This window comes from Tabrizicola sp. (assembly GCF_041911175.1).
Classification (GTDB): Bacteria; Pseudomonadota; Alphaproteobacteria; order Rhodobacterales; family Rhodobacteraceae; genus Tabrizicola.
This window is the reverse complement of sequence record NZ_JAYRPN010000123.1, coordinates 1-51,302: the sequence shown is the minus strand read 5'-3', so window position 1 is coordinate 51,302 and position 51,302 is coordinate 1. Positions and strand designations below refer to the sequence as shown.

At 66.9% G+C, this 51,302-nt stretch carries 58 protein-coding genes and 1 pseudogene; 35 read left to right on the top strand and 24 right to left on the bottom strand.

All coding sequences use genetic code 11. From position 1 onward, the window contains the following. Positions 1–107 precede the first annotated feature (107 nt). Both fdhD and ACE3P6_RS17125 read left to right on the top strand, forming a co-directional pair. Positions 108–920, top strand: coding sequence for a formate dehydrogenase accessory sulfurtransferase FdhD (fdhD, locus tag ACE3P6_RS17130; RefSeq protein ID WP_374397486.1), 813 nt, complete (start codon positions 108–110; stop codon positions 918–920). Further along, positions 910–1,140: a formate dehydrogenase subunit delta gene (locus ACE3P6_RS17125; RefSeq protein WP_374397484.1), complete on the top strand. Its 231-nt coding sequence runs from the start codon at positions 910–912 to the stop codon at positions 1,138–1,140. Before fdhD ends, ACE3P6_RS17125 begins: the two co-directional genes overlap by 11 nt. Positions 1,141–1,255: 115 nt before the next feature. On the opposite strand, the gene rfbA is transcribed toward ACE3P6_RS17125, so the two are convergent. Genes rfbA through rfbC form a run of 5 tightly spaced genes read right to left on the bottom strand, consistent with a single transcriptional unit; the run spans position 1,256 to position 5,034 of the window. Next, positions 1,256–2,128 carry a glucose-1-phosphate thymidylyltransferase RfbA gene (gene rfbA / locus ACE3P6_RS17120; protein WP_374397481.1) on the bottom strand — a complete coding sequence of 291 codons (873 nt, stop codon included), beginning with the start codon at positions 2,126–2,128 and terminating at the stop codon, positions 1,256–1,258. Beyond that, on the bottom strand, positions 2,125–2,970 hold the full coding sequence (rfbD, locus tag ACE3P6_RS17115) for a dTDP-4-dehydrorhamnose reductase (RefSeq protein WP_374397478.1): 846 nt from the start codon (positions 2,968–2,970) through the stop codon (positions 2,125–2,127). Before rfbD ends, rfbA begins: the two co-directional genes overlap by 4 nt. Further along, a complete protein-coding gene (locus tag ACE3P6_RS17110) occupies positions 2,967–3,437 on the bottom strand; it encodes a metal-dependent hydrolase (RefSeq protein WP_374397476.1) in 471 nt (156 codons plus the stop codon). Before ACE3P6_RS17110 ends, rfbD begins: the two co-directional genes overlap by 4 nt. Then, positions 3,437–4,474 (bottom strand): dTDP-glucose 4,6-dehydratase, encoded by a 1,038-nt coding sequence (gene rfbB / locus ACE3P6_RS17105; protein WP_374397472.1) that lies wholly within the window; start codon positions 4,472–4,474, stop codon positions 3,437–3,439. The genes ACE3P6_RS17110 and rfbB overlap by 1 nt, the downstream gene beginning before the upstream one ends. Beyond that, on the bottom strand, positions 4,471–5,034 hold the full coding sequence (rfbC, locus tag ACE3P6_RS17100; protein ID WP_374370483.1) for a dTDP-4-dehydrorhamnose 3,5-epimerase: 564 nt from the start codon (positions 5,032–5,034) through the stop codon (positions 4,471–4,473). Before rfbC ends, rfbB begins: the two co-directional genes overlap by 4 nt. A gap of 185 nt (positions 5,035–5,219) precedes the next feature. On the opposite strand from rfbC, the gene ACE3P6_RS17095 reads away from it, so the two are divergent. The 11 genes from ACE3P6_RS17095 (at position 5,220) to ACE3P6_RS17045 (ending at position 15,462) form a co-directional block, all read left to right on the top strand. Continuing rightward, a complete protein-coding gene (locus tag ACE3P6_RS17095; RefSeq protein ID WP_374397469.1) occupies positions 5,220–5,411 on the top strand; it encodes a hypothetical protein in 192 nt (63 codons plus the stop codon). Positions 5,412–5,495: 84 nt separating this feature from the next. Then, the gene (locus ACE3P6_RS17090; RefSeq protein ID WP_374397467.1) at positions 5,496–6,647 is read left to right on the top strand and encodes a saccharopine dehydrogenase family protein; all 1,152 of its coding nucleotides are present in this window, start codon (positions 5,496–5,498) and stop codon (positions 6,645–6,647) included. Between the two features lie 147 nt (positions 6,648–6,794). Further along, positions 6,795–8,498, top strand: coding sequence for a heparinase II/III family protein (locus ACE3P6_RS17085; protein WP_374397464.1), 1,704 nt, complete (start codon positions 6,795–6,797; stop codon positions 8,496–8,498). A gap of 31 nt (positions 8,499–8,529) precedes the next feature. Further along, the gene (purH, locus tag ACE3P6_RS17080) at positions 8,530–10,116 is read left to right on the top strand and encodes a bifunctional phosphoribosylaminoimidazolecarboxamide formyltransferase/IMP cyclohydrolase (RefSeq protein ID WP_374397461.1); all 1,587 of its coding nucleotides are present in this window, start codon (positions 8,530–8,532) and stop codon (positions 10,114–10,116) included. A gap of 2 nt (positions 10,117–10,118) precedes the next feature. Continuing rightward, on the top strand, positions 10,119–10,613 hold the full coding sequence (gene lspA / locus ACE3P6_RS17075) for a signal peptidase II (RefSeq protein ID WP_374397497.1): 495 nt from the start codon (positions 10,119–10,121) through the stop codon (positions 10,611–10,613). 60 nt (positions 10,614–10,673) lie between these two features. Next, positions 10,674–11,204, top strand: coding sequence for a DUF3035 domain-containing protein (locus ACE3P6_RS17070; protein WP_374370471.1), 531 nt, complete (start codon positions 10,674–10,676; stop codon positions 11,202–11,204). An 84-nt stretch (positions 11,205–11,288) separates the two neighbouring features. Then, the gene (locus tag ACE3P6_RS17065; protein ID WP_374397459.1) at positions 11,289–12,686 is read left to right on the top strand and encodes a M16 family metallopeptidase; all 1,398 of its coding nucleotides are present in this window, start codon (positions 11,289–11,291) and stop codon (positions 12,684–12,686) included. Next, positions 12,683–13,978 (top strand): M16 family metallopeptidase, encoded by a 1,296-nt coding sequence (locus tag ACE3P6_RS17060; protein ID WP_374397456.1) that lies wholly within the window; start codon positions 12,683–12,685, stop codon positions 13,976–13,978. The genes ACE3P6_RS17065 and ACE3P6_RS17060 overlap by 4 nt, the downstream gene beginning before the upstream one ends. Before the next feature lie 131 nt (positions 13,979–14,109). Further along, a complete protein-coding gene (gene pgsA, locus ACE3P6_RS17055) occupies positions 14,110–14,775 on the top strand; it encodes a CDP-diacylglycerol--glycerol-3-phosphate 3-phosphatidyltransferase (protein WP_374397453.1) in 666 nt (221 codons plus the stop codon). Then, a complete protein-coding gene (gene moaD, locus ACE3P6_RS17050; protein ID WP_374397495.1) occupies positions 14,775–15,020 on the top strand; it encodes a molybdopterin converting factor subunit 1 in 246 nt (81 codons plus the stop codon). The genes pgsA and moaD overlap by 1 nt, the downstream gene beginning before the upstream one ends. A 1-nt stretch (position 15,021) precedes the next feature. After that, complete coding sequence (locus ACE3P6_RS17045; RefSeq protein ID WP_374397450.1) at positions 15,022–15,462, top strand: molybdenum cofactor biosynthesis protein MoaE; 441 nt, start codon at positions 15,022–15,024, stop codon at positions 15,460–15,462. Between the two features lie 116 nt (positions 15,463–15,578). Here the strand turns inward: ACE3P6_RS17045 and ACE3P6_RS17040 are convergent, their stop codons facing one another. Beyond that, on the bottom strand, positions 15,579–15,995 hold the full coding sequence (locus tag ACE3P6_RS17040; protein WP_374397447.1) for an Rrf2 family transcriptional regulator: 417 nt from the start codon (positions 15,993–15,995) through the stop codon (positions 15,579–15,581). An 83-nt stretch (positions 15,996–16,078) separates the two neighbouring features. On the opposite strand from ACE3P6_RS17040, the gene ACE3P6_RS17035 reads away from it, so the two are divergent. From ACE3P6_RS17035 to ACE3P6_RS17025, 3 genes are read left to right on the top strand one after another with little or no spacing between them, the layout of a single operon-like run. Beyond that, the gene (locus tag ACE3P6_RS17035) at positions 16,079–16,504 is read left to right on the top strand and encodes a group III truncated hemoglobin (RefSeq protein ID WP_374397445.1); all 426 of its coding nucleotides are present in this window, start codon (positions 16,079–16,081) and stop codon (positions 16,502–16,504) included. Beyond that, complete coding sequence (locus ACE3P6_RS17030; RefSeq protein WP_374397442.1) at positions 16,501–16,980, top strand: hemerythrin domain-containing protein; 480 nt, start codon at positions 16,501–16,503, stop codon at positions 16,978–16,980. The genes ACE3P6_RS17035 and ACE3P6_RS17030 overlap by 4 nt, the downstream gene beginning before the upstream one ends. Beyond that, positions 16,980–17,411, top strand: coding sequence for a DUF488 domain-containing protein (locus ACE3P6_RS17025; protein ID WP_374397440.1), 432 nt, complete (start codon positions 16,980–16,982; stop codon positions 17,409–17,411). The genes ACE3P6_RS17030 and ACE3P6_RS17025 overlap by 1 nt, the downstream gene beginning before the upstream one ends. Positions 17,412–17,420: 9 nt before the next feature. Here ACE3P6_RS17025 and rnk read toward each other — a convergent pair whose 3' ends face one another. Together rnk and ACE3P6_RS17015 are read right to left on the bottom strand one after the other, a co-directional pair. Next, entirely contained in the window at positions 17,421–17,825 is a 405-nt protein-coding gene (gene rnk, locus ACE3P6_RS17020; RefSeq protein ID WP_374397437.1) for a nucleoside diphosphate kinase regulator, read from the bottom strand. A 223-nt stretch (positions 17,826–18,048) separates the two neighbouring features. After that, on the bottom strand, positions 18,049–18,507 hold the full coding sequence (locus ACE3P6_RS17015; RefSeq protein ID WP_374397434.1) for a TlpA family protein disulfide reductase: 459 nt from the start codon (positions 18,505–18,507) through the stop codon (positions 18,049–18,051). A gap of 250 nt (positions 18,508–18,757) precedes the next feature. Between ACE3P6_RS17015 and ACE3P6_RS17010 the strand changes: the two genes are divergently transcribed. The 4 genes from ACE3P6_RS17010 (at position 18,758) to ACE3P6_RS16995 (ending at position 22,677) form a co-directional block, all read left to right on the top strand. Further along, positions 18,758–19,861, top strand: a complete 1,104-nt coding sequence (locus ACE3P6_RS17010; RefSeq protein WP_374397433.1) for an ABC transporter substrate-binding protein — start codon at positions 18,758–18,760, stop codon at positions 19,859–19,861. Between the two features lie 97 nt (positions 19,862–19,958). Continuing rightward, on the top strand, positions 19,959–20,834 hold the full coding sequence (locus ACE3P6_RS17005) for an ABC transporter permease (protein WP_374397430.1): 876 nt from the start codon (positions 19,959–19,961) through the stop codon (positions 20,832–20,834). Continuing rightward, complete coding sequence (locus ACE3P6_RS17000) at positions 20,831–21,613, top strand: ABC transporter permease (RefSeq protein WP_374397427.1); 783 nt, start codon at positions 20,831–20,833, stop codon at positions 21,611–21,613. The genes ACE3P6_RS17005 and ACE3P6_RS17000 overlap by 4 nt, the downstream gene beginning before the upstream one ends. Continuing rightward, on the top strand, positions 21,613–22,677 hold the full coding sequence (locus tag ACE3P6_RS16995; protein ID WP_374397424.1) for an ABC transporter ATP-binding protein: 1,065 nt from the start codon (positions 21,613–21,615) through the stop codon (positions 22,675–22,677). Before ACE3P6_RS17000 ends, ACE3P6_RS16995 begins: the two co-directional genes overlap by 1 nt. 5 nt (positions 22,678–22,682) lie before the next feature. Here the strand turns inward: ACE3P6_RS16995 and ACE3P6_RS16990 are convergent, their stop codons facing one another. The 3 genes from ACE3P6_RS16990 to ACE3P6_RS16980 all read right to left on the bottom strand — a co-directional run bounded on the left by ACE3P6_RS16990 (position 22,683) and on the right by ACE3P6_RS16980 (position 24,579). Then, complete coding sequence (locus ACE3P6_RS16990; protein WP_374397492.1) at positions 22,683–23,681, bottom strand: P1 family peptidase; 999 nt, start codon at positions 23,679–23,681, stop codon at positions 22,683–22,685. Between the two features lie 82 nt (positions 23,682–23,763). Further along, complete coding sequence (locus tag ACE3P6_RS16985; RefSeq protein ID WP_374397421.1) at positions 23,764–24,114, bottom strand: cupin domain-containing protein; 351 nt, start codon at positions 24,112–24,114, stop codon at positions 23,764–23,766. A 138-nt stretch (positions 24,115–24,252) separates the two neighbouring features. Then, on the bottom strand, positions 24,253–24,579 hold the full coding sequence (locus ACE3P6_RS16980; RefSeq protein ID WP_374397419.1) for a zf-TFIIB domain-containing protein: 327 nt from the start codon (positions 24,577–24,579) through the stop codon (positions 24,253–24,255). A 257-nt stretch (positions 24,580–24,836) separates the two neighbouring features. Here ACE3P6_RS16980 and ACE3P6_RS16975 point away from each other — a divergent pair, with 257 nt between their 5' ends. Continuing rightward, entirely contained in the window at positions 24,837–26,045 is a 1,209-nt protein-coding gene (locus ACE3P6_RS16975) for a M24 family metallopeptidase (RefSeq protein WP_374397489.1), read from the top strand. A gap of 36 nt (positions 26,046–26,081) precedes the next feature. Here the strand turns inward: ACE3P6_RS16975 and ACE3P6_RS16970 are convergent, their stop codons facing one another. Beyond that, entirely contained in the window at positions 26,082–26,336 is a 255-nt protein-coding gene (locus ACE3P6_RS16970; protein WP_374370417.1) for a GlsB/YeaQ/YmgE family stress response membrane protein, read from the bottom strand. A gap of 220 nt (positions 26,337–26,556) precedes the next feature. On the opposite strand from ACE3P6_RS16970, the gene ACE3P6_RS16965 reads away from it, so the two are divergent. Then, the gene (locus tag ACE3P6_RS16965) at positions 26,557–27,444 is read left to right on the top strand and encodes a L,D-transpeptidase (protein WP_374397416.1); all 888 of its coding nucleotides are present in this window, start codon (positions 26,557–26,559) and stop codon (positions 27,442–27,444) included. On the opposite strand, the gene ACE3P6_RS16960 is transcribed toward ACE3P6_RS16965, so the two are convergent. Continuing rightward, complete coding sequence (locus ACE3P6_RS16960; RefSeq protein WP_374370411.1) at positions 27,441–27,782, bottom strand: cupin domain-containing protein; 342 nt, start codon at positions 27,780–27,782, stop codon at positions 27,441–27,443. The two genes, ACE3P6_RS16965 and ACE3P6_RS16960, sit on opposite strands and share 4 nt — an antisense overlap. A gap of 170 nt (positions 27,783–27,952) precedes the next feature. On the opposite strand from ACE3P6_RS16960, the gene panB reads away from it, so the two are divergent. The 11 genes from panB to ACE3P6_RS16905 all read left to right on the top strand — a co-directional run bounded on the left by panB (position 27,953) and on the right by ACE3P6_RS16905 (position 37,934). Further along, the gene (gene panB / locus ACE3P6_RS16955; protein ID WP_374397413.1) at positions 27,953–28,783 is read left to right on the top strand and encodes a 3-methyl-2-oxobutanoate hydroxymethyltransferase; all 831 of its coding nucleotides are present in this window, start codon (positions 27,953–27,955) and stop codon (positions 28,781–28,783) included. Then, entirely contained in the window at positions 28,780–29,613 is an 834-nt protein-coding gene (gene panC / locus ACE3P6_RS16950) for a pantoate--beta-alanine ligase (RefSeq protein ID WP_374397411.1), read from the top strand. Before panB ends, panC begins: the two co-directional genes overlap by 4 nt. A 196-nt stretch (positions 29,614–29,809) precedes the next feature. Continuing rightward, the gene (locus ACE3P6_RS16945; RefSeq protein WP_374397408.1) at positions 29,810–30,880 is read left to right on the top strand and encodes a hypothetical protein; all 1,071 of its coding nucleotides are present in this window, start codon (positions 29,810–29,812) and stop codon (positions 30,878–30,880) included. A gap of 17 nt (positions 30,881–30,897) precedes the next feature. After that, positions 30,898–31,185 (top strand): hypothetical protein, encoded by a 288-nt coding sequence (locus ACE3P6_RS16940; protein WP_374397405.1) that lies wholly within the window; start codon positions 30,898–30,900, stop codon positions 31,183–31,185. Next, the gene (locus ACE3P6_RS16935) at positions 31,178–32,305 is read left to right on the top strand and encodes a hypothetical protein (RefSeq protein ID WP_374397402.1); all 1,128 of its coding nucleotides are present in this window, start codon (positions 31,178–31,180) and stop codon (positions 32,303–32,305) included. Before ACE3P6_RS16940 ends, ACE3P6_RS16935 begins: the two co-directional genes overlap by 8 nt. 66 nt (positions 32,306–32,371) lie before the next feature. Beyond that, on the top strand, positions 32,372–34,300 hold the full coding sequence (locus tag ACE3P6_RS16930; RefSeq protein ID WP_374397399.1) for an ATP-binding protein: 1,929 nt from the start codon (positions 32,372–32,374) through the stop codon (positions 34,298–34,300). An 80-nt stretch (positions 34,301–34,380) separates the two neighbouring features. Beyond that, a complete protein-coding gene (locus ACE3P6_RS16925) occupies positions 34,381–34,830 on the top strand; it encodes a hypothetical protein (RefSeq protein ID WP_374397396.1) in 450 nt (149 codons plus the stop codon). A 168-nt stretch (positions 34,831–34,998) separates the two neighbouring features. Then, complete coding sequence (locus ACE3P6_RS16920; RefSeq protein ID WP_374397394.1) at positions 34,999–35,604, top strand: endonuclease domain-containing protein; 606 nt, start codon at positions 34,999–35,001, stop codon at positions 35,602–35,604. Beyond that, entirely contained in the window at positions 35,601–36,968 is a 1,368-nt protein-coding gene (locus ACE3P6_RS16915) for a DUF6638 family protein (RefSeq protein ID WP_374397391.1), read from the top strand. Before ACE3P6_RS16920 ends, ACE3P6_RS16915 begins: the two co-directional genes overlap by 4 nt. Beyond that, positions 36,969–37,247 carry a hypothetical protein gene (locus ACE3P6_RS16910; RefSeq protein ID WP_374397388.1) on the top strand — a complete coding sequence of 93 codons (279 nt, stop codon included), beginning with the start codon at positions 36,969–36,971 and terminating at the stop codon, positions 37,245–37,247. 12 nt (positions 37,248–37,259) lie between these two features. Continuing rightward, a complete protein-coding gene (locus ACE3P6_RS16905; RefSeq protein ID WP_374397385.1) occupies positions 37,260–37,934 on the top strand; it encodes a DUF1523 family protein in 675 nt (224 codons plus the stop codon). Between the two features lie 56 nt (positions 37,935–37,990). On the opposite strand, the gene pheT is transcribed toward ACE3P6_RS16905, so the two are convergent. From pheT to argH, 6 genes are all read right to left on the bottom strand, one after another. Beyond that, on the bottom strand, positions 37,991–40,408 hold the full coding sequence (pheT, locus tag ACE3P6_RS16900; RefSeq protein WP_374397382.1) for a phenylalanine--tRNA ligase subunit beta: 2,418 nt from the start codon (positions 40,406–40,408) through the stop codon (positions 37,991–37,993). Positions 40,409–40,464: 56 nt separating this feature from the next. Then, a complete protein-coding gene (locus ACE3P6_RS16895) occupies positions 40,465–41,178 on the bottom strand; it encodes a heparan-alpha-glucosaminide N-acetyltransferase (RefSeq protein WP_374397379.1) in 714 nt (237 codons plus the stop codon). Positions 41,179–41,591: 413 nt separating this feature from the next. Next, the gene (locus tag ACE3P6_RS16890) at positions 41,592–44,192 is read right to left on the bottom strand and encodes a TIGR02302 family protein (RefSeq protein ID WP_374397377.1); all 2,601 of its coding nucleotides are present in this window, start codon (positions 44,190–44,192) and stop codon (positions 41,592–41,594) included. 27 nt (positions 44,193–44,219) lie between these two features. Next, positions 44,220–45,485: a diaminopimelate decarboxylase gene (gene lysA, locus ACE3P6_RS16885; protein WP_374397374.1), complete on the bottom strand. Its 1,266-nt coding sequence runs from the start codon at positions 45,483–45,485 to the stop codon at positions 44,220–44,222. A gap of 72 nt (positions 45,486–45,557) precedes the next feature. Further along, positions 45,558–45,695, bottom strand: coding sequence for a hypothetical protein (locus ACE3P6_RS16880; protein WP_374397372.1), 138 nt, complete (start codon positions 45,693–45,695; stop codon positions 45,558–45,560). A gap of 75 nt (positions 45,696–45,770) precedes the next feature. Beyond that, complete coding sequence (argH, locus tag ACE3P6_RS16875; RefSeq protein ID WP_374397369.1) at positions 45,771–47,174, bottom strand: argininosuccinate lyase; 1,404 nt, start codon at positions 47,172–47,174, stop codon at positions 45,771–45,773. Here argH and ACE3P6_RS16870 point away from each other — a divergent pair. Continuing rightward, a complete protein-coding gene (locus ACE3P6_RS16870; protein ID WP_374397366.1) occupies positions 47,173–47,739 on the top strand; it encodes a TlpA family protein disulfide reductase in 567 nt (188 codons plus the stop codon). The genes argH and ACE3P6_RS16870 overlap by 2 nt on opposite strands. Here ACE3P6_RS16870 and ACE3P6_RS16865 read toward each other — a convergent pair. The 5 genes from ACE3P6_RS16865 to ACE3P6_RS16845 form a co-directional block, all read right to left on the bottom strand. Further along, positions 47,733–48,179, bottom strand: a complete 447-nt coding sequence (locus ACE3P6_RS16865; protein WP_374397363.1) for an RES family NAD+ phosphorylase — start codon at positions 48,177–48,179, stop codon at positions 47,733–47,735. The genes ACE3P6_RS16870 and ACE3P6_RS16865 overlap by 7 nt on opposite strands. A 3-nt stretch (positions 48,180–48,182) precedes the next feature. Beyond that, on the bottom strand, positions 48,183–48,599 hold the full coding sequence (locus ACE3P6_RS16860) for an antitoxin Xre/MbcA/ParS toxin-binding domain-containing protein (protein WP_374397360.1): 417 nt from the start codon (positions 48,597–48,599) through the stop codon (positions 48,183–48,185). 52 nt (positions 48,600–48,651) lie between these two features. After that, positions 48,652–49,440 carry an exodeoxyribonuclease III gene (locus tag ACE3P6_RS16855; RefSeq protein ID WP_374397357.1) on the bottom strand — a complete coding sequence of 263 codons (789 nt, stop codon included), beginning with the start codon at positions 49,438–49,440 and terminating at the stop codon, positions 48,652–48,654. Between the two features lie 60 nt (positions 49,441–49,500). Then, complete coding sequence (locus ACE3P6_RS16850; protein WP_374397354.1) at positions 49,501–49,812, bottom strand: hypothetical protein; 312 nt, start codon at positions 49,810–49,812, stop codon at positions 49,501–49,503. Positions 49,813–50,173: 361 nt separating this feature from the next. Next, entirely contained in the window at positions 50,174–50,860 is a 687-nt protein-coding gene (locus tag ACE3P6_RS16845) for a response regulator transcription factor (RefSeq protein WP_374371580.1), read from the bottom strand. A gap of 136 nt (positions 50,861–50,996) precedes the next feature. Between ACE3P6_RS16845 and ACE3P6_RS16840 the strand changes: the two are divergent. Continuing rightward, positions 50,997–51,302: pseudogene (locus ACE3P6_RS16840) on the top strand (GTP cyclohydrolase II); the annotation flags it as partial.

Sequence of the window (51,302 nt, the reverse complement as noted above, 5' to 3'; positions counted from 1 at the left end):
GAATACAAGGTGACGGCGGTGCAGGTCTCGCCCTCCAACGGCCCGACCGAGTGGCAGGAAGAGTACAACGCCCAGGCCGCCCAATCGCGCCGGATCCTGGCGGCGGAATGAAGGGCGCCCCGACAGGTGCACGCGCCACGCCCCGGCTGGTGTTCGGTGCCTCGGTTCAGCCGGGGGACCGGGTGCTGCCCGAAGAGGTGGCCGTTGCCCTGTCGTTCAACGGGACCACGCAGGCGGTGATGATGGCGACCCCGGCGGATCTGGAGGATTTCGGGGTAGGCTTCGCCCTGACCGAAGGCATCGCCGGGCCGCAGGATATTCTGTCGGTCGAGGTCGAAACCGTGCCTCGCGGTTGCGACGTACAGGTCTGGCTGCGCCCGGAGGCCGAGGCGCGGCTCGTGGCGCGGCGTCGGAAGATGGCGGGACCGGTGGGCTGCGGGCTCTGCGGGATCGACTCGATCGACCAGGCCTTGCGCGAGGTGCCGGTGGTGGCGCCCTCGGCCTTTCGGATGACGCCCGCGCAGGTGCTGGCGGCGGTGGCGGCGCTTCCGGGGGAACAACGGCTGCATGACGCGACGCGGGCGGTGCATGGCGCGGCGTTCTGGAACGGGCGGGTTCTCCTGGCCCGCGAAGACGTGGGGCGGCACAATGCGCTGGACAAGCTGGTGGGCGGGATGGTCCGGCAGGGGATCGGGCCGGAGGGCGCGGTGGTGCTGACCAGCCGTGTCTCGACCGATATGGTGCAGAAGGTCGCCATGCTGGGTGCGCCGATGATCGTCGCGGTCTCGGCGCCGACGGTGGCGGCGGTGGAGCTGGCGGAGCGGGCGGGGATCACCCTGGTCGCGCTGGCGAAGGGGGACCGCTTCGAGGTCTTCTCGCATACGGATAGATTGCAGACGGAGGGGGCCCATGTCGGCTGACAAGATCGTTCGCATGGCGAATGACATCGCGAAATTCATGGAATCGAAGCCGCATGCCGAGGGGGTTTCGATGCTCGCCGCGCATATCAACGACTTCTGGGAGCCCCGGATGCGGCGGCAGTTCTTCCAGAAACTCGATGCGGGCGAGGCGGGATTCCGGCCCCTGGTGCTGGAAGCGGCGGGGGCGATCCGGCGGCCTGCGGCGGAAGAGGCTGCCTGACTGTCCACGGTGGACAGGAATTTCGGCTGAACGATTTCAATGGGTTGGTTGCGGACGTTCAGGATTTCTTAACGCCTTGACTGACGGGAGGCCCCGGATCAGGTCCGGGGCGGGGTCACTCCCGCAGCACCCCCGCAAGATGCAGGCCATAGCTGGACTTGCCGAAGACCTTCGCCCGGTCCGCCAGTCCGCCACGGTCGATCCAGCCCTGACGGAAGGCGATCTCGTCCGGTGAGCCGACCTGCATGCCCTGCCGGTCCTGCAGGGTGCGGACGAAGTTCCCGGCGTCGAGCAGGCTGCCCGGCGTGCCCGTATCAAGCCAGGCAAAGCCGCGCCCCATGCGTTCGACCTGGAGCGAGCCTTCGGCGCGGTAATGTTCCAGCACATCGACGATTTCCAGCTCGCCGCGCGGGGAAGGCTTGATGGTGGCGGCAATCTCGGGCGCGCGACCGTCGAGGAAATAGAGGCCGGTGATGGCGAAATTCGACGGCGGCACGGCAGGCTTTTCGACGATCTGGGTGACGCGGCCATCGGCATCGAAAGCCGCGACGCCATAGCGTTCCGGGTCCGAGACATGATAGCCGAAGACGGTGCCGCCAGAGGCCTGTGCCGAGGCCCGCAGCAGGATGTCCGGCAGGCCGTGGCCGAAGAAGATGTTGTCGCCCAAGACCATCGCCGAGGGCGCGCCGTTCAGGAAATCGCGGGTCAGGAGATAGGCCTGCGCCAAGCCTTCCGGCTTTTCCTGGATGATCCAGGTGAAGCCGACGCCCCACTGGCTGCCGTCGCCCAAGAGGCGCTGGAACTGCGGCTGGTCCTCGGGCGTGGTGATGATCGCGATCTCGCGGATGCCGGCCAGCATCAGGACCGAGATCGGGTAGTAGACCATCGGCTTGTCGTAGATCGGCAAGAGCTGCTTCGAGGTGCCGAGCGTGATCGGCCAGAGCCGCGAGCCGGTGCCCCCGGCGAGCAGGATGCCTTTGCGGGTCATGGACGAAGCTCCTTCAAAATGTCGGAAAGGCCGGCCCGCCAGTCCGGGCGGGAAATGCCGAACGTGGCGTCGAAGAGGCTGCAATCGAGCCGGGAATTCTGCGGGCGGCGGGCGGGCGTGGGATAGGCGGCGGTCGGGATGTCGTCGATGCGGCAGGTGAGCCCGGCCTGCGCCATGATCTCGCGCGCGAACTCGGCCCAGCTGGTATCGGGACTGCCCGAAAGATGATGGGTGCCACCTTCCGCCCCGTCGAGAAGCGAGCTGGCGGCTTCCACGAGGGCCCGGGCAATCGCGGCGGCGGGGGTCGGGCCGCCGATCTGGTCGGCGACGACGTTGAGGCTTTCACGCTCAGCCCCGAGGCGGAGCATGGTTTTCACGAAATTCGCGCCGTGGGCCGAGACGACCCAGGAGGTGCGCAGGATCAGGTGGGGGCCGTCGGCGCCCCGGACACCGAGTTCCCCGGCCAGCTTCGACCGGCCATAGGCGTTGAGGGGCGCGGTCGGGTCATCCGGCGCGAAGGGCAGGTCGCCGGAGCCGTCGAAGACGTAGTCGGTCGAGACATGCAGGAACGGCAGGCCCTTTGCCGCGGCGGCGCGGGCCATCGCGGCGGGGGCATCGCCGTTGACGATCGTGGCGGTGGCTTCCTCGGTCTCGGCCTGATCGACGGCAGTCCAGGCGGTGGCGTTGATCACGGCGTCGGCGTTCGTGGCGGCGATCACGGCGGCGCAGGCAGCGGGGTTCAGGAGGTTGGCGTCCTCGCGGCCCAGGAAGGTGGCGTCGGGGGCGATGCGCTGAAGCTCGCGCGCGACCTGGCCGGTCTTGCCGAAGATCAGGAGGGTCATGTCGCAAGATCCCTTCGCAGCCAGAGTGCCAGCGCCGCCGACCAGATGGCGATTTCTGCCAGAAACGTCCAGTGCAGCATGAATGAGACGATCCAATGGCCGTGATTGGGTGGGACTGTCACCAGTTCAAACAGGTGATCGGAAAACGGGGCGCCCCACATGATGCCGCCGCCGATGGTGTCGAGCATCAGGTGTATGAGGATTGCAGCAAAAAAGACCAAGGCGGTGCGCAGGTAGCCCAGCCACAAGGCTAGCGGCAGCGCGACGACGGCGAGCGCGACCCAGAATGCGGGGATATGCACCCAATAGCGGTGGTGGTGGAAGGCACGGCCATCGACAAAGTGAAACCACAGCATGTCGATGTCGGGGAAGACAGCGCCGATCAGAGTAACCGGCATCAGCGCCGGGATCGCCTTGGGCAAGCTGCGCGCCAGCAGATAACCCGAGGGCAGGTGGGCGGTCAGCATCAGCCCTTCCCCAGCCTTTCGCCCACCCCCTTGCGATCTAACAGCGGGCGCCACCATGCCTCGTTGTCCAAGTACCAGCGGACGGTGCGTCTTAGCCCTTCTTCCACGGTCACGCTGGGCCGCCAGCCGAGTTCGTCGCGGATGCGGCTGGGGTCGATGGCGTAGCGGACGTCGTGGCCGGGGCGGTCGGTGACGAAGGTGATCAGGTCGGCGTGAGGAGTGGTTTTGGGGGCCATCTCGTCCAGCAGCGCGCAGATGGTGCGGACGAGGTCGATGTTGCGGCGTTCGTTCTCTCCGCCGATGTTGTAGCTGCGGCCGAGTTGGCCTTTCTGGAGGACGAGGAGGAGGGCGTCGGCGTGGTCCTCGACGTAGAGCCAATCGCGGATGTTCTCGCCATTGCCGTAGACCGGGATGGGCTTGCCGTGCAGCGCGTTCAGGATGGTGACGGGGATCAGCTTTTCCGGGAAATGGTAGGGGCCGTAGTTGTTGGAGCAGTTGGTGAGGACCACGGGCAGGCCGTAGGTTTCGGCCCAGGCGCGGACCAGGTGGTCGGAGGCGGCTTTCGACGCGGAATAGGGCGAGCGGGGGTCGTAGGGGGTGTGTTCGGTGAACTGGCCCTCCGGTCCCAGCGAGCCGAAGACCTCGTCGGTGGAGATGTGGTGGAAGCGGAAGCCTGCCGGTTTCCCGGCGCGGGTCCAGTGGGCGCGGGCGGCCTCCAGCAGGTTGAAGGTGCCGGTGATGTTGGTCTCGATGAAATCCGCAGGGCCGTCGATGGAGCGGTCGACATGGCTTTCGGCGGCGAGGTGCATCACGGCGTCGGGACGGTGCAGGGCGAAGATGCGGTCCAGCGCGGCGCGGTCGCGGATGTCGGCCTGTTCGAAGCTGTAGAGGTTGGAGCGGGCGACGGAGGCGACATTGGCCTCGTTCGCGGCATAGGTCATGGCGTCGAGGTTGACGACTTCATGGCCGCGCGACACGGCCAGGCGGACGACGGCGGAACCGATGAACCCGGCGCCGCCGGTGACGAGGAGTTTCATTCCGTCACCCCATAGCGGAAGGGTTGGCCGATGTCGGCGAGGAGGGGGGCGCGGGCGTCCTTGTCGGAGAGGATGGGGGTGCTGGTGCCCCAGTCGATGCCGAGGGTGGGGTCGTCCCAGCGGACGGCGCCGTCATTCTCGGGGGAGTAGAGGTCGGAGCATTTGTACTGGACTTCGGTGTCGGCGGTGAGCGTCACGAAGCCGTGCAGGAAGCCCTTCGGCACGAAGAGTTGCCGCCCGTTGTCGGCGGTCAGTTCGACGGCGACGTGCTGGCCGTAAGTGGGCGAGCCGGTGCGGATGTCCACCGCGACGTCGAGGATCGCGCCGCGCGAGCAGCGGACGAGCTTGTCCTGCGCGCGGGGGGGCGACTGGACGTGCAGGCCCCGGAGCGTGCCCTTGGCGGCGGAGAAGGAGTGGTTGTCCTGCACGAAAGGAAGGTCGAGGCCGGCGTCGGCCATTCGGGCGCCGTTCCAGGTTTCCATGAACCAGCCACGCGCATCGCTGAGGCGGCGGGGGGTGAGGATCAGGACCTCGGGCAATGCGGTCGGGTCGATCTGCATGCGCAATACTCGTCAGAAGGCATGGCGCAGACTTGCGGTGATACGGCGGGTTTTGCAAGCCGGGAAGGGCCGGAAACGGTTTGTTTGCGGGGTTTTGCCGGTTTGGCGCATCGGCTATCACGAGGTCGGATCGACCATGCGGAAGGACGGGACGCCGCTGACGCACCGGCTCATCATGTTCGGGCGTGCCTACAAGCGGCAACCGGCGGGGCGGGTGTTCTTGCAGCGGTTCGTGGCCGGGGGCGGGGGCGACGGACTGGGACGCTCCGGCGCTGCGGCTGGCCGAGAACCCGCCGCTGCTGACGCTGGGCGCGCTGGACAAGGGTGTCTGGGGGAGGGCGAAGCTGGAATTCGACAGGCACGTCGCGGACGTGTGAGAGGGCGCAAATCTTTTCGAAAAGATTTGGGCCATGAATTTTCGAAAATTCCCGGTCGAGCGTCGGCCGGGCGGAGGAGAAGAGATGACGATCCATTGGTGCGGCACGGGGCGGTTGTCCCTTCCGGGGCTGCGGCGGCTGATCGGAGCGGGGCATCCGGTCGCGGTCTGGGACCGCACGGTGGAGATCGCGCGGGCCGGGGTCGGTGACCTGACGCGGGATATCCGGGCGTTCAGCCCGGAGGCACTGGCGCAAGCGCTGAAGCCGCAGGACATCGCGGTGTCGATGGTGCCGGCCGACAAGCATGTGGGCATCGCCAGACTGTGCCTGGAGAAGGGGGCGAACTTCTGTTCCTCCAGCTACATCGCGCCGGAGATGCGGGCGCTGGACGAGGCCTTCCGCGAGGCGGGGCTGGTGTCGATCAACGAGGTGGGGCTGGACCCCGGGATCGACCACCTGATGGCGCATGATCTGGTGGCGCGCTATCGGGCGTCCAAGGCCTATCACAACGACAACGTGCTGAGCTTCACCAGCTATTGCGGCGAGGTGCCGAAGGAGCCGAACGCCTTCCGCTACAAGTTCAGCCGGGCTCCGGCGGGGGTGCTGAAGGCGCTGCGCTCGCCCTCGCGGTCGCTGCGCCACTTCACCGAACTCAGGGTGGCGCGGCCCTGGGATGCGATCAGCCGCTATGATGCGCCCTTGCCGGTGCCGGAAAGCTTCGAGGTCTATCCGAACCGCGACAGCTATCCGTTCATGGACGAGTATCGCTTCGAGAAGCACTGGAAGGTCAGGGACTTCGTCCGGGGCACGATCCGGCTGAACGGCTGGGCCGATGCCTGGGCGCCGATCTTCCGCGAGATCGAGGGGCTGGAGGGAAAACCGGCGGCGGAGGTCGATGCGGCGCTGAACGCGCGGGCGGCGGAATTGCTGCGCGACAACTCCTATGCCGAGGGCGAGCCGGACCGGGTGGTGCTGTTCGTCTCGCTGAAGGCGGAACGCGAGGGCGTGCCGGTGTTCCACCAGACCTGGGCGATGGATGCCTGGGGCGATGTGCGCGGCACGGCGATGGGGCGGCTGGTCTCGGTGCCGGTGTCGTTGGCGGTGGAGGCGGTGCTGAACCGGGAAATCCCGGCGGGGGTGCATGGCGCGCCGCATGATCCGAGGCTGCTGGCGCGCTGGCTGGATCAGGTCGGGCATCTGGCGCAGGTGTTGCGGCGGATCGACCATCTGGCCTGACGGCCCCCAGGCAAATCCTCCTCGCTCGACTTCGTCTTCTCGTCGGTGATCGGCGGGGAGAAGACGAAATCATCGACGAGCGACCCGGTTTTGCCTATCATCGGCGCTCACGACCTGGGCGAACCGGGCAAGCGAGCGAGGCAGGACGTGCGCACCACGTCACAACGACTGGATCGGCTGGCTGACCGGCTGGCCGTGTTGGCAGCGCGTCGGGCGCGGCCTGCGGGCGGCTTCGTGTCGCAGCCGGAACCGCGGTCGATCGGGCTTTACACGCGCGGCAAGCAGTTGATCCTGGGGAATATCCTGCTGGCCGGGCATCTGGCCGAGGCGCCGGGCGCTTCGCTTTGGGATATCGCAGCGCCAGGGGGGTTCGCGGCGGAGGCGCAGGGGTTCGGCTGGCTGGACGACCTCGCGGCGCTGGGGACGAAAGAGGCGCAGGCGCGGGCGCAGGACTGGACCTGGGGCTGGATCGCGCGGTTCGGCGGGGGTCGGGGGCCGGGCTGGACGCCGGACCTGACCGGGCGGCGGATCATCCGTTGGGTGCATCACGCGACGCTGTTGTTGCAGGCGCGCGACAGGGCGCAGTCGGCGGCGTTCTATGCGGCGCTGTCGCGGCAGGCGACTTACCTCTCGAAGCGCTGGCGCAGCGCGGCGGAGGGGTTGCCCCGGTTCGAGGCGCTGACCGGGTTGGTCTATGCCGGGATTTCGCTGATCGGGATGGAGGGGCTGGTGACCCCGGCCTCAGCCGCGCTGGCGGCGGCCTGCGAGGCGGATATCGACGCCGAGGGCGGCATCCCGACGCGGAACCCGGAGGAGCTCTTGGAGGTGCTGACGCTGCTGACCTGGTCGGCGAGCGCGATGAGCGAGGCCAGTCTGACGGTGCCCCCGGCGCTGTCGGCGGCGATCACCCGGATCGCCCCGGCGCTGCGGGCGGTGCGACATTCGGACGGGGAACTGGCGCGATTCCACGGCGGGGACAAGGGGACGGAAGGGCGGCTGGACCAGGCGCTGGCGGCGGCGGGGGTGCGGGCGGGGGCGACGCCCGCCATCGCGATGGGCTATGCGCGGCTGCATGGCGGACGGACCTCGGTCATCGTCGATGCCTCGGCGCCTCCCGGCGGGCGGGCGGCGCGGACGGCGCATGCCTCGACCGGGGCGTTCGAGCTGTGTTCGGGGCGGCGGGCGCTGGTGGTCAATTGCGGCTCGGGCGCGGGGTTCGGGGCGGACTGGGCGCGGGCCTCGCGGGCGACGGCCTCGCATTCCACGTTGGGGATGGAGGGGGTGTCGTCCTCGCGCCTGGGCGCGGCGGGCGAGGCGCTGGAGCATCGGGCGCAGGTCACCGGCTCGCGCCTCACGGTGGGGACCGAGGGGACGGACCTGTATCTGGCGCATGACGGCTGGCTTTCCAGCCACGGGCTGACGGCGAGCCGCAGCCTGACGCTGGCGCAGGACGGGCGGCGGCTCTCCGGGGTGGATGCGCTGACCGCGATGACGGTCGAGGCGCGCCGGCGGTTCGAGGATGCGATGACCCAGACCGCGATGGCGGGTGCGCATTTCGCGATCCGATTCCACCTGCACCCGGAGGTGGATGCAACGCTGGACATGGGTGGGGCGGCGGTGTCGATGGCGCTGCGCAGTGGCGAGATCTGGGTCCTGCGCTACAGCGGACCGGCGGACTTGCGGCTGGAGCCCTCGGCCTATCTGGAAAGCGGGCGGCTGAACCCGCGGCCCTGCACGCAGATCGTGCTGCGGGGCGAGGCGCGTGGCTTCGAGACACGGGTGGGCTGGACCTTGGCGAAGGCAAAGGATACTCCGCTCGCCATCCGGGACCTGGAGGGGGTGGACCCCTGACGGCCCCACGGGCAAGCGAAGGGTTCCAGCGATGACCAACCTCGTCCCCATCGGCCGCGCGCTGATTTCGGTTTCCGACAAGACCGGGCTTCTGGACCTGGCCCGCGCACTGGCGGGATACGGGGTGGAGCTGATCTCGACCGGCGGAACCAGCGGCATGTTGCGGGCGGCGGGGCTAAAGGTGCGGGACGTGGCCGAGGTGACCGGCTTCCCCGAGATGATGGACGGGCGGGTCAAGACTCTGCACCCGAACGTGCATGGCGGGCTTCTGGCGCTGCGCGACGACGACGAGCATCTGGTGGCGATGGCGGCGCACGGGATCGAGCCGATCGACCTTTTGATCGTCAATCTCTACCCGTTCGAGCAGACGGTGGCGGCGGGCGCGGATCATGCGACCTGCATCGAGAACATCGACATCGGCGGCCCGGCGATGATCCGGGCGGCGGCGAAGAACCATCGCTTTGTCACGGTGGTAACGGACCCGCTGGACTATGACTGCCTCTTGGCGCAGCTGAAGGCGAATGACGGGGCGACGGGGATGGCGTTCCGGCAGAAGATGGCACTGACGGCCTATTCCCGGACGGCGGCCTATGACACGGCGGTTTCCACCTGGCTGGCGGAGGAGATCGGCCAGCCGAACCCGCGCTACCGCAGCTTTGCCGGGCGGCTGGCGCAGGCGCTGCGCTATGGCGAGAACCCGCATCAGGCGGCGGCCTTCTACACCGACGGCACGCGCCGCCCCGGCGTGGCGACGGCGCGGCAGTGGCAGGGCAAGGAGCTGTCCTACAACAACATCAACGACACCGATGCGGCGTTTGAACTGGTGGCGGAGTTTGCCGGGGGCGCTCCGGCCTGCGCGATCATCAAGCATGCGAATCCTTGCGGGGTGGCGACGGCCTCGACGCTGCTGGAGGCCTATCAGCGCGCCTACCACTGCGACCAGACCAGCGCGTTCGGCGGGATCGTGGCGCTGAATCAGGTGCTGGATGGGGCGACGGCGGAGGAGATCGTGAAGATCTTCACCGAAGTGGTGATTGCCCCCGATGCGACCGAAGAGGCGCGGGCGGTGTTCGCGGGGAAGAAGAACCTGCGGCTCTTGACCACGGGCGCCTTGCCGGATGCGAAGGCGAAGGGCCTGGCGTTCAAGCAGGTGGCGGGGGGGTTCCTGGTGCAGGACCGGGATGCGGGGCATCTGGCGGCCAGCGACCTGAAGGTGGTGACGAAGCGGGCGCCGACCGAGGCGGAAATGGCCGACCTCATGTTCGCCTGGACGGTGGCGAAGCATGTGAAATCGAACGCCATCATCTATGTGAAGGACGGGGCGACCGTGGGCGTCGGCGCGGGGCAGATGAGCCGCGTCGATAGCACCCGCATAGCCGCGCGCAAGGCCGAGGACATGGCCGAGGCGCTGGGGCTGCCGGGCCCGCTGACCAAGGGCGCGGTCGTCGCCTCGGACGCCTTCTTCCCCTTCGCCGACGGCCTCATCACTGCGGCGGAAGCGGGCGCGACGGCGATCATCCAGCCGGGCGGGTCGATGCGCGACGACGAGGTGATCGCTGCGGCGGACGAACGCGGGCTGGCGATGGTCTTCACCGGCCAGCGGCATTTCCGGCACTGATGATGCGGCGTTTCTGGATCACCGCCGTCGCCACTTTCGTGCTGGACCAGCTGAGCAAGCTGGCGGTGGTGCAGGGGCTGGACCTGTTGAACCGGGGCGAGATCGACGTGCTGCCGCCTTTCCTCACCTTCCGCATGGCCTGGAACCAGGGCATCAACTTCGGCCTCTTGTCGCATGGATCTGACCTGGCGCGCTGGGGGCTGGTCGCCGTGTCGCTGGTGATCTCGGCCTGGGTGGTGTGGTGGATGCGGCGCGAGCGGGGCAACTGGAAGGCGGAACTGGCGGGCGGCCTGCTGGTCGGCGGTGCCCTTGGCAACATCATCGACCGAATCGCCTATGGCGCGGTGGCGGATTTCCTGAACATGTCCTGCTGCGGGATCGAGAATCCCTACGCGTTCAACGTGGCCGATATCGCGATCTTCGCGGGGGCACTGGGGCTGGTGCTGTTTGCCGGGGGGCAGGCGAAGGCTGGAAAACCCGCCCGCCGTCGTCGCTAAACACCCGTGACGCCCGCTTTGCTTTAGGCTAAGACGGGTCAAAGACGTTCGGAGGCAGGCATGCAGGCAGGATACGGCAGGGCGGTCATCGCGGTTGCGGCGATGGTCACGCTTGCGGCCTGCGGCGGCAAGGGCGACCCGCAGCTGATGAACCTGCGCGCGGGCCAGGGGCCGGACGAATTCGCCATCGTGCCGCCGAAGGCGCTGGAAATGCCGGAAAGCCTGTCCGACCTGCCGGAACCGACCCCCGGCGGCTTCAACCGCACCGACCAGAACCCCGAGGCCGATGCCGCGGTGGCGCTGGGGGGCAAGCCCTCGGCGGCGGGGGGCATCCCGGCAAGCGACGCGGCGCTTTACGCCCAATCGGCGCGCTTCGGTGTCGACGCCGGTATTCGCGCGACGCTGGCGGCGGAAGACCTGGATTGGCGGCGCGACAACAACGGCCGCCCGCTGGAGCGGCTGTTCAACGTCAACGTCTACTACAAGGCCTACCGCAAGCAGCGGCTGGATCAGCAGGCCGAGCTTGCGCGCTGGCGGGCGCTTGGCGTCCGCACGCCGTCGGCACCCCCACGCAAGATCGGCGAAGAGTAACAAGCGCGTGGCCCCGGCGCGGCCCGGCTTGATTGTCCGGGCGATGCACCGCAGTTTCCCCGAAGACCTGACCTGGAGACACCGATGTTCGGACGACTGGGCGCTGGCCTTGCCCTTGCGCTGACCTTGGCCCTGCCTGCCGTCGCCGACGAGCCGGTGACGACCTTCACCCTGCAGAACGGCTTGAACGTGGTGGTGATCGAGGATCACCGTGCGCCCGTGGTGGTGCAGATGATCTGGTATCGCGTCGGCGCGGCGGATGAGCCGCCGGGTCATTCCGGCATCGCGCATTTCCTGGAACACCTGATGTTCAAGGGCACCGACAAGGTGGGGCCGAACCAGTTCTCGGGCATCGTCGAGGCGCAGGGGGGCGACGACAACGCGTTCACCTCGTGGGACTATACCGCCTATTTCCAGCGCATCGCCGCCGACCGGCTGGACATGGTGATGGAGATGGAAGCCGACCGGATGCGCAACCTGCGCCTGACCGAAGAGGACGTGACGACCGAGCGCCAGGTGATCCTGGAGGAGCGCGCCCAGCGGACGGACAGCGATCCCGGCGCGCTGTTGATGGAGCAGATGCGGGCGGCGCAGTTCCTGAATTCGCCCTACGGCATCCCGGTGATCGGCTGGCGGCAGGAAATGGCCGACCTCTCGCGCGAGGATGCGCTGTCCTATTACCAGCGCTTCTATGCCCCGAACAACGCGACGCTGGTCATCGCCGGGGATGTGACGCCCGACACGGTGAAGACACTGGCGGAGAAGTACTATGGCCCGCTGAAACCCTCGGACGGGATCGTCCCGCGCGTCCGCCCGCAGGAGCCGCCGCAACTCGCGGAACGTCGGCTGGTGATGGAGGACGAGCGGGTGTCCGAGCCCTATGTCTTCCGCACCTACCTGGCGCCCGAGCGTGACCCCGGCAACCAGCGCGAGGCGGCGGCGCTGACCGTTCTGGCCGAGCTTCTGGGCGGCAACGGCCAGACGTCGGTGCTGGCGCGGGCGCTGCAGTTCGATACGCAGGTGGCGGTCTATTCCTCGGCCTTCTACGACGGGACCAGCATCGACGATGCGACCTTCGGTCTGGCGGTCACGCCGGCTCAGGGCGTGAGCCTGGCCGATGCCGAAGCGGCGCTGGACAAGGTGCTGGCGGATTTCCTGAAGACCGGCCCGGACCCGGCGGCGCTGGAACGCATCCGCACCCAGGTGCGCTCGGGCGAGATCTATGCCCGCGACGACGTGGAAAGCCTGGCCAACCGCTATGGGCAAGAGCTGAGCGTCGGCCTGACGATGACCGATATCGACACCTGGGACGAGGCGCTGTCGGCGGTGACGGCCGAGGATGTGATGGCCGTGGCGCACAAGGTCCTGGACCGGAAGAACGCCGTCACCGGCTGGCTGACCCGGCCTGCTGGCGACCCTGCCGCCGATCCTGCTGCCGAACCCGTCCCCGTGCCTGCCACCGAAGGGGAGGTCCAGCAATGATCCGCGCGCTTTTCACGGCGGCCCTGCTGCTGGCTGCCCCGGTCCGGGCCGAAATCTCGATCCAGGAAGTCACCTCTCCCGGCGGGATCAAGGCCTGGCTGGTCGAGGATCACAACATCCCCTTCACCGCGTTGGAGCTGCAGTTCAAGGGCGGCAGCTCGCTGGAGGCGCCGGACAAGCGGGGCGTGGTCAACCTGATGGCCGCCACGCTGGAGGAAGGCGCGGGGGACATGGACAGCAAGGCCTTCGCCGAGGCGCGAGATGCGCTGGCGGCGGGGATCCACTTCGATTCCGGGGCGGATTCGGTGGGGGTCTCGGCCAAGTTCCTGACCGAAAACCGCGACCAGGCGGTCGAGCTGATGCGGTCGGCGCTGGTCGAGCCGCGCTTCGACCAGGACGCGGTTACCCGTGTGCGGGAACAGGTGTTGTCGAACCTGCGCGCGAACGAGAAGGACCCGGGCACCATTGCCTCGGAAAGGTTCGACGCGCTGGCTTTCGGCGACCATCCCTATGCGACGACCGGCGACGGGACCATCGAGACGGTCACGAAGCTGACCCGCGACGACGTGGTGGCGGCGCACAAGGCAGCCATCGCGCGCGACCGGGTGTTCGTTGCGGCCAGCGGCGACATCACGGCGGAGGAGCTGGGCAAGCTTCTGGACCGGCTTCTGGGCGACCTGCCCGCGACCGGCGCACCGCAGCCGGGCACCGCACCCTGGCTGCTGCCGCCGGGGGTGACGGTGGTCGACTTCCCGACGCCGCAGTCCACGGTGTTCTTCGGGGAAGCAGGCATTCCGCGCGACGACCCGGATTTCTTTCCGGCCTTCATCCTGAACGAGGTGATTGGCGGCGGACGCTTCACCGCCCGGCTGATGACCGAGGTGCGGGAAAAGCGCGGGCTGACCTACGGGATCGGCACCTATCTGGTGAACATGGAACATGCCGACATGCTGCTGGGCCAGTTCTCGGCCTCGAACGACAAGGTGGCCGAAGCGATCAAGGTGGTGCGTGAGGAATGGGGTCGGCTGGTCAAGGATGGAGTGACCCCGGAAGAGCTGGAGGCGACGAAGACCTATCTGACGGGGTCTTACCCGCTGCGATTCGACGGCAACGGGCCGATTGCCAGCATCCTGGTGGGGATGCAGATGGACGCGATGCCGATCGACTATGTCACCACGCGGAACGCGAAGATCGAGGCGGTGACGATGGAGGACATCAAGCGGGTGGCGGCGCGGCTTTTCAAACCCGAGGCCTTGCACTTCGTCGTGGTGGGCCAGCCCGAGGGGATGTGAGCGAAGGCTCGTCGTTCGCCTTCGGCTTCTCCTCGCGGGCCGCATCTCCGACGAGGAGCCGAAGGCGAACGAGAAGGGTCCGGGCGAACAACCCCCTTCCCCCTGCCGGACCCTTGGTCTACCACTTCGGGATGACCTGGACGATCCCGAACACGCTGACCGTGCTTCGTCTGCTCGCCGCGCCCGGCGTTGCGATCATGTTCCTGTATTTCCACCGCCCCTGGGCCGACTGGCTGGCGCTGACCCTTTTCGTGGGCGCCGCGATCACCGACTGGTTCGACGGCTATCTGGCGCGGCTGTGGAAGCAGGAATCGAAGTTCGGCGCGATGCTGGACCCGATTGCCGACAAGGCGATGGTGGTCATCGCGATCATGGTGATCACCGGCTACAACGGGATGAACCCCTGGCTGATCCTGCCCGCGACGCTGATCCTGTTCCGCGAGGTCTTCGTGGGCGGCCTCCGGGAATTCCTCGGCCAGAAGAGCGGGCAGCTCAAGGTGACGAAGCTGGCGAAGTGGAAGACCACGGCGCAGATGCTGGCGATCGCGGTGCTGTTCCTGGGAACCGGGCTGGAATATCTGAACGGCGTGGCGATGCAGGGGATGACACCGGAACAGTATGCCGAGGCGGTGACGGCGGGAACCGCCGACCCGATCCGCGCCTGCGGCAAGCGGGACTGCGCGTCCTATGCGAACCTGGTGGGGTTCTGGCTGATGTGGATCGCGGCGCTGCTGACGGTGGTCACGGGGTGGGAGTATTTCACCAAGTCACTGCCGTTCCTGCGGGAAGACACGTGATCGAGGTGCTGTATTTCGCCTGGGTCCGGGAACGGATCGGGCTGCCGCGCGAGCGGATCGAGACGCGGGCGGCCACTGTCGCCGGGCTGGTCGAGGAGTTGCGCGCGCGGGAAGACCGCTATGCGGCGGCCTTCGCCGACCTGTCCTCGCTGCGGGTGGCGCTGGATCAGGAACTGGCGGATTTCGATGCGCCGCTGGCGGGGGTCCGCGAGGTGGCCTTCTTCCCGCCGATGACCGGGGGCTGAGATGCGGGTCGCGGTCCAGTCCGGGGCGTTCGATGCAGGGGCAGAGGTTTCGGCCTTCTCAGCCGGGGTCCGGGGGGCGGGGGCGGTGGTCAGCTTCACCGGGCTGGTGCGGGACGAAGGCGGCAGGCTTTCGGCGATGGAGATCGAGCATTACCCCGGCATGACCGAGAAGGCGATTGCGGGGATGGTCGAGGAGGCTGTCGCCCGCTGGTCGCTGGTCGATGCCTTGGTGATCCACCGGCATGGGCGGCTGATGCCGGGCGAAGCGATCATGATGGTCGCGACGGCGGGGCTGCACCGGGGGGAGGCTTTCGCGGCGGCGGAATTCCTGATGGATTACCTGAAATCGCGGGCTCCGTTCTGGAAGAAGGAGTTTGCGACCGACGGGGCGGAATGGGTGGCCGCGAAGGACGCGGATGAGGATGCGCTGAAGCGGTGGTAGTGTCCACGCCGGGTGCGGTTGGCCGTGGCCTGGATTTCAATGGCTTGGCTGTGGGCGTTCAGGTTTTGTAAAGACTCGTGGGCACGACCCGCCGCCCCTTCTGGTTGCGGTCGGGTTCAGGCCGCCACATCCGGTTGCAGCGCGATGTCGGCCAGAGTCGTCCGGTCGAGGTCGGCCAGGAACGCCGCCTCGGCAGTGCGGAGCCGCGCCTTCAGGCGGCAGCTTCCGTCAATGGAGCAGTGGCCGCCATCGGTTGCGAAGCAATCGACCAACGGCTGACCCTGCTCAAGCAAGCGGATGACCTGGCCCAGGCCGATCTCGCCTGCCGGGCGGGACAGCATGGCCCCGCCGCCACCGCCGCGCCGGGTGGTGACGTAGCCGGCCTGCGAGAGCCTCTGGATGATCTTGGAGAGGTGGTGGCGGGACAGGCCGAATTCGCCCGCCATCTCGGCCGTGGAGAAGCCCCGGTCGGGCGTGCCCGCCATCCGCATCAGCATCCGCAGCCCGTAGTCGGTGAACGAGGTCAGGCGCATGTCGCGCGGTCCTTCATGAATAGGTATTTACAATACTTATTAGCAGGCCTAGACAGGATTGCAAGCAGACCGGGACCAACGACATGTCCTTGCCCCCGCCTTCGATTGCATCCGCCCGCCCCGCGATCACCGCCGCCCTGATGGCCGAGACCGGGCTGGACGAGGATATCCTGCGCAATCTGGTGCATCGGTTCTATGACAGGGTCCGTGCCGACGCAGTGCTGGGCCCGATCTTTGCCGACCGTATCGCCGACTGGCCCGTGCATCTGGAGCGGATGGTGGACTTCTGGTCCTCGGTCGCGCTGATGACCGGGCGCTTTCATGGCGCGCCGATGCCTGCCCATGCGCGGCTGCCGGTGACATGGGCGCATTTCGAGGGCTGGCTCGACCTGTTCCGCGCGACGGCGGCAGAGGTCTGCCCGCCTGCAGGCGCGGCGCTGGTGGTTGACCGGGCCGAACGGATCGCGCGGTCGCTGCACATGGCGGTCGAAGATGGGAGGAGAAGATGACAGAGCCCCTGCTGCCCGAGGATCCCGCCGCCCTGACCCGACATATCGAGGAGCGGTTCCATGCCCGGCACCGCCAGCAGCTGCCCGCGCTTGCGGCTATGGCCGAACGGGTGGAGGATGTGCATTTCGGCGACGAGGCTGTGCCGGAGGGTCTGTCCGCCCTGTTGCGGCGGATGATCGGCGCTCTGGAGGTGCACATGAAGAAAGAGGAGCTGATCCTGTTTCCCGCGATCCGCCGGGGCGGTGGGTCGGGCGTCGCCGCGCCGATTGCGGTGATGCGCGCGGATCATGACGACCACGACCGCGAGATCGCCGAAATCCGCCGCCTGACCCGGGATCTCACCTTGCCCGAGGACGCCTGCCGGACCTGGGCCGCGCTCTATTCCGGGCTGGGCGAGTTCCTGACCGATCTGGACGCGCATATCCGGCTGGAGAACGAGGTGCTGTTTCCACCCTTCGAAACGGGGGGCAGCTGATGACTGATCCGGTTCCGCCGGTTCCCCCCGTCCCGCCAATTCCCGACGACCCGGCCGAGCGGATTCGGGTCAAGAGGGTCTATCGCGCGGCGCGGGTGTCGGATGGCAAGCGTATCCTGGTCGACCGGCTTTGGCCGCGCGGCGTGTCGAAGGATCGCGCGCGGCTGGACCGCTGGTGCAAGGAGATTGCGCCAAGCGACGCGCTCCGGCGCTGGTTCCATGCCGATCCGCAGAGCTGGGCGGAGTTCGAGCAGCGCTATCGCGCCGAGCTGGCCGCCGAGCCCGCGCTTGTTGCGGAGCTTGCCGCCCTGACCGCGACGGATGTCGTGACGCTCCTCTTCGGCTCGAAGGACGAGGAGCACAACAACGCGACCGTGCTGGCCGAGGTGCTGCAGGACGCGGTCAGGCGCGGGGCGGGCCGCGGGGGCTGAGCGGCCCGGTCAGGCGGGGCCGTTGCCGGGGCCGACGGCCAGGACGGTCAGGTTGCGATGCTCACCCGACCGGGTTTCCCACTGGAACCGGGCGCCCGCCTTCAGGCCGATCAGCGCCACCCCGATCGGGGTCAGGACCGAGGCGCGTCCGGCGTCGATGTCGGCCTCTTCCGGCCAGACCAGGGTGGCGGTCTGTTCCTGCCCGGTGGTTTCGTCGCGCCAGGTGACGCGGCTGCCGATGCCGACGACATCGGCGGGAATCCGGGCGGCGGGAAGGATGCGGGCGCGCGACAGCTCTTCCAGCAGGCGGTCGGCCAGTTCGGGCATCCGCGCCGCAGCGCCCTGGACCAGCGAGTCCAGATGGTCGACGGTTTCCTGCGCGATGGTGATCTGCGGACGAAGGGCCTTGGACATGCGGGACGCTCCTCATGGAATGGCCGGGCGCCGGGCCGGACCGGAAGTGACGGGAAGGGGTGGGAGTTCAGGTGTCCCCGGACGCAGGGTCAGCGGTGCCGCGCCAGCGCCCGGGGTGGGACGCTGCCTTTCGGAAAACCGGTCATCGTCCGGTGTCGGAGGCTGGCGACAGTCCTGATCATGGGGTCAGGATAGGACGGCCCGGCGCCAAGGTCCATGCCGGTTATTCCGCGTCTTCCAGCAAAAGCCCCATGATCTGCGCCCCCAGCGCCAGATCGGAGACCTGACCGAAGTGCCGCGCCCGCATCTGGCCCGCGCGGTCGAAGAGGATCAGGGTCGGCGTGCCCTCAAGCTGCCACTCGGCCATCGTGCGGGGCAGCGGACCGGAGGTGCCGGGCTGGTCCACCGCGACCGGAAAGCGGATGCGATATTCGTGCAGGAAGGCGCGCAGCGCGACCGGGGTCATCGCCGCGTGGTGTTCGAACACCGAATGCAGGCCGATGACCGCAAGCTTGTCGGCCGGGAAGGTGGTGGTCAGGCGCATGGCCTGCGGCAGGCCGTGGCTGACGCAGCCGGGGCAGAGCATCTGGAACACCTCGACCGCCAGCACCTTGCCGCGAAACGATTCCAGCGTGAGCGGCTGGTCGGTGTTCAGCCATTCCTGGGCATGCAGTTCGGTCATTGCGTCCCTCGGGGCGGCAGCGGTCGGGAAAGGTTAGGACCGACGCAAACACCCCGTCAAGCAAGGCCCGGTCCGGCGGGAGACGCATCGAAAAACTCGTATGTGTCACAACGGACCCAAGGGCAGGCTGGAAACCTGCGCAATTGCCTTGTAGCAATAGGTTACCAACTCTCGTCGGAGCTGCCGGGGTGTCACATCACCGTCGTGCGGACAGGATACGGGGGGCCGGTCAACAACGGAGGATTGCCTGATGAAACTGAAGACTGCACTTGGACTTGCCACGGGGCTTGTGGCCGCACTGTCGACCACGACGCTGTCTGCCCAGACGGTCGAGGAAATCGCGACCGCCGCCAAGGCGGAGGGCATGCTGACGACGGTTGCGCTGCCGCATGACTGGTGCGGCTATGGCGCGGTGATCGACGGGTTCAAGGCGAAATACCCCGAGATCAAGATCAACGAGCTGAACCCCGATGCGGGCTCGGCCGACGAGATCGAGGCGATCAAGGCCAACAAGGACAACAAGGGTCCGCAGGCGCCCGACGTGATCGACGTGGGCCTGGCCTTCGGTCCGCAGGCCAAGGCCGACGGGCTGACCCAGGCGCACAAGGTTGCCACCTGGGACGAGATCCCCGAAGGCATCAAGGATGCGGACGGCCACTGGTATGGCGACTACTACGGCGTGATGTCCTTCCTGGTGAACAAGGACCTGGTGCAGAACGTCCCGCAGGACTGGGCTGATCTTCTGAAGCCGGAATATGCCGGGCAGGTGTCCCTGGCGGGCGACCCGCGGGCGTCGAACCAGGCGATTCTCGCGGTGCTGGCCGCGGGCATGTCGACCGGGGCGGCCCCGGGCGAAGCGGCGGGCAAGGCCGGGCTCGACTTCTTCAAGCAGCTGAACGACGCGGGCAACTTCGTCCCGGTGATCGGCAAGGCGGGCACGCTGGCGCAGGGCACCACGCCCATCGTCATCATGTGGGACTACAACGCCCTTGCCGCGCGTGACACGCTGGCCGGCAACCCGCCGGTCGAGGTTGTGGTGCCGAAGTCGGGCGTCCTTGCGGGCGTCTATGTCCAGGCGATCAGCGCCTTCGCCCCGCAGCCGAACGCGGCGAAGCTGTGGATGGAATACCTCTACAGCGACGAGGGTCAGCTGGCCTGGCTGAAGGGCTACTGCCACCCGGTGCGTTTCAACGCGATGGCCGCTGCCGGCAAGATCCCGCAGGAGCTGCTGGACGCGCTGCCTCCGGCTGCCGCCTATGAAGCAGCCTACTTCCCGACGCTGGACGAGGTCGACGCGAACAAGGCCGCTGTCACCGGCGGCTGGGATTCGGTCGTGGGCGCCAACGTCCAGTGACCTGAACCTTCCTGCCCCGTCCCGGTCATGCCGGGGCGGGGTCCGCTCACCGGGGCCGACAGACGCCACGGGAGCCTGACCGACAGGGGACACACCGATGCCAGACACGATTCCGCGCGCCGCGCGCCGACGACTGCCCGTCGAATGGCTGGGCATCCTGCCCTTCGTGGCCTTCGCGCTGTTGTTCCTGATCCTGCCGACGATGAAGATCGTGATCGGGGCGTTCCAGTCCGGCGACGGCAGCTTCACGCTGCAGAACCTGGTCGACCTGAACACCGATTCGATCCGCAACGCCTACTGGACCTCGATCAAGCTGTCGCTGATCACCGCGCTGCTGGGCTGTGCCATAGGTTTTGCGATGGCCGCAGCGGTGGTCTTCGGCGGCTTGCCCAAGACCATCCGCAGCCCGCTCCTCACCTTTTCCGGCGTGGCGTCGAACTTCGCAGGCGTGCCGCTGGCCTTTGCCTTCATCGCGACGCTGGGCCCGGCGGGGCTGGTGACGATCTGGCTGAAGACGCAGTTCGGCATCAACCTGCGCGCCTATGGCTTCAACCTGCTGTCCTTCTGGGGGCTGGTCGTAACCTACCTCTTCTTCCAGATCCCGCTGATGATCCTGATCATCATCCCGGCGCTGGACGGGCTGAAACGCGAATGGCGCGAGGCGGCCGAGGTGCTGGGCGCGACGGCGGGGCAGTACTGGCGCATGGTCGCCTTGCCGATCCTGTTCCCCTCGCTGCTGGGCACCTTCGCGCTGCTGTTCGCCAATGCCTTCGGCGCCGTCGCCACCGCCTTCGCCCTGACCGGGCCGCAGCTGAACATCGTGCCGATCAAGCTGTTCGCGCAGATCCGCGGCGACGTGCTGGGCAACCCCAACCTCGGCTATGCGCTGGCCTTCGGGATGATCCTGCTGACCGGGCTGGCCAATGTCATCTACATCGTGCTGCGAACCCGGTCCGAGAGGTGGCTGAAATGAAGCGTTTCGTCGCCTGGGCAGCCTTTATCGGCGGTTGCCTTTACTTCCTTCTGCCGCTGGTCGGGATGACCGAGTTCAGCCTGAAGATGCGGCGGGGGGAATATTCCTTCGACGCCTATGGCAAGGTCTTCGCGGACCCGAGCTTCTGGGAGACCTTCGGCTATTCGCTGACGCTGGCGGCGGCGACCATCGTCTTCGGCGTGCTGCTGGTGGTGCCGACCGCCTATTGGGTGCGGCTGAAGCTGCCGCAGGCGCGTCCGGTGATCGAGTTCATCACGCTTCTGCCGCTGGTCATTCCGGCCATCGTCATCGTCTTCGGCTATATCCGGCTGTACAACACCTCGTCGGTGCTGCCGCTGACCGGGTCGGCCTTCGGCACCGACATCCTGCTGATGATGGGCTATGCCACGCTGGCGCTGCCCTACATGTACCGTGCCGTCGACACCGGGTTGCGGACCATCGACGTCGCCACCCTGACCGAAGCGGCGCAGTCGCTGGGCGCGGGCTGGTTCACCATCCTGGCGCGGATCATCCTGCCGAACGTGCTGGTCGCGGTGCTGTCGGGCGCCTTCCTGACGCTGGCCATCGTGATCGGCGAGTTCACGATGGCGGCACTGCTGAACCGTCCGGCCTTCGGCCCCTACATGCAGCTTCTGGGCGCGAACCGCGCCTATGAGCCGCCTGCCCTTGCGGTGATTGCCTTCGCGATCACCTGGGGCTGCATGGGACTGATCCAGCTTGTCACCCGCTTCTCGAAACATGAAAGAGCAAAAGCCTGATGGCCTTCCTTGAGCTGACCAACCTGGAAAAGAGCTTCGGCACCAACCGCGTGGTGAAGGATTTCAGCCTGGGGATCGAGCAGGGCGAGTTCATCTCGCTGCTCGGCCCTTCGGGCTGCGGCAAGACCACGGTGCTGCGCATGGTGGCGGGGTTCGAGACGCCGACCTCGGGCGCGATCCGCATCGACGGGCAGGAGGTGACGAGCCAGCGACCGAACCAGCGCAACATCGGGATGATGTTCCAGGCCTATGCGCTGTTCCCGAACATGACGGTGGCCGACAACGTGGCCTTCGGGCTGAAGGTCAAGGGCGTGCCGCGCGAGGAACGCGCCGCCCGGGTGGAGGAGATGCTGCGCCTGATCGGCCTGCCCGAGATGGGCGGGCGGTTTCCATTCCAGCTGTCCGGTGGCCAGCAACAGCGGGTGGCGCTGGCCCGCGCGCTGGCCCCGCGTCCGCGGGTGCTGTTGCTGGACGAGCCGCTGTCGGCGCTGGATGCCAAGGTCCGGGTGTCCCTGCGCAACGAGATCCGCGAGATCCAGCGCGAGCTGGGGATCACCACGATCTTCGTGACGCATGACCAGGAAGAGGCGATGTCGATCTCGGACCGGATCGTGGTGATGAACGGTGGCATCGCGGAACAGGTCGGCGCGCCGTTCCAGATATACAACCAGCCGCACACCCGCTTTGTCGCGAATTTCGTGGGCACGCTGAACACGCTGAGCGCAGTGGTGGTGTCGCCCGAGGCGGGGACGGTCGAGGTGGCCGGGCAGGTGGTGACGCTGGCCAAGGCGCCGATCCCGGCGGGCAAGGGCGACCGGGTCACGCTGGCGCTGCGCCCGGAAGCGGTGCGGTTCGGGCGCGAGGCGGGGCGCGAGGTGGTGCTGCCTGCCACCATCGCCGAGGTGCATTTCCTGGGCTCGGTGATCCGGCTTACGGTCGATGTCGATGGCACGATGGTGGCGCTGGACACGTTCAACCGCCCGGACCAGCCGCCGCCGCCGATCGGGCTTGCCAGCGAGATCAGCTTTGCCGCCGCCGACGTGATCCTGCTGCCCGCCGCCTGACCGGGTCAGCTGCGGTCGGGGCCGAAGCGGGACTGCCAGCTGGGCTGGAGGTCGCCGGGTTCGGACCGTGCAAGATACACCGCCCTTGCGATGGCGCGGGCGAGGCAGGTCGCGGCGGCATGGCCCAGCTGGAAGCTGTCGGTCAGGGGGTCCTGCAGGGGTTTGCCGCCGGTGGCGACGGCGAACACAAGGTCCCCGTCCAGCGGTGTATGCGAGGGGACAAGGGCGCGGGCCATGCCGTCATGCGCGGCCACCGCCATCCGCTGCGCCTGTGCTTTCGTCAGGGTGGCGTCGGTGGCGACGATGGCGATGGTGGTGGCCTCGCCCAGCCGCTTGCGCGGGAGGGGCGCGTCCTGCGGGAGCATGGGGGCGGGACCGAACCCGCCGAATTCGGTGCCTTCTTCCCAGGGGGCGGCCCAGAAATGCGGGGTTTCTCCCACGCTGGCCTGACCCAGCGCGTTGACCACGACCAGCGCGCCGACGGTGAGGCCGGAGGGCAGAACAGAGGAGGCCGAGCCGAGGCCGCCTTTCAGGAAGCCGGTCATCGCGCCGAAGCCTGCGCCTGCCGTGCCGAGGGCGAAGTCGGGGGCGGCATTGTCAAAGGCGCGGCGGCCGAGGGTGGGGTAGGGGCTGGCGGTCCAGTCCTTGTCGCCGCCGTTCAACAGGTCGAAGACGATGGCTCCCGGCACGATGGGAACCCGGACGGGGCCGACGGCGAAGCCGCGACCCGCGTCGCGCAGGCCCTGCATGACGCCCTGGCCTGCGTCGAGGCCGAAGGCGGAACCTCCCGACAGGAAGATCGCGTCGATGTCCTGCACCATCCGGTCGGGGGACAGGAGGTCGGTCTCGCGCGTGCCGGGAGAGCCGCCCATGACATGCACGGCAGCGACGAAGGGGCGGTCGGCGGTCAGCACGGTGGTGCCGGAGCGGAGCAGCGGGTCATGCGCATTGCCGACGCGAAGGCCGGGGATATCGGTGATCAGGTTCAGGGGGCCGGGGCGCATCATGTCGGGACCTGGACAAAACTCTTCGAAGAGTTTTGCAAATTCCTTCGAAGGAATTTGGCGCGGGGTGCGGCGGGGCGCATCAGATGCGGACCTTGGTCGCGGCGGTGGCCGGATCGCCGGTGTTCGGGGTGCCCGCGGGCTCGATCAGGAGGAGATGGGTTTCCACGGCGGCGCGGGGGCGGTGCTGGACGCCTTTTGGGACGACGAAGACCTCGCCGGGTTTCAGGGTGACGGCACCGTCGGGGAGGTCGATGGTGAGTTCCCCGCTGAGGACCATGAAGAAATCGTCGGTCTCGGGGTGGTCGTGCCAGACGAATTCTCCCAGCACCTTCACGACCATCAGGTCATGGCCGTTGAAGCTGCCCACGATGCGGGGCGACCAGTGGGCGGTGAAGGTCGAGAGCTTGTCGGCAAGGTTGATGGCGGTCATCGGGCCCTCCTCATGCGCGGCAGGATAGGCCGGGAGGGGACGGCAGCGCAAACGGGTTGGCGGCGGCTCCTGCGTCGCGACTTCGTCTTCTCGTCGCGAGGGGCAGCGACGAGGAACGAAGTCACCGAGGAGCGGGGATCAGAAGTCGAAGAGGTCGCTCAGGAAGCTTTCGCGGCGCTTCTTCTTGTGACCGTAGCGGTAGTCGTCATCGTCATCATCGCGGCGGCGGTCGTCATCGCGGTACTGGGCGCGGGGCTCGGGCTGGTAGACGGGGGCGGCGTGGCTCTGGGCCGCCTGCTGCGGGGTGGGCGCGGGCGCTGCGGCGGGGCCGCCGAGGGAACGCTCGATGATCTTGTCCAGCTCGCCCCGGTCCAGCCAGACGCCGCGGCATTTCGGGCAGTAGTCGATCTCGACCCCGCCACGGTCGGCCATCACCAGGGTTTCGTTGTCTACCGGACAGCGCATGCTTCACTCCATTCCATGTGTCAGGCTGTTACATGGGGTCGCAAACGAGCCTCGCAAGGGTCGTTTCGCGCCTTGCGCGAAATGTCGCGAAGGCGCATGCAAGGGAGGAGCCGTGGCGATGGCGTCGCCACAGGGGCCTTTGCCCCGACGCTTGCGGCCCCCGATCAAGTCGGGGGCGCTTCCGTCCTGTACGCCGGGACCTTTCGGGGTCTCATGGCTGCAAGCCCGACCCCTGGATATGAGGTCTGGAAATGTCGTTGAACCGCCCCGAGATGTACCGCTTTCACAATGGCGGTCAGAAGCACGCCCTGCCCTTTGCCGACCAGGAATACCATGACCGGCTGGCAGGCCTGCGCGAGATCATGGAACTGCATGATCTGGACGCGGTGGTGCTGACCAGCATGCACAACGTCGCCTACTACTCGGGCTTTCTCTATTGCAGCTTCGGGCGGCCCTATGCCTGCGTGGTGACGAAGACCGAATGCGTCACCATCAGCGCGGGGATCGACGCGGGGCAGCCCTGGCGGCGGTCGATCGCGGACAACATCACCTATACCGACTGGGCGCGCGACAACATGTGGCGGGCGGTGGCTTCAGTCACTGGCACCGGCAAGGCGGTGGGCTGCGAAGCCGACCATCTGACGATGGAGCGGGCGGAGAAGTTCAACACGTTCCTGAAGCCCAAGCGCGGGATGGATATTGCCCCGGCGACGATGCACCAGCGGATGATGAAATCCCCGGCGGAAATCGCGCTGATCAAGCACGGGGCGAACGTGGCCGACGTGGGCGGTTATGCGATCCGCGAGGCGATTGCGGTCGGGGCGACGGAGCTGGAGGTCTCGATTGCGGGCCGCGACGCGATGGAGCGCGAGATCGCCAAGCGCTTCCCGGATGCGGAATATCGCGACACCTGGGTCTGGTTCCAGTCGGGGATCAACACCGACGGGGCACACAACCCGGTGACGAACCGGAAGCTGCAGCACGGAGACATCCTGAGCCTGAACTGCTTCCCGATGATCAGCGGCTACTACACCGCGCTGGAGCGGACGCTGTTCGTGGGCGAGGTGGATGATGCCTCGATGAAGGTCTGGCAGACCAATATCGACAGTCATGAATTCGGGATGAAGCTCTTGCGGCCGGGCGCGTCCTGCGCCGAGATCACCATGAAGATCAACGAGTTCCTGGCCGAGCGGCAGATGCTGCAATACCGGACCTTCGGCTATGGCCATTCCTTCGGGGTGTTGTCGCACTACTATGGCCGGGAGGCGGCGCTGGAGCTGCGCGAGGACATCGACACGGTGTTGGAGCCGGGAATGGTGATCAGCATGGAGCCGATGCTGACGATCCCGGACGGAATGCCGGGGGCGGGTGGCTACCGCGAGCATGACATCTTCGTCGTGACCGAGGACGAGCCCGAGGACATCACGCATTACCCCTATGGGCCTGCGTTCAACGTGGTGGGCTGAAGGAAAGGGCCGGGGTAATCCCCCGGCCCTTTCCGGTCAGGCGCGTTTGACGAGGCGTATCAGGAACAGAAGGATCACCGCGCCAACCGTGGCCGCGATGATCGAGCCGAGCAGGCCGCCGCCCAGCGACAGGCCGATGCGCGGGAACAGGAACCCCGCGATGAGCGCGCCGACGATGCCGACGATGATGTTGCCGACAAGGCCGAAGCCGTAGCCGTCGACGATCTGCCCGGCAAGCCAGCCGGCAATGGCGCCGATGATGAGAATGACCAGAAGTGCGGTGAGTTCCATTCTTCCCCTCCTGCCCCGGAATTGGGGCGCAAGCCCGAATTGCCTCACGAGAACGCAGGCGATGGGCTGCCGGTTCCCTAGGTTCGAAATCTACTACAATTTCGCCGCGAAGACAGCATTGGCGGCGAAGATTCGGAAAAGCCTGTGCTTTTGGGCTTGACGCACGCGGGCTGGCATGGCGCAAGGTGGCGGAAGCTGCCCTAACTCCGAGTCTGCCAAAGTGACCCATTCCCTTGCCCGGATCGTCGCGATCCTTGCCCTGCCCTTGCTTGCCGCCTGCGCGGGCACCGCGAAGCAGAAGGCCCCCGAGGCCGTTCCCGGATACGAGGGGGTGCAGGACGGGGAGTTCTTCATCGAGCCGGTCCCGGCGAAATACCTGCAGGACGGCAACAGCCGGACCGAGGTGGCCTATACCGGGCCGGAAGCGCCCGGCACGGTGGTTGTCGATACCTTCGCCCGCAAGCTGTACCTGGTGAACGAGGGGGGCACGGCCACGCGCTATCCCATCGCGGTCGGCCGTGAGGGCCTGTCGTTCCGCGGCCAGGGCGCGGTGGGGCGCAAGGCGGAATGGCCGTCGTGGCAGCCGACCGGCAACATGATCCGCTCCCGGCCCGATCTGTATGCGGCTTACGCGGGCGGTCTGCCGGGCGGTCTGATGAACCCCCTGGGCGCGCGGGCGCTGTATCTGTACCGCGGGTCGCGCGACACGATGTTCCGCATCCACGGCACGTCGGACGCCGCCTCGGTCGGCCATGCCACCAGCGCGGGCTGCATTCGCCTTTTCAACCAGGACGCCATCGACCTGTACAACAAGGTGCCGAATGGCACCCGGGTGAAGGTGCGGACGGAAGCGGAAAGCCTGGCGCTGGAAGGCCCGCAGATGCTGAACGCCTATGGCCACATGGTCCCCGACACGCCGGAGAACGTGGCGAAGAAGGAAAAGGACGAGGCGATGCTGGCCAAGCAGGACGCCCGTGACAAGGTTGCCGCGGAGAAGGCCGAGAAGAAGCGCCTTGCCGCCTGCGCCCGCCGGGGCATCCCCGATGACGAATGCGCCCCGCCGGAAGGCGTGGCGAGCGTCACGGTCGGAACCGCCGAAGCCGGCTAAAGCCGGATGACATAGTCCTTGAGGGTGGTCTGCACGACCTCCCAGGTGCCCTCGAAGCCCGGGCGGATGATCAGGCTGTCCCCTGCGTGCAGCTGGGTGACGCTGCCATCCGCGCCGGTGAGGATCGAATAGCCCGACAGGATGCGGAAGTATTCCCATTCGGAATAGCTGACGCGCCACTTGCCGGGGGTCGATTGCCAGAGCCCGGCGTAGAGCCCGTCGCGCTCTTCCAGGTTCCAGGTCGAGTGGACGGGATTGCCCGAGATGAGCCGGTCGGGCGCGGGTCCGCCGAGTTCGGGTGCCGTGCCGTCACGGCTGACGCGCTGGATCAGGGTCATGGCTGTCTCCTTTCCCGTCATTCAGGCCGGTTGAGCGGGGGCGGTCAACCCCGTGACGCTGCGGTCGGCGGTGCTGCGCTGCGGCGCAATTATGTTGCGGATGCGATGCGGTTGTGCCCATATGACGGGCAGATTGCGAAAGCGCCCCACTTACCCTGCGAGGCCCAGCGATGAGCGCCACGTCCCCTGTCCGGCCCGTTCTCCCCCCCGATATCCGCGCCCGCAAGGGTGGCACGCCGCTGGTGGTGCTGACCGCCTATTCCACCCCCGTGGCCCGGCTGGTCGATGCGCATTGCGACATCGTGCTGGTGGGGGATTCGGTGGGAATGGTGATCCACGGCCTCTCCTCGACCCTGGGCGTGACGATGGAGATGATGATCCTGCATGGCCGCGCCGTGGTGCGGGGCGCGCAGAAGGCGATGCCGGTGATCGACATGCCGTTCGGGTCCTACGAGGAAAGCCCGCAGCAGGCCTACCGCAATGCTGCACGGCTGATGGCCGAAACCGGCGCTCCGGCGGTGAAGCTGGAGGGCGGGGTGCATATGGCGGAGACGATTTCCTTCCTGACGGCGCGGGGGGTGCCGGTGATGGCGCATGTGGGCCTCACGCCGCAGGCGGTGAACACGTTCGGCGGCTACAAGGTGGTGGGCCGGGGTGAAGAGGCCGAGAAGGTGATGGCCGACGCCAGGGCAATCGAGGAGGCAGGGGCGTTCTCGGTCGTGCTGGAGAAGGTGCCGGAGGGGCTGGCGGCGCGCATTACCAAGGCGCTGACGATCCCGACCATCGGGATCGGGGCGGGTGCGGCTTGCGACGGGCAGGTGCTGGTGGTGGATGACATGCTGGGGCTGTTCACCGACTTCCGGCCGAAGTTCGTCAAGCGCTATGCCGAGCTGGGCAAGGCGGCGGACGAGGCGATTGCCGGCTATGCGGCGGAGGTGCGGAGCCGTGCCTTCCCGGCGGCGGAGCATTCCTTCCCTGACGAAGCGCCGGTGAAGAAATGATCCTGAAGACGGTGGCCGACCTGCGGGCCGTGGCGCGGGGCTGGCGGGCGAAGAATGAGGTGATCGGCGTGGTCCCGACGATGGGGGCGCTGCACGACGGGCACCTGTCGCTGGCGCGGCGGGCGCGTCAGGAGTGCGACCGGGTGATCACCACGATCTTTGTGAACCCCAAGCAGTTCAACAACCCGGATGACCTGAAGAAATACCCCCGGACACTGGAGGCGGATGGCGAGTTGCTGGGCACGGTGCCGGTGGATGCGATCTTTGCCCCTCCGGTCGAGGAGGTCTACCCAGAGGGCTTCATCACCAACGTGACGATGCAGGGCGTCGCGCAGCCGCTGGAAGGCTACATGCGGCCCGGTCACTTCGACGGCGTGGCGACGGTGGTGACGAAGCTGTTCGGCATGAGTCTCGCCGACCGGGGCTATTTCGGCCAGAAGGACTGGCAGCAGTTGCAGGTGGTGCTGCGGCTGGTGCGCGACCTGAACGTTCCGGTGGAGGTGGTCGGCTGCGAGACGATCCGCGAGGCGGACGGGCTGGCGATGTCGTCCCGCAACGTGCGGCTGACGTCGGAGGGACGGGCGAAGGCTCCGGTGCTTTATGCCGCGATCACCCGGGCGGCGGACGACATCCGGGCGGGCCACGCCGACCGGATGGCGATCCGCGAGGCGGCGGAGACCATGCGCGAGGCGGGGTTCGAGCGGGTGGAATATATCGAACTCCGCGACGCCGAGACGCTGATGCCCTCGGACGACCCCCGCCGCCCGCGCCGGATGCTGGCGGCGGCCTGGATCGACGGGGTCAGGCTGATCGACAACATTCCGGTCTGACCCCTTCATCTTTGTCCAAATATCCCCGCCGGAGGCATCGCGCCGCTGCGGCCAGCCCTGCCATTCCGCACTTGGCGGATGCTCGAACTTGCTGCAAGACTTGACCCGTTCGAGGCGTCCGAAAAACCGGCGCCGGGATGATGTAATTGGGTGTTACATCACTAAGTGATGGAAACGTGGTTCAACGGAGGGTCGGATGGCCGATTTCGAAACGCAGATCAAGGAAAGCCAGGCTCAGGTGGCCGAGGCGCAGGCGAAGATTTCCGCCATCACCAGCCGGATCGAGGCGGCGCGATCGAAGCTGGACCAGGGCGCCGAGCTGGACGTGGAGAACGCCACGCTGGAGGATGTGCACAAGCACACCGACCTGATGAACGCCAACATCGCCGAGCTGATCATGGGGCTGGACGACGTGACGGCGGGGTTCTCGAAGGACTTCGACGAGATGCGCACGAAGACCGGGATGGAGAGTTTCATCGGGATCTTCTCCTCGGCCAAGGCGGAGTCGATGCGGCAGGAGCGGATGCGCTCGGCCTCGGTCGATGACAAGCTGCAGGACCTGATCTCGAAATCGGACGTGATCGTGAAGCTGCTGCAGGGGCAACTCGACGTGCTGACCAACCAGCGCGGCCGGGTAGAGGGCAACCTTGCCGGGACCCTGACCGAGCGGGAAGAAACGGTTGGCGCCTTGCAGGCGGTCCGGGCCGAGGTGGCGGCGATGGACCCGCGGATCATCGAGCTGGAGAACAAGATTTCCGTCGAGCAGGACGCGGCGGCGCGGACCAAGCTGGAAACGGAACTGGCGACGCTGAACGCGAAATACAACGCGCTGGTGCAGGACGAGCAGGTGAAGCTGGCGAAAAGCCAGACGCTGGAGCGGTATATCGAGAAGGGCAAGACCTGGGTCGACAGCTTGCAGAACCAGGCGGCGACGCAACTGGTGCTGATCAACAAGCTGCAGACCGATACCAAGCAGCGGGTGGTGCTGTATGACGCGCTGACCTCTTCGTTGAAGACGGCGCAGCAGCAGGACGTGGCGCACCGGATCAACGAGATCGGGGTGAAGACCGACCAGGAGGCGCAGACCGCGATGGCGGCCATCGGGGCGGCGACCAACGACAAGATGGCCGATATGCTGGAAGCGCATGAGGCCAACATGGTCTTTGCAAGGGCCATCCTGGAGCAGAAGGCGAAGGCGGATGAGCGGTTTGCCCGGCGGTTCGCGGCGATTGTCGAGAAGCACGACAAGAACGCGTATGGAGGATGACCTTCAGAGGGTCTCAGTTGCGGGTGATCGGTCTCGGCCTGTCGCTTCTTGGGCTGGCCCTGGGTGGAGCATTTCTGATGCCGGAGGTCTTCTATCCGGGTCGCCCGTTCCCACGCGGTCCGCATTTGAGCGACATGCTTGGTCTTGGAGCAGCGGCATGTTTTCTGCTGGCCGTTCATCGCTTGCTTGGTAGGCGCATGGTGCGAACTGGTCGATTGGGTCTGCATTTGCAACCCAAGCCCATCGGCGGCTGGTTTCAGTGGGCCTATCACCTCGATCCACTCGGGCAAGTCATAGATGACTGAAGCATCCGTCAAAGACGTCCTCACCTCGGACCATGCCGAGCTGTACGACACGCTCACCGCCCGGCGCTACTTCGCCAAGTTCGACGGGATCACCAGCTATCTCGGCCGGGTGGCGGCGGAAGTGGAGGCGGAGGGCAAGCTCACGCGGACCGAGGCGCGGGTGCTGGGGAAATACCTGGCGGCCATCTCGGGGACGTTCCGGGCGCTGAACCACAAGTACCTGATGACCGGGCGGGGCGAAGGGGCACCGAAGCTGACCATCGACCGGCACGAGAGCGGCTTCCCGGTGGCGCAGGAGCTGATGACGATGGCCGTCGACGCCCAGCAGGCGGAGAAGCATCTGGCCGGGATGCCCTCGGAAGCCGAGCTGAAGGACCGGATGATCCGGCAGATCGTCGGCGAGCAGACGATCCCCACCGCGCTGCAATTCGCCTTGTCGCAGCGGTACTACTACGAGGCGCTGGCGGCGGGGGGCATCTTCTGGGCGCGGAACGACCCGGATGCGCAGTGGATCGAGGATCTGGGCGAAAGGCGGCATTTCCTGGTGCATTGGGCGGTCTGGGACACCGGGGTCAACCTGCCGGTGGTCTACCTGATGGACGTCGAGGACAGCGGCAAGAAGCCCCTGCCGAACGACGCCTATCGCTGGCCCGAAGTGCAGCACGCGCTGATGGCGCAGGCGATCGGCGGGTTGAAGCTTCTGACCATTGCCACGGGCTTCGACAAGGATTTCCCCGATTTGCACCCGAAGCGGCTGCGGCGGATCATCCTGGGGCCGATGTATTCGGCGGGGTTCACCCTGCAATCGGGGCCGATCTCCAAGGTGCTGGAGGGCGCAAAGGCGCCGGAGGGCGAGGACTGGGCGCTGGTCTGGACGGTGGAGGATCTGGTCAGCGACCGCGAGGAAGAGGTGAAGGACGGCTGGTTCTCGACCGTCGGGCGGCAGGTCTACAAGCTGGACCCGGTGGCGGGGGCTGAGCTGGGATGTACGCGGCAGGAGCGGATGATCATCCTGCCGGAGAAGCCGTATCAGGTGCTGGCGGAGCAGAACCCGAAGGGATTGCAGGGGCTGCGGAAGTTCGTCGTGGGGGCCGGGGGGCGGTTGATCCCGACGTTGTGATCCGGGGAAGCCCCCGGGGCGCTGCCCTGGACCCCGGGATATTTTCAGACAGAAAATGAGGGTTTCATGAGCACGCGCGACACGATGGAGCTGAAGGAAGAGACGATCCGGGCGCAGTACGAGGCGGCCTTGGGGATGGTCTTCGGCTTTGATCACGCGCCGCGGCTGGCGAAGCCTTTGGTCGTGGCCTCGGTGGCGGAGCGGTCGCCGGGGATCGGGACGCGACCGATGTTCCGCTCGACCGTTGCCGGGATGGCGACGCGGTCGACGGCACGGCCCGGCGGGGTGCGGCTTTCCGAGCGGGTGGAGGGGCTGTCCGACGGGTTGGTCTCGCCGGTGCAGGCGGCGGTGCTGAATGCGCTGCGACGGGCGCTGGCGATTGCGCTGGCGATGGGCGAGACCTTCTCGGCGCAGTCGGGGCTGGCGGAGTTGAAGAAGGCCAACCTTGAAGGCCGGGTACCCGAGCCGAAGCGGGCGGAGTTCGGCGAATTGTTGCAGGGCGAGGCGCTGGTGGTGCTGTTCACCTTCGGCAATGCACTCGCTTACTTGATCGCACCGCATGTCGGGCCGGGGACGGTGGAACTGGGCGAGGTGGAGGAGGTCTTGACCGACAACGCTCCGCTGGCGTTGCAGGGGGCTTTGTGGGAGCTGGACCAGGACATAGGGGCGCTGGCGAGCGATGATGCGAAGCTGGTGGCGGTGGTGTCGGCCTTCGCCGAAGCGCTGATGAAGAAGGTGCAGATCCGGGCGGAGAACGGGGCGCGGACTTCGGTGTTCACCGCCGGGTCGTGGAAGGTGGAGGCGGACGGGCTGACGATTGCCGGGTTCAAGCCAGCCAAGGCGGCGAAGGGTGGGTCCATCGCGATGGCCTTCAAGAAGCCGGAGGAGGTGGTGGGCAACCACATCGCAAAGTACCAGAGCCTGCGGCTGGCGAAGATGCTGATGGCCTATGACTTCGAGCGCCGTCTGAACCCGTTCGCGGAACTCGGCGGGTTCATCTTCACCTTCATGGGGGACGGCAAGCCGGGGACGGGGAAGACCACGCTCATTCAGATGATGGCGGGCCTCCTGGACGGCTATTGCAGGGTGGCGGGCTATCCGTTCCGCTACCAGAACTTCTCCATCGACCAGATCGACAGCTATCAGGGCAAGTCGGGGCAGAACGCCAAGGCCTTCATCGACGCGGTGATTGATCCTTCGGTGATCGGCTTCGGCACCATCGACGACATCGACCAGGTGGCGGGCAAGCGGGGGGACCGGCAGTCCAGTGCGGGCCAGCAGGAGGTGACGGCGGTCTTCATGCAGGCCTTCGCGGGCGCAGGGACGGTGGTGCGGGGGAACTGCACCTTCGGGATGTTCTCGAACTACCCGGAGAATGTGGACGATGCCTTGCGGCAACGGGCCGGGGCGCGGTTCCTGGTGGATGGGCCGCAAAGCCGGGAGGACTACATCGACATCCTCTCGCTTCTGCTGGGGAAGAACCATTCCATTCCGGTTGGCGAGCATGAGCTGTTCGCCGCGCAGGAGATCAGGAAGGCGGTGGCGGCTTCGTTCGAGGGCTATGCGAAGCCGCATGAGGAGGGGCTGCTGAAGGTCTGGGACCGGGTGGCCTCCGACATCGGGCCGCTGGATACGCTGGCGAAGATTGGGGCCTATCTCAAGGCGATCCAGCAGGCGGATGAACGCTTCACGGGCCGCGCGATCAAGAACATCACCGATGCGGTGAAGGTCCGGGCGATGGACTTCGAACTGCCGGACGAATGGATGGCGGAGCCGGACCTGTTCCTGTTCAAGGGCTACGACGAGAAGCTGGCGATGATCCGGGGGCTGATGACGCCGATCACGGTGGAGATGGTGATCCAGGAGATCAACCGCTACGCGGATTCTGAGTTCAGGTATGCCGACAAGTCGGACGAGGTGGCCATCGAGGCGATGGTGCGCGACTTCGGCCGGACGGAAGAGGCGAAGAGAAGGTATCTGGAGGGGAAGGGGTGATGTTCTCGCGACGAAAGGCAGTCGATGCGCAGACCAAAGCCGCGTTTGTCGCAAGTCTTCTTCAAGCTTGTTCTGAAGTAATGGACCGAGCCGCTCACATCGAAGCATTACTTCGAAGCAACACTTATCCACTTCTAAACAGCGACGACCCAGACGGTAGTACAGTTGTTGAGGGGAAAGAGAAGTTCTTGCGTGAGGAAAAGAGACTTAGGTCTTTTTGGCGAGAACTGCTCCATGCCGAGCTAGAGGTCGACGCGTCGCTTCACAAGATAGCAATGCTTTGCGGGGAACGGGAGGACTTACAACCTCTAGACGGCTACTTCTTGACCAAGTTAGAGAAAGCAATTTCTGACCACCGGGATACTAGTGACCCCGATGGCTCAGAAGCTATCAGAGACTTGAGTTCCAACTATCTAGTCAAGGAAGAGAGGTTTCCTTTTGGCGATCTCTTTGACGAGCGAGAGGTTCAAATCTTCTTTGGCAGGCTTCGCAACACGTTGGGCGATCTGGTGCGTGAACTCGCGAAATGAAGAACATTATTGATCGCGTCTCCCCGGCTCCCACCCCCATTCCCTCCCCACAAGGGGGAGGGGAGGCGTTTCTGCGGTTGGCGTTGGTGCTGCTGCCGGGCGGCTTGGCCCTCCCTCCCCCTTTGTGGGGAGGGTTGGGGTGGGGGCCTCGGGCGTGAGGCGCGACGCATGACCGGCATTCACCCGATCACCCGCCAGCGGGCGCGGAAGCTGCGGGCAGATATGACGCCGCAGGAGCGGAAGGTCTGGGCGAAGCTCAGGGAATTGAACCGGATGCTGGGGCTACACTTCCGGCGGCAGGCGCCCATCGGGCCGTTCATCGCGGATTTTGCTGATCTGGGTCGGCGGGTGGTGATCGAGATCGACGGCGGCGGGCATGGCGGTGAGAGGGATCAGTGGCGGGATGAGTGGTTGGCGTCTCAGGGGTTTCAGGTGCTGCGGTTCTGGAATTCGGAGGTTTCGGGGAATATCGAGGGGGTGATGCAGTTGGTGCTGGATGCGGCAGGCGGGGGGTCCTTGGCTGAGCGGGTGCCCCCCACCCCCAACCTCTCCCCACGGGGGGGAGGGGAGGCGCTTGGGGTTGGCGGTGCGCTTCAAGGGCTGGCGGCTTCGCCTATGGCTGGCGCCCCCCCACCCCAGCCCTCCCCCACGCAGGGGGAGGGAGGCGCGGGACGGTTGGTGTTGCGCGGAACGGACGAGCCTGGAGCCTCCCCTCCCCCCGGTGGGGAGGGGTTGGGGGTGGGGGGCACCCGGCAGGAAGGGAGCACGCCATGAAACGCCTCATCCAACGCGGCCTCATGTTCGGGAACCTGATCGAGGTCTCTTCTCCGGCCCTTGTCGAACGCTACAACCGGGCGCTCAAGCATCTGACCGGCAAGACCACCAAGCTCGACGATTTCCACATCGACCTCAGCGGCTATTCGCCCGAGATCGGGGATGAGCTTCAGGACGACCTCTACCTCAACCCCAACGGGGCGAACCGGCAGTTCATCCTGCTGACCACGGCGCAGAAGGATGCGCCGCTGCTGAACATCAAGTTCTCCACCAGCCGGGGGATCCTGACGCAGTTCATCGAGACAAACGAGGCGCAGCTTTTCGCGCTGACGGCGCGGGATGCGGTGGCGGGTGAGTTGCAGAACTCGGTCTATGCGGTGGACACGCCCGCGCGCCTCTTCGACATCCGGCAGGTGACGGTCGAGGCGGACACCATCGGCGGGCATGTGGCGGATGCGGAGAAGCTCGCGAAGCTGATCGAGCGCTTCCGGCAGGAGCCGGACGGGTGGCGCGATGATGTGCTGGTGGCGGAGATGATCACCCTGGCGAAGAAGACCGGCGACGTGACGCGGGTGCCGATCGCGCTGCCGGCGATGACCTTCGCACAGGCGAATTTCTGGACCAGCTTCTTCGGCGGGGTCTACATCTTTCAGGGCGTGCGCTATCCGGCGGCGATTTCCAGCCTCGACTGGCATTCGCTGGGCGAGGTGCCGGTGGCGCAGGTGATGGACCTGACCCACCGCAACCAGATCGCCGACTGGCTGGAGCGGAACGGGTTGACCGAGCCCATCGTGCAGGCGCGGGGGGCGGATGCGGCCTCGATCCTGCGGCAGAAGATGGACTTCATCCTGGTCGATGCGGCCGACCGGCTGGGGATCGAGGTTGGCGACGCAAGGCGGACGGAGCTGCGGAAGGTGGCCTACAAGCTGGGAAGCGCCTTGCCGCAGGAGTTTCTGGGGCTGGCGGACCTTCTGCGCTGGGTCGAGGCGGGGGGCGCCTGGCCGAAGATCACCTCCGAGCATCCGGCCTATTTCTACACGCTTCGGGGCAAGGCGGGGCCGGACCGCGACCTGGTGAACATGCTTCTGTCCGAGCTTTCGCCGATGGACGTGCGGCAGATGTTCATCACCCACAAGGAGCTGTTCTACGCCCAGTACAAGACCTGGAGCGACCGCAAGCAGACCTATGTGGCGGATTTCCTGGCGCGGGAGTATCAGGTGGACCGGGAGGGCGCGCGGACGGCGCTGTTCGGGCCGGAGCCAAGCATGGACGAATTGCACCGCCCGCAGATGGCGGAGGGGCCGAAACCGGCGCGGACGGCAGGGCGGGGGCCGGTGGTGGGCCCCTGGGGAGGGAGACGCTAGATGGGTTGGCTGCGGCTTGCGTTCCTGATGTATGTCGGGCTGACGATTGTCTACTTCGTCACCGGCATCTACTCGCGCAGCGTCAGGCGCGAGAAGCTGGAGAAGGAATGGGACACCGACCCCGCGCGCGAGGGGCAGACGGTCGAGGAACGGTCGGCCTTCATCGAGGCCGGGATGGTGCATTACGACAAGGGGCTGAAAAAGCGGCTGCTCTGGCTTATCTATATCATTCCGACCATCGGCTTTCTGGTCACGATCTATTTCATCAACTGGCACTGAAAGGGTGAACCCATGTGGACCAAGATCAAATGGGGCATCCGCATCCTGGTGGTGCTGATCGTCGGGCTGTTCCTGCACTACACCCTGCCGCAGCATGACGTGGTGCGGATCACCGAGACCTCGAACCGGATCACCCACATCGGCGGCAACTGGATCTTCTATTCGATCGAGGATACCGGCACCGGGGCCGAGACAAACACAGAGCGCGACATCCGCTTCATCGATGCGGCCTTCGATGATGGCGACGTGATGGTCTACCGCAACGAGGATACCGGCTGGTTCTGGCCGCCCTATTTCAAATGGGACAGCGCGACGCTTCAGGCCGAGGCGGCGAACCTGAAGTCCACCTCTGCCGCGCCGCAATGGGTGGTCATCACGCATTACGGCTGGCGCATCCCGCTGTTCTCGGCCTTCCCGAACGCGGTGAACATCTACCCGGTCGCCGGGCCGGACGTGACGATCATCCCCTGGGTCAACATCATCCTGCTGGTGGTCTTGGTCTTCCTGATCTTCATGATCCGCAAGATGTGGCTTCAGTTCCGCGAGCGCATGGTCGATCCGGCCCTGGCCGATGTGGGCGAGACGTTCGACGCGGCGGGGCAGCGGGTGGACGCGGCGCGGAAGGAAGCGCGAGGGTTCTTCGGGCGGATCGGAGCCTGGCTGAACACCTGGCGAGCGAAGCGCTAAACGGTTGAAGGGTCTAAAATCTTTCGCGAAAGATCTTAGACCCTTCGGCTGTGTCGTCAGGCTCGCAGGGAACCGCCAGTCGCCTTCGTGACCTTCTCGATGATCTTCGCCGATACGGCGTCGATCTCGGCTTCGGTCAGGGTCTTGTCTTGCGGTTGCAGGCGGACGGTCAGCGCGATGCTCTTCTTGCCCGCACCCATCTGCGCCTCGGCCTTCTCGCCGGTGAACTGGTCGAAGACGCGGACGCTTTCGATCAGCGCCTTGTCCGCCCCTTGCGCGGCGTTGACCGCGGTCAGGGCCTCGACGCCCTTGTCGACGACAAAGGCGAAGTCACGCTCCACCGCTTGCAGGTCGCTGATCGCCAGCGCCGGGCGGGTCGGGGTCTTGACCTTGGGCGCGGGGATATTGGCGATCAGAACGGTGAAGGCCACCGCCGGGCCTTTGACGTCCATCGCCTGCAGGATGCGGGGGTGAACCTCGCCGAAGGTGGCCATCGTGTTCGGGCCAAGACCGATCACGCCCGAGCGACCGGGGTGCCACCACTGGGCGACCTTGCGGCTGATCTGCACGCGGGAAGGCGCACCCAGCGCCGCCAGAACCGCTTCGGCATCGGCCTTGGCGTCGAACACGTCGATCATCCGGCGCGAGCCGTGCGGGTCGCGTTGGGCAGCGGCCCCGACCAGAAGGCCGGTGGCTTGCAGGTGCTGGTCGCCCGGCTCACCGCCGTGGAACACCGGGCCGATCTCGAACAGGGACAGGTCCATGAAGCCGCGCGCCTGGTTCCGCGCCGCCGCGGCGAGAAGGCCGGGCAGGAGGTCGGGGCGCAGATGCGTCATTTCCGACGAGATCGGGTTTTCGACCCGCACGGCTTCGGAGCCGCCACCGAACAGGCTTGCGGATTTGGCGTCGATGAAGCTGTAGGTCACGCATTCGTTGTAGCCGAGCGCCGCGATGGTGCGGCGGGTGGTGCGTTCGCGCACCTGCAAGGGCGTCAGGATCGGACGCGGCACGCCGGGTAGGGCGCGGGCCATCGGCGCGCCTTGCAGCTTGGTCAGGCTGGCGATACGGGCGACTTCCTCGATCAGGTCGGCATCGCCCAGCACATCGGGCCGCCAGGTCGGGGGGGTCACGTCGTTGCCGTTGAGGGTGAAGCCCAGAGCCTCCAGCGTGGCGCGCTGGGTGGTTTCCGGGATCTCCATCCCGACGAGGCTGACCACGCGGGCCGGGTCCAGCCGGTAGCTGCGGGTCGGGTCGATGGGGGCGCCGTCCTGCACCACGGTCCCGGCCTCGCCGCCGCAAAGATCGAGGATCATCCGGGTCGCCAGTTCCAGCCCCGGCAGGGTGAAGGCCGGGTCCACGCCGCGCTCGAAACGGTAGCGGGCGTCGGAGTTGATCTTCAGCGCACGGCCCGTCGCGGCGATGGTGATCGGGTCCCACCACGCGCTTTCCAGGAAGACGTCGGTCGTCTCGGGCGTGCAGCCCGAGGCCTCGCCGCCCATGATCCCGGCCAGCGATTCCGGGCCGTGGTCATCGGCGATCACCATCTGGGAGGGGTTCAAGGTGTAGGTCTTGCCGTCCAGCGCCAGCAGCGTCTCGCCGTCGCGGGCGGGGCGGATGTGCAGGTCGCCCTTCACCTTGGCGGCGTCGAAGACGTGCAAGGGGCGGTTCAGGCCGAAGGTGAAGTAGTTGGTGATGTCCACCAGCGCCGAGATCGGACGCAACCCGATGCCCTTGAGCCGCGCCTGCATCCAGTCGGGCGAGGGGCCGTTCTTCACGCCCCGGATCAGGCGGCCGGCGAAGTGGGGGCAGCCTTTGGCTTTGAGAGCGGGGTCGATGTGGATGCCGATGGGGGTGGCGAAGCTGCCCTTGACCGGCGTCGCGGTGACCGGCTTCAGCTTGCCGAGGCCGCGCGCCGCCAGATCGCGGGCGATGCCGTGGATACCCAGCGCATCGGGGCGGTTGGGGGTGACCTTGATCTCGATCACCGGGTCGTTCAGGCCCTTCCAGTCGATGTAGCGGACCCCCATCGGCGCGTCGGCGGGCAGTTCGATGATGCCGTCGTGGTTGTCCGACAGCATCAGCTCGCGTTCGGAGCAGAGCATGCCGTTGGAGTCGACGCCACGGATGTTGCCGGGTTTCAGGTCGACCCCGGTGCCGGGGACATGGGTGCCGGGCGGGGCGAAGACGCCGACGAGGCCGGTCCTGGCATTGGGCGCGCCGCAAACGACCTGGACTTCCTCGGTCCGGCCACCGGGCCCGTCGGGCCAGGTCTCCACCCGGCAGACGCGGAGACGGTCGGCGTTGGGGTGCTGGACGGCCTCGATCACCCGGCAGATGCGGAAGGCCCCAAGTTGCGCCGTCGGGTCCTCGACGCCTTCGACTTCGAGGCCAAGGTCGGTCAGCGCCTCGGCGATGGCATCGACGCTGGCCTCGGTGTCGAGGTGATCTTTCAGCCAGGACAGGGTGAACTTCATCGGCGGGCTCCTAGAGTTGGGCCCGGATTAGCGGAAAGCGGCAGGAAGGGGAAGCGTCAGGAATGGGCCCAGGCCCAGGCGTTGAAGAGACCGAAGAGGATCGGCTGGTGGAGGAGGTAGATGATCAGGGAATGGCGGCCGGGGAAAGTGAGGGTGTGGGTGAGGCGGGACGGCTGGGTGCCATGCCATTGGTCCAGCCTGACAGCCTTGGCGAAGGCGAGGCCCGCAAGGGCGGGGGCGGTCCAGGGGATGAGGGGGACGTAGTCGCCCATCATCGGGCGGGTTTCGGCGAGGCCGGTCCAGACCAGCCACAGCGGGTCCAGCGTCGGGAAGTGCGGGCCCCAGGCGGCGGCGAAGATGAGGAGCGCGATGGCGAGGGTGACGGGCCAGGGCAGGCGCAGGGTGAGGAGGCCGATCAGGGCGGTCGCGGCCATCGCGTGCAGGATGCCGAACCAGATCGGGCCGCCGGGGACGAGCCAGATGCTTGCCGTCGTGATCAGCAGGGCGGCGGCGGCGATCATCGCCCAGCGGCGCCAGAAGGCGGGCCAGCGGATGCCGCGGCCGTGGGCGAGCCAGAGGCCGATGCCGGAGAGGAAGAGGAAGCTGCCGGCGATCATCCGGGCGAAATAGTACCAGAAGGGCTGGCTCATGGTGCCGGGGTCGATGTGGCCGAAGAGGGCGAGGTCGAAGGTGAAGTGGAAGATCACCATGCAGACCACGGCCAGGGTGCGGGCGATGTCGAGGCTGGTCAGGCGGGTCTGGCTGGTCATGGCGGGAGAGTGGCGCGGTTTCAGGGGGGCCGCAAGGCTGGCGGGTGTCCACGGTGGACAGAATTTCGAGACGTTTGAAATCAATGGGTTGGTTGCGGACGTTTACCGAATCTTAAGAACTGGGGCATGTGCAGTTGACCCGGTTGAGGCTTTTCCGGATGCCCCCCACCCCCGGCCCCTCCCCACCAGGGGGAGGGGAGGCGCTTGCGGTGGCGGCGGTCTTCATGTTCGGCGTCTCTCGGGACGGGGCGGTTCGTAAATCGAGCGCTGACGCGCAAGCCTTTTGTCTCGCCTTTTGCGCGTGAAGGACGCGCAACGGCTCGGGTTTGCCTCCGGCGGGGATATTTGGGGCCAGGTGAAAGGGCTGTGTCGGGGCTTGAAGGCCGGGTTGCGGCTTTGCGGGAGCCTCGGCCTCAGAACATCTGCAACAGGCGCTTGAGGTAGTCGAGTTCCTCCAGCGGGCGGGTCAACTCGCCGGACCGGCGGCGGATTTCGTCCAGCAGTTCCTGTGCGCGGGTGTCGGGGTCGTTCTGCACCATGTTCTGGTCCGAGCCGATGCGCGCGGTTTCGCCGGGGCGGCGGCCAAGCGGGTCGGTGCCGTTCGGGTCGGCGGAACCATAGTCGCGTTCGCCGCCCTGGCCGTCGCGGTTCTGCCGTTGCTCGTCCGCCAGCGCCTCGCCCAGGTTCTGCATCCCGTCGCGCAGCGCTTCCATCGCTTCGGCCTGACGGTCGAGCGCGCCCGAGAGATCGCCGTCACGAAGCGCGTTCTCCGCCTCTTCCATCGCGCGTCCGGCACGGTCGAGATCGCGGCGCCCGGCCTCGCCCTTTTCGCTGCCGTCGCCGGGCAGATCGCCACTTTGCAGCTGGTTCAGCCGCTCGCGCAGGCCGCGCTGGCGGTCGGAGAGTGAACCCTGGTCGCCATCGCCCTGGCCCTGATCGGTCTGGTCCTGGCCGAACTGGTCGCCCTGCTGGTTCCCCTGCCCCTGGTCCTGCCCTTGCTCCTGACCCTGCCCCTGATCCTGTCCCTGTTCCTGGCCGGGACGCGGGACGCCCTGCAGGTCGCGGAAGGCATCGTCGGACAGGTCCTGCTGGTCGCGCAAAGTGTCGCCCAGGCCCTGCATCCCCTTTTGTCCCGGCCCACCCTGGCCCTGACCCTGCTGGCCCTGCACCACCTGCATGTTCTGCATCAGCTGGCGCAGCTGTTCCATCAGCTCGGCGGCTTCGGCGGTCTTGCCCTCCTCCATCAGCTGCTGGAGCTTGTCGAGCATCTCCTTCAGCTGGTCGCCCGACATCATCTGGCCCTGCATCATCTGCGACTGCTGCTGGTCGGGGTTGCGCTGCGATTCTTCGGCCAACTCGCGCATGTAGTCGTTCAGAGCCTGCTGCATTTCCTTCATCAGCTGGTCGATTTCCTCGGGCGAGGCGCCATTCTTGATCGCTTCGTCCAACCGGTCCTGCGCGCGTTGCAGGCGGTCGAAGGCGTCCTGCAGGTTGCCCTCCTCGACCATCAGGGCGATCTTCCACAGCTCTTCGGCAATCTTGTCGCGACTTTCGGTGGTCAGCGCGGCCTCTTGCGCCTCGAGGCTGCGCATCAGCACGCGCAGGTGCAGGAAGGCGCGGTCGTGGCGGATGAAGCCTTCCGGGCGGTTGGTGACGGCTTTCAGAAGTTCGACCGCGCGCGGGGCGTTGACGCGGTTCCACAGGATGTCGCGCCGCATCTCGATCAGGGCCGCCGCCAGCGGGTCGAAGAAGCGCTTGCCGTGCAGGGTGACGTTGTAAGGCGCAGAGCTGCCTTCGTTGCCGCCCGCGTCGGCGACGGTGAAGGTCATCGTCACCGGCAGGTTGGCGAAGACGTGTTTCGACAGGTCGTCGACCAGCGTGGCGGTCAGCTCGGTGCGCTTGCCTTTGCGGGGCAGCGGAATGTCGAGAACCACCGGCTCCACCGCTTCGGGGTCGACTTTCAAGCCGTGGCGGCGGTCGACCCTGGCCATGTCCAGCGCGATGGTCACATGGGCGGCAGTGACGCCGTAGTCGTCGCTGGCCTTGATCGACTGCTTGAAACGCCCGTCCGCCTCGCGCGTCATGTCGCCCGAGACTTCGACGGTCGGGGCTGCGTCGGGCAGTGCGGTGATCTGCCATTCGCGACCGCCGGGGCCGTCGATGGCGAGGTCGCCCGAGCGGGTGACGGTCAGGTCATAGACGCCCTTCATCGCGTTCGGCACCGCGGCGGGCGTGGCCTTGGCATCCGGGGCGGGGGCCGGTTCGGGCTTCGGGACGTCGGCGATGGTCTGGGTGACGGAAAGGTCACCCTCCGGCCCATAGAGGCGGATCTGCAACCGGGTGCCGGTGGGCAGGTCCAGCTTGGGGTCGGTGATGTCGTTCAGGTAGAGCGAGGGCTTGCCGGTATAGGCCGGGGGCTGGGCCCAGGCCTCCCAGCTGGGGCCGCCGGGCATGGCGACGGCAGCGCCGGGGGTCAGGCCCGCACCGGTCCCGGCCTTCCAGAACGACCCGAAGAGCGCGGCCATGACGAAGGCGGTCAGCGCGACGTAGCGCAGCGAGAAGCGGTCGCGGGAGGACAGGCGCAGGTCGGGCTGGACGGGGCGGGCCCCGGCGGCGCGCTCAGCCATCCGCTCCCGATGCGCGCGCCAGACCGCAAGCGAGGCGGGGTCGCCCAAGCCGATCGCTTGCGTGTCACGCAGCGCGGCGATGGGGCGGCCCGGCATGGTGGCGTCCAGCCGGTCGAGCGCGTCCATCGCCGTGGGCTTGCGGAAACGCTTCAGGCCAAGGGCAAGCAGGGCAAGGGCGGCGAGGCCGAGGACGGCCCCGGCGGCCTGGGCATAGCGCAGCGGGCCAAGGTCCTGCAGGCCGAAGGCCAGCGCGGCGAGGGTGATCAGCACCAGCGACCACAGCGGCCAGAAGGCGCGGGCCAGACGCTCCGCCCACAGCCCCGCCAGCGTCAGCCGCATGGGCCAGACGAGCGACTGCAGCGGCGGTTCTGGCGTCTTTCCGGTCATCTCACCTGCCTGCGACCGGACCCAGCGTCACAGCCACGAGGGAATGCTATCGCGGTTGAGGATTTCGTCAACGCTTGGTCGCGCCCGGATGACAGCGAAGTGATCCCCGTTCACTAGCACCTCGGGGATGAGGGGCCGAGTATTGTATTCCGACGCCATCACCGCGCCATAGGCCCCCGCGCTGCGGAAGGCCACAAGGTCGCCTTCGCCGACCAGCGGCAGGTCGCGGCCCTTGGCGAAAGTGTCGCCGGTCTCGCAGACCGGGCCGACGACGTCGAATTCCTGCGTGGGCGCTGCGACGGGGGGTTCGGCGACGGGGATGATGTCGTGGTGCGCGCCGTACATCGAGGGGCGGACGAGGTCGTTCATCGCGGCGTCGAGGATCAGGAAATCGCGGCCCTCGCCGTTCTTGACGTAGATGATGCTGGCGATCAGGAGACCCGCATTGCCGGAGATCAGGCGGCCGGGTTCGATCTCGATCTCGCAGCCAAGGTCGCCGACGGTGCGCTTGATCAGGGCGCCGTAGTCGGTGGGCAGCGGCGGGGCTTCGTTCGAGCGCTGGTAGGGGATGCCAAGCCCGCCACCAAGGTCGAGCCTTGTGATCGTGTGGCCTTCGGAGCGCAGGCGATGGGTCAGGTCGGCGACCTTGAGATAGGCCTGCTCGAAGGGTTCCAGCTCGGTCAGCTGGGAACCGATGTGGACGTCGATCCCGACGACTTGCAGGCCGGGGAGCTTTGCGGCTTCGGCATAGACCTCGGAGGCGCGGGCGATCGGGATGCCGAACTTGTTTTCCTTTTTCCCCGTGGCGATCTTTTCGTGGGTCCGGGCGTCGACGTCGGGGTTGACGCGGATGGCGATGGGGGCGGTGAGGCCGAGGCTGGTTGCGACTTCGGACAGCGCCCGCAGCTCGGGTTCCGATTCCACGTTGAACTGGCGGATGCCGCCGGTGAGGGCCAGCCGCATTTCCTCGCGCGTCTTGCCGACGCCGGAGAAGACGATGCGATTGCCGGGGACGCCTGCCGCTTTCGCCCGCAGGTATTCGCCGCCCGAGACCACGTCCATCCCCGCGCCGAGGTTGCCGAGGGTCTTGAGGACCGCGACATTCGACAGCGACTTGATGGCGAAGCAGACAAGGTGGGGCAGCGGCGTCAGCGCCTCGGTGAAAAGCTTGTAATGCCGGGTCAGGGTGGCGGTGGAGTAGACGTAGAACGGCGTACCGACGGCGGCAGCGATGTCGGGGATCGCGACGCCTTCGGCGTGCAGCGTTCCGTTGCGGTACAGGAAATGGTCCATGCGCAGCCCCTTAAGCCCCTGTCGCGTATAGCAGACATGCGGCGCGGCGCAATTCACCCTTTGGGCGGAGCGTTAGTTCGAAACGACCCCGACGCCGACCTCGCCCGACATGGTGATGCCAGGGTTCGCGGGTTTCTTCGGCGTCTCGGGCGGGCCGTCGGCGCCGCAGGCGGCAAGGGTCAGGCAGGCGAGGAGGAGAAGGCGGGGCATGGGCATCCTTTCGTCAGGGGCGACGCCAAGGGTGGCATCGCGGGCCGTGGCGGGCAAGGTAGGGCTTGCCGCGTGCTATCCGAGACTTTCGCGCCAGCGGGCGATCTGGGCGCGGACCTGATCCGGGGCGGTGCCGCCATAGGAGGTGCGGCTGCGCACGGAATTCTCGACGCCGAGGACGGAGTAGATATCCTGGGTGATGCCGGGGTGGACGCCGGTCATCTCGCCGATCGACAGGTCGGGCAGGTCGCAGCTCTTGGCCTCGGCCAGCGCAACCAGCGCGCCGGTGACGTGATGCGCCTCGCGGAAGGGCAGGTTCAGGGCCTTCACCAGCCAGTCGGCAAGGTCGGTCGCGGTGGAGAAGCCGGAGGCGGCGGCGGCCTTCAGGGTGTCGCGGTTGGCGGTCATGTCACTGACCATGCCGGTCATCGCGGCAAGGCCCAGCATCAGGCTGTCGGCGGCGTCGAAGACCTGTTCCTTGTCCTCCTGCATGTCCTTGGAATAGGTCAGCGCCAGGCCCTTCATGATGGTGAAAAGCGCCACCGTGGCCCCGAGGATGCGGCCCAGCTTGGCGCGCAGAAGCTCTGCCGCGTCGGGGTTCTTCTTCTGCGGCATGATGCTGCTGCCGGTGGTCCAGCGGTCGCTGAGCCGGACGAAGCGGAACTGGGCGGAGGACCAGATCACCAGCTCTTCGGCGAAGCGGGAAAGGTGCATGGCGCAGATCGAGGCGGCCGACAGGAACTCCAGCGCGAAATCGCGGTCGCTCACGCTGTCCAAACTGTTCGCGGTGGGGCGGTCGAAGCCGAGCGCCTTGGCCGTCATGTGCCGGTCGAGGGGGAAGCTGGTCCCGGCCAGCGCGGCGGCACCGAGGGGGCATTCGTTCATCCGCTTGCGGGCGTCTGCAAAGCGCGAGCGGTCACGGGCGAACATCTCGACATAGGCCAGCATGTGATGGCCCCAGGTCACGGGCTGGGCGGTCTGCAGATGGGTGAAGCCAGGCATCACCCAGTCGGCCCCGGCTTCGGCTTGGCTCAGGAAGGCCTGCATCAATCCGGTCAGCCCGGCGATGGCCTGGTCGCACTGGTCGCGGACCCAGAGCCGGAAGTCCACCGCCACCTGGTCGTTCCGGCTGCGGCCGGTGTGCAGGCGCTTCCCGGCCTCGCCGATGCGCTCGGTCAGCCGGGCCTCGATGTTCAGGTGGATGTCTTCCAGGTCGGGCGTGAAGGGGAACTTTCCCGCCTCGATCTCTGACAAGATCGCGAGCAGGCCTTCCCCAATCGCCTTGGCATCGGTATCGGTGATGATGCCCTGCGCGGCCAGCATCGCCGCATGAGCCCGGCTGCCCGCGATGTCCTGGGCGTAGAGCCGCTGGTCGAAGCCGATCGAGGCGTTGATTGCCGTCATGATCGCGCTGGGACCTTCGGCAAAGCGCCCGCCCCACATGGTGTTGGCGGATTTTGGGGTGCGGGCGTTGGACATGATTGGGCTTTCGAGGGTGGGAAACGTGCGGAAATTGCTGGTCGTCCTTTATACGGCCTTGATGCTTGGTGCAAATCCGGCGGCGGCGGATGTTTCGGCCCTCCGCGAGGGCGACATGAAGAAGCTGATGCTGCTTGGGGAACCGGTCGCGGTGCCCGAAGCGGTGCTGCTGGACGCCGAGGACGGCGAACATGCGCTGGCGGATTACAAGGGCAAATGGGTGGTCCTGAACTTCTGGGCGACATGGTGCGCCCCCTGCCGCCGCGAGATGCCGTCCTTGGAAAGGTTGCAGGCCGCGATGCCGGAGCTGGCGGTGGTCCCGGTGGCGACCGGGCGCAACGCGGTGGAGGGGATCCGGCGGTTCTTCGAGGAGGCCGGGGTGAAGGCCCTGCCGATCCTGCGTGACCCGCAGTCGCAGCTGGCGCATGCGATGGGCGTGATGGGCCTGCCGGTGACGGTGATCCTGAACCCAGAGGGGCAGGAAGTGGCCCGGCTGATCGGCGATGCCGAATGGGACAGCGACAGCGCCAAGGCGGTGCTGGGGGCACTGGTCGCAGGTCAGTAGCTCAGGCGATCATCGAAGACGAAGGGCTCGGTCAGGGCGACTGTGACTTCGGCCATCGCGGGATGGCGGGGGTTGAGGAGGACGTTCCGCTCCAGCGGGATCACGCGGCTGGGGACGGAAAGGCCGAGGCTGGACGTGGACCGGAGCCAGGCGTCGCCAATGGCTTGCGACACTGCAACATCTTGTCGGGATGGAAAGCCGGGGTCGGCAATCGCTCCCTCATCGACATCGAGCGCAACAGCGACATAGGTAGGCAACTCTCCGCGCCTGCGTTGATGGGGTGCCAGATTGACGAGAACCTCAAGCGCGGAAAGCGCCAGGGAGGACGAAAGATATACCATCGGCAGGCCGGGGCTGTTCCAGGTACCGCCCCAAATCCTTGAGCCTTCTCCATCCAGGCCTGGAAGAAAGTCCGCCCCGGTCAAACGCCAAAGCCGCACTTGTCAGAAAATCCCGTGCGCCAGCCTGCCGATGATCGTCTCGACCTCCCGCGCGCCGATGTCGGTCTGCGCCATATGGATCGGAATGCGATCCCCCAGAGCGGGGTTGGGGCTGCGCAGGAAGGTGTCGGCGTTCTTGTCGTTCTCGAACAGGTCGCGCGCGGCCTTGACCACGCGCAGCAAACGGGCAAGGCCATCGGCTTCCTCGATCTTCAGGTTCTCTCCGGCGGCGATGCGGCGGTCGAGCGTGCGGTCGGGGATGATGCGGCGGATGTCCTCGCGGGTCAGGCCCTGCGATTCGAGCGACCGGGCCCAGGCGGCGGGGATGCCCTTTTCCAGTGCCTTGAAAGAGGTGAAGGCGACCGCCTGTTCGGCAAAGCCGGGGGCCGGGGGGGTCTGTTTCCGGACTGTGTTGGTCATCGCGGTCTCCGCCATTTGCCGAAGCATAGCACGGCAAATGGCGGAAGTCACCCTATAGATCGAATGTCGCGAAAACCGGGACGTGGTCGCTTGGCTGCTCCCACCCCCGCACCGGGCGCAGGATGCGGCTGCCCGAGGCGGCGTTGGAGATGTCGGGGGTGGCCCAGATATGGTCCAGCCTGCGGCCCTTGTCGGCGGCGTCCCAGTCGGGGCTGCGGTAGCTCCACCAGCTGTAGAGCCGACCCTCGGGGATGTCCTGCCGGGTGATGTCCTGCCAGCGCCCGCTTTCCATCGTCTCGCCCAGATGGGCCACCTCGATGGGGGTATGGCTGACGATCTTCAGCAGCGCCTTGTGGTCCCAGACGTCATCCTCGCGCGGGGCGATGTTCAGGTCGCCGACCAGGATCGCCTTCTCCGGCGTCTCGGCGCGGAAGTGGTCGCGCATGTGGGTCAGGAAGTCGAGCTTCTGGCCGAACTTCACGTTCTGCGCGCGGTCGGGGATGTCGCCGCCCGCCGGGACGTAGAAGTTGTGGATGGTGACGCCGTTCTCCAGCCTGGCCGCGACATGCCGCGCATGGCCCAGCGTCGCGAAGTCGTGCCCGCCCGCGTCCACCATCGGCAGTTTCGACAGGATCGCGACGCCGTTGTAGCCCTTCTGCCCCCGCGCGACGACATGGGTGTAGCCAAGCGCCCGGAAGCCTTCCAGCGGGATCAGTTCGACCGGGCATTTGCATTCCTGCAGGCACAGGATGTCGGGCGTCTCTTCCGTCATCAGCCGCGAAACCAGCGCCTCGCGCAGGCGGACCGAGTTGATGTTCCAGGTGGCGAGGGTGAAGGACATGGGCGGGCTCCTGCTGCGGCGGTGGACCGTAAGGCCCGCCGCCGCAAGTCTCAAGCCCGGTCAGTCGGTGACGGTGAAGGTCGCCAGGTCGCACAGGTTCTGGGTCTGCTCGGCCTCGCCCCCCTCGGCCGAGACGAAGCGCAGGTCATAGTCGCAGACATCCGAGCCGTCGGCGATGGTCACGTCCCCCGAAACGCCGGGGTCGACCGCATCGACGGTCAGGATATTCTCGCCCCACTGATCGACGCCCGTGGGCGAGACATACATCTCGGTGATGGTGTGCGAGCTGTCGTTGACCAGGGTGAAGACCAGGTCTTCGGCCAGGACGGGCGTGGCGGCAAGGATGAGGGTGGCGGCAAGAGCGATGCGCATGGCGTCTCCGATTTCAGGGCCGCAGACAGCCTGCGGTTGCGGGCGGTTCTAGCGGACCAATTGTGCAAAGCGCATGGCGGAGACGGGTCCTGTCGATGGCTTTTCGTCCGGCCTTTCCGGGGATCGGGGAAAATCCGGCGGGCGCAAAAAAAGGCCGGGCAAGAAGCCCGGCCAGGTCCAACAGGGAGGATGCCGCGCCATAACCCCGACGCGACAAGGGGAACTTGCTGCACAACCCGTGCATGTGAAAAAGGTAGCAAGTGAATCCGGCAACAATAAGCCCTAGGCGGCAAGATTTCGTGGTTGTTGCAAGGCGGTCGCAATCACCCGAAGCAGCAACCGCCCAAATCCGCTCTTGTTCCTAGGCCACCAGCCGATATCCGCCGCTTTCCGTGACCAAGAGCCGTGCGTTCGAGGGATCGGGCTCGATCTTCTGGCGCAGGCGATAGATGTGGGTCTCCAGCGTGTGCGTCGTCACGCCCGCGTTGTAGCCCCAGACCTCGTGCAGAAGGACATCCCGCGCCACGACGCCGCTGGTCGAGCGGTAGAGGTATTTCAGGATGTTGGTTTCCTTCTCGGTCAGCCGGATCTTCTTGTCGCGCTCGTCGACCAGCATCTTCTGGGCGGGCTTGAAGGTATAGGGACCCAGCTGGAACACCGCGTCTTCCGACTGTTCATGCGTCCGCAACTGCGCGCGGATGCGGGCCAGCAGGACCGGGAACTTGAAGGGCTTGGTCACATAGTCGTTCGCGCCGGCGTCGAGGCCAAGGATCGTGTCGCTGTCGGTGTCGTGCCCGGTCAGCATCAGGATCGGGCATTTGACGCCCTGCTTGCGCATCCGGCGGCACAGTTCGCGCCCGTCGGTGTCGGGCAGGCCCACGTCGAGGATCACGAGGTCGTAAAGCGCAGCCTTGACCTTCTCCATGCCCTCGGCGCCGTTCCGCGCTTCGAACACGTCGAAATCCTCGGTCATCACCAGCTGCTCGCTGAGCGCTTCGCGCAGGTCGTCGTCGTCGTCGACGAGCAGGATCTTCCGCAGTCCGGCCATAGGTGCCTCCCTTGCTGATGACGATCAGATGCGCCGCGTTCACGAATCCCGCAACCATTGCTACGAAATGCTCACGCGGACGTGTCGGTTCTGCGGGCAATGTTTCAATTCCGTCATCCGCCGGGTATGCAGGGGCATGGTCCTGAGCCTGTCCATCCCCGAACGCCTGACCCGCGCCCGTGCCGACCTGCGCATGGGGGTGCCGGTGGTGCTGTGCGGGGCGGAGGGCGCGGCGCTGGTGGCGGCGGTGGAGACGCTGGACGCGGCGCGACTGGCCGACCTGCGCGGCTTCGGGGCGCCGGTGCTGGCGATCACCGCGCGCCGGGCCGAGACGCTGAAGGCGCGGGCCTATGACGGCGACCTGGCGCGGATCGTGCCGCCCTCGGACAGCGGGCTGGACTGGCTGCGCTCGGTCGCCGACCCGGCGGATGACCTGCGGACG

Excerpts from the sequence above, each read along its gene's own strand:
- fdhD (WP_374397486.1), top strand. The coding sequence starts at position 108 with ATGAAGGGCGCCCCGACAGGTGCACGCGCCACGCCCCGGCTGGTGTTC.
- ACE3P6_RS17125 (WP_374397484.1), top strand. The coding sequence starts at position 910 with ATGTCGGCTGACAAGATCGTTCGCATGGCGAATGACATCGCGAAATTC.
- rfbA (WP_374397481.1), bottom strand. The coding sequence starts at position 2,128 with ATGACCCGCAAAGGCATCCTGCTCGCCGGGGGCACCGGCTCGCGGCTC.
- rfbD (WP_374397478.1), bottom strand. The coding sequence starts at position 2,970 with ATGACCCTCCTGATCTTCGGCAAGACCGGCCAGGTCGCGCGCGAGCTT.
- ACE3P6_RS17110 (WP_374397476.1), bottom strand. The coding sequence starts at position 3,437 with ATGCTGACCGCCCACCTGCCCTCGGGTTATCTGCTGGCGCGCAGCTTG.
- rfbB (WP_374397472.1), bottom strand. The coding sequence starts at position 4,474 with ATGAAACTCCTCGTCACCGGCGGCGCCGGGTTCATCGGTTCCGCCGTC.
- rfbC (WP_374370483.1), bottom strand. The coding sequence starts at position 5,034 with ATGCAGATCGACCCGACCGCATTGCCCGAGGTCCTGATCCTCACCCCC.
- ACE3P6_RS17090 (WP_374397467.1), top strand. The coding sequence starts at position 5,496 with ATGACGATCCATTGGTGCGGCACGGGGCGGTTGTCCCTTCCGGGGCTG.
- purH (WP_374397461.1), top strand. The coding sequence starts at position 8,530 with ATGACCAACCTCGTCCCCATCGGCCGCGCGCTGATTTCGGTTTCCGAC.
- lspA (WP_374397497.1), top strand. The coding sequence starts at position 10,119 with ATGCGGCGTTTCTGGATCACCGCCGTCGCCACTTTCGTGCTGGACCAG.
- ACE3P6_RS17070 (WP_374370471.1), top strand. The coding sequence starts at position 10,674 with ATGCAGGCAGGATACGGCAGGGCGGTCATCGCGGTTGCGGCGATGGTC.
- ACE3P6_RS17065 (WP_374397459.1), top strand. The coding sequence starts at position 11,289 with ATGTTCGGACGACTGGGCGCTGGCCTTGCCCTTGCGCTGACCTTGGCC.
- ACE3P6_RS17060 (WP_374397456.1), top strand. The coding sequence starts at position 12,683 with ATGATCCGCGCGCTTTTCACGGCGGCCCTGCTGCTGGCTGCCCCGGTC.
- pgsA (WP_374397453.1), top strand. The coding sequence starts at position 14,110 with ATGACCTGGACGATCCCGAACACGCTGACCGTGCTTCGTCTGCTCGCC.
- ACE3P6_RS17045 (WP_374397450.1), top strand. The coding sequence starts at position 15,022 with ATGCGGGTCGCGGTCCAGTCCGGGGCGTTCGATGCAGGGGCAGAGGTT.
- ACE3P6_RS17040 (WP_374397447.1), bottom strand. The coding sequence starts at position 15,995 with ATGCGCCTGACCTCGTTCACCGACTACGGGCTGCGGATGCTGATGCGG.
- ACE3P6_RS17035 (WP_374397445.1), top strand. The coding sequence starts at position 16,079 with ATGTCCTTGCCCCCGCCTTCGATTGCATCCGCCCGCCCCGCGATCACC.
- ACE3P6_RS17030 (WP_374397442.1), top strand. The coding sequence starts at position 16,501 with ATGACAGAGCCCCTGCTGCCCGAGGATCCCGCCGCCCTGACCCGACAT.
- ACE3P6_RS17025 (WP_374397440.1), top strand. The coding sequence starts at position 16,980 with ATGACTGATCCGGTTCCGCCGGTTCCCCCCGTCCCGCCAATTCCCGAC.
- rnk (WP_374397437.1), bottom strand. The coding sequence starts at position 17,825 with ATGTCCAAGGCCCTTCGTCCGCAGATCACCATCGCGCAGGAAACCGTC.
- ACE3P6_RS17015 (WP_374397434.1), bottom strand. The coding sequence starts at position 18,507 with ATGACCGAACTGCATGCCCAGGAATGGCTGAACACCGACCAGCCGCTC.
- ACE3P6_RS17010 (WP_374397433.1), top strand. The coding sequence starts at position 18,758 with ATGAAACTGAAGACTGCACTTGGACTTGCCACGGGGCTTGTGGCCGCA.
- ACE3P6_RS17005 (WP_374397430.1), top strand. The coding sequence starts at position 19,959 with ATGCCAGACACGATTCCGCGCGCCGCGCGCCGACGACTGCCCGTCGAA.
- ACE3P6_RS17000 (WP_374397427.1), top strand. The coding sequence starts at position 20,831 with ATGAAGCGTTTCGTCGCCTGGGCAGCCTTTATCGGCGGTTGCCTTTAC.
- ACE3P6_RS16995 (WP_374397424.1), top strand. The coding sequence starts at position 21,613 with ATGGCCTTCCTTGAGCTGACCAACCTGGAAAAGAGCTTCGGCACCAAC.
- ACE3P6_RS16990 (WP_374397492.1), bottom strand. The coding sequence starts at position 23,681 with ATGCGCCCCGGCCCCCTGAACCTGATCACCGATATCCCCGGCCTTCGC.
- ACE3P6_RS16985 (WP_374397421.1), bottom strand. The coding sequence starts at position 24,114 with ATGACCGCCATCAACCTTGCCGACAAGCTCTCGACCTTCACCGCCCAC.
- ACE3P6_RS16980 (WP_374397419.1), bottom strand. The coding sequence starts at position 24,579 with ATGCGCTGTCCGGTAGACAACGAAACCCTGGTGATGGCCGACCGTGGC.
- ACE3P6_RS16970 (WP_374370417.1), bottom strand. The coding sequence starts at position 26,336 with ATGGAACTCACCGCACTTCTGGTCATTCTCATCATCGGCGCCATTGCC.
- ACE3P6_RS16960 (WP_374370411.1), bottom strand. The coding sequence starts at position 27,782 with ATGACCCTGATCCAGCGCGTCAGCCGTGACGGCACGGCACCCGAACTC.
- panB (WP_374397413.1), top strand. The coding sequence starts at position 27,953 with ATGAGCGCCACGTCCCCTGTCCGGCCCGTTCTCCCCCCCGATATCCGC.
- panC (WP_374397411.1), top strand. The coding sequence starts at position 28,780 with ATGATCCTGAAGACGGTGGCCGACCTGCGGGCCGTGGCGCGGGGCTGG.
- ACE3P6_RS16945 (WP_374397408.1), top strand. The coding sequence starts at position 29,810 with ATGGCCGATTTCGAAACGCAGATCAAGGAAAGCCAGGCTCAGGTGGCC.
- ACE3P6_RS16935 (WP_374397402.1), top strand. The coding sequence starts at position 31,178 with ATGACTGAAGCATCCGTCAAAGACGTCCTCACCTCGGACCATGCCGAG.
- ACE3P6_RS16930 (WP_374397399.1), top strand. The coding sequence starts at position 32,372 with ATGAGCACGCGCGACACGATGGAGCTGAAGGAAGAGACGATCCGGGCG.
- ACE3P6_RS16925 (WP_374397396.1), top strand. The coding sequence starts at position 34,381 with ATGGACCGAGCCGCTCACATCGAAGCATTACTTCGAAGCAACACTTAT.
- ACE3P6_RS16920 (WP_374397394.1), top strand. The coding sequence starts at position 34,999 with ATGACCGGCATTCACCCGATCACCCGCCAGCGGGCGCGGAAGCTGCGG.
- ACE3P6_RS16915 (WP_374397391.1), top strand. The coding sequence starts at position 35,601 with ATGAAACGCCTCATCCAACGCGGCCTCATGTTCGGGAACCTGATCGAG.
- ACE3P6_RS16910 (WP_374397388.1), top strand. The coding sequence starts at position 36,969 with ATGGGTTGGCTGCGGCTTGCGTTCCTGATGTATGTCGGGCTGACGATT.
- ACE3P6_RS16905 (WP_374397385.1), top strand. The coding sequence starts at position 37,260 with ATGTGGACCAAGATCAAATGGGGCATCCGCATCCTGGTGGTGCTGATC.
- pheT (WP_374397382.1), bottom strand. The coding sequence starts at position 40,408 with ATGAAGTTCACCCTGTCCTGGCTGAAAGATCACCTCGACACCGAGGCC.
- ACE3P6_RS16895 (WP_374397379.1), bottom strand. The coding sequence starts at position 41,178 with ATGACCAGCCAGACCCGCCTGACCAGCCTCGACATCGCCCGCACCCTG.
- ACE3P6_RS16890 (WP_374397377.1), bottom strand. The coding sequence starts at position 44,192 with ATGACCGGAAAGACGCCAGAACCGCCGCTGCAGTCGCTCGTCTGGCCC.
- lysA (WP_374397374.1), bottom strand. The coding sequence starts at position 45,485 with ATGGACCATTTCCTGTACCGCAACGGAACGCTGCACGCCGAAGGCGTC.
- ACE3P6_RS16880 (WP_374397372.1), bottom strand. The coding sequence starts at position 45,695 with ATGCCCCGCCTTCTCCTCCTCGCCTGCCTGACCCTTGCCGCCTGCGGC.
- ACE3P6_RS16870 (WP_374397366.1), top strand. The coding sequence starts at position 47,173 with ATGATTGGGCTTTCGAGGGTGGGAAACGTGCGGAAATTGCTGGTCGTC.
- argH (WP_374397369.1), bottom strand. The coding sequence starts at position 47,174 with ATGTCCAACGCCCGCACCCCAAAATCCGCCAACACCATGTGGGGCGGG.
- ACE3P6_RS16860 (WP_374397360.1), bottom strand. The coding sequence starts at position 48,599 with ATGACCAACACAGTCCGGAAACAGACCCCCCCGGCCCCCGGCTTTGCC.
- ACE3P6_RS16855 (WP_374397357.1), bottom strand. The coding sequence starts at position 49,440 with ATGTCCTTCACCCTCGCCACCTGGAACATCAACTCGGTCCGCCTGCGC.
- ACE3P6_RS16850 (WP_374397354.1), bottom strand. The coding sequence starts at position 49,812 with ATGCGCATCGCTCTTGCCGCCACCCTCATCCTTGCCGCCACGCCCGTC.
- ACE3P6_RS16845 (WP_374371580.1), bottom strand. The coding sequence starts at position 50,860 with ATGGCCGGACTGCGGAAGATCCTGCTCGTCGACGACGACGACGACCTG.